The sequence below is a fragment of the Blautia sp. HCP3S3_D9 genome (genome assembly GCF_052063845.1).
Taxonomy (GTDB): domain Bacteria; phylum Bacillota; class Clostridia; order Lachnospirales; family Lachnospiraceae; genus Blautia_A.
In genome coordinates this window covers 1-40,418 of record NZ_JBQHWS010000020.1, presented here as the reverse complement: position 1 = coordinate 40,418, position 40,418 = coordinate 1, and the positions used below count along the sequence as shown (strand labels likewise).

The 40,418-nt window shown below is 42.1% G+C and carries 36 protein-coding genes; 3 read left to right on the top strand and 33 right to left on the bottom strand.

The window, feature by feature from the left end; translation table 11 throughout:
* The 7 genes from ACTNES_RS06440 to ACTNES_RS06410 form a co-directional block, all read right to left on the bottom strand.
* On the bottom strand, nucleotides 1-793 hold a 793-nt coding region (locus ACTNES_RS06440; protein WP_441038925.1), incomplete at its 3' end, for an amino acid--tRNA ligase-related protein.
* Between the two features lie 209 nt (nucleotides 794-1,002).
* Nucleotides 1,003-3,423 (bottom strand): InlB B-repeat-containing protein, encoded by a 2,421-nt coding sequence (locus ACTNES_RS06435; RefSeq protein WP_291816056.1) that lies wholly within the window; start codon nucleotides 3,421-3,423, stop codon nucleotides 1,003-1,005.
* Between the two features lie 251 nt (nucleotides 3,424-3,674).
* Nucleotides 3,675-5,165, bottom strand: coding sequence for a UDP-glucose--hexose-1-phosphate uridylyltransferase (gene galT, locus ACTNES_RS06430; protein ID WP_291805519.1), 1,491 nt, complete (start codon nucleotides 5,163-5,165; stop codon nucleotides 3,675-3,677).
* 361 nt (nucleotides 5,166-5,526) lie between these two features.
* The gene (locus ACTNES_RS06425; protein WP_291805522.1) at nucleotides 5,527-7,980 is read right to left on the bottom strand and encodes a hypothetical protein; all 2,454 of its coding nucleotides are present in this window, start codon (nucleotides 7,978-7,980) and stop codon (nucleotides 5,527-5,529) included.
* On the bottom strand, nucleotides 7,977-9,146 hold the full coding sequence (locus ACTNES_RS06420) for a class I SAM-dependent methyltransferase (protein WP_441038922.1): 1,170 nt from the start codon (nucleotides 9,144-9,146) through the stop codon (nucleotides 7,977-7,979). The genes ACTNES_RS06425 and ACTNES_RS06420 overlap by 4 nt, the downstream gene beginning before the upstream one ends.
* A gap of 52 nt (nucleotides 9,147-9,198) precedes the next feature.
* Nucleotides 9,199-9,567, bottom strand: a complete 369-nt coding sequence (locus ACTNES_RS06415; protein ID WP_291816052.1) for a hypothetical protein — start codon at nucleotides 9,565-9,567, stop codon at nucleotides 9,199-9,201.
* A 121-nt stretch (nucleotides 9,568-9,688) separates the two neighbouring features.
* On the bottom strand, nucleotides 9,689-10,387 hold the full coding sequence (locus tag ACTNES_RS06410; protein WP_216458602.1) for a 5'-methylthioadenosine/adenosylhomocysteine nucleosidase: 699 nt from the start codon (nucleotides 10,385-10,387) through the stop codon (nucleotides 9,689-9,691).
* Nucleotides 10,388-10,651: 264 nt separating this feature from the next.
* Here ACTNES_RS06410 and ACTNES_RS06405 point away from each other — a divergent pair, with 264 nt between their 5' ends.
* The gene (locus tag ACTNES_RS06405; protein WP_216458601.1) at nucleotides 10,652-10,897 is read left to right on the top strand and encodes a TIGR03905 family TSCPD domain-containing protein; all 246 of its coding nucleotides are present in this window, start codon (nucleotides 10,652-10,654) and stop codon (nucleotides 10,895-10,897) included.
* A 99-nt stretch (nucleotides 10,898-10,996) separates the two neighbouring features.
* Here the strand turns inward: ACTNES_RS06405 and ACTNES_RS06400 are convergent, their stop codons facing one another.
* Together ACTNES_RS06400 and ACTNES_RS06395 are read right to left on the bottom strand one after the other, a co-directional pair.
* Nucleotides 10,997-12,613 (bottom strand): MBL fold metallo-hydrolase RNA specificity domain-containing protein, encoded by a 1,617-nt coding sequence (locus ACTNES_RS06400; RefSeq protein WP_300335582.1) that lies wholly within the window; start codon nucleotides 12,611-12,613, stop codon nucleotides 10,997-10,999.
* Between the two features lie 368 nt (nucleotides 12,614-12,981).
* On the bottom strand, nucleotides 12,982-13,419 hold the full coding sequence (locus tag ACTNES_RS06395) for a hypothetical protein (RefSeq protein ID WP_291805537.1): 438 nt from the start codon (nucleotides 13,417-13,419) through the stop codon (nucleotides 12,982-12,984).
* 119 nt (nucleotides 13,420-13,538) lie between these two features.
* On the opposite strand from ACTNES_RS06395, the gene ACTNES_RS06390 reads away from it, so the two are divergent.
* Nucleotides 13,539-14,609: an undecaprenyldiphospho-muramoylpentapeptide beta-N-acetylglucosaminyltransferase gene (locus tag ACTNES_RS06390; RefSeq protein ID WP_291816049.1), complete on the top strand. Its 1,071-nt coding sequence runs from the start codon at nucleotides 13,539-13,541 to the stop codon at nucleotides 14,607-14,609.
* A 1-nt stretch (nucleotide 14,610) separates the two neighbouring features.
* Here the strand turns inward: ACTNES_RS06390 and ACTNES_RS06385 are convergent, their stop codons facing one another.
* Entirely contained in the window at nucleotides 14,611-15,159 is a 549-nt protein-coding gene (locus ACTNES_RS06385) for an RNA polymerase sigma factor (protein ID WP_216458597.1), read from the bottom strand.
* Nucleotides 15,160-15,163: 4 nt separating this feature from the next.
* Nucleotides 15,164-15,577 (bottom strand): HIT family protein, encoded by a 414-nt coding sequence (locus ACTNES_RS06380; protein ID WP_216458596.1) that lies wholly within the window; start codon nucleotides 15,575-15,577, stop codon nucleotides 15,164-15,166.
* 192 nt (nucleotides 15,578-15,769) lie between these two features.
* On the opposite strand from ACTNES_RS06380, the gene ACTNES_RS06375 reads away from it, so the two are divergent.
* On the top strand, nucleotides 15,770-16,456 hold the full coding sequence (locus ACTNES_RS06375; RefSeq protein ID WP_441038918.1) for a sensor histidine kinase: 687 nt from the start codon (nucleotides 15,770-15,772) through the stop codon (nucleotides 16,454-16,456).
* Here the strand turns inward: ACTNES_RS06375 and ACTNES_RS06370 are convergent.
* The 22 genes from ACTNES_RS06370 to ACTNES_RS06265 all read right to left on the bottom strand — a co-directional run bounded on the left by ACTNES_RS06370 (nucleotide 16,429) and on the right by ACTNES_RS06265 (nucleotide 40,237).
* Nucleotides 16,429-17,034 carry a rhomboid family intramembrane serine protease gene (locus ACTNES_RS06370; RefSeq protein WP_216458622.1) on the bottom strand — a complete coding sequence of 202 codons (606 nt, stop codon included), beginning with the start codon at nucleotides 17,032-17,034 and terminating at the stop codon, nucleotides 16,429-16,431. The genes ACTNES_RS06375 and ACTNES_RS06370 overlap by 28 nt on opposite strands.
* Before the next feature lie 222 nt (nucleotides 17,035-17,256).
* Nucleotides 17,257-18,723, bottom strand: coding sequence for a DUF6382 domain-containing protein (locus ACTNES_RS06365; RefSeq protein ID WP_291805551.1), 1,467 nt, complete (start codon nucleotides 18,721-18,723; stop codon nucleotides 17,257-17,259).
* 1 nt (nucleotide 18,724) lies between these two features.
* Entirely contained in the window at nucleotides 18,725-19,189 is a 465-nt protein-coding gene (locus ACTNES_RS06360; protein ID WP_291816044.1) for a TadE family protein, read from the bottom strand.
* Nucleotides 19,186-19,611 carry a prepilin peptidase gene (locus ACTNES_RS06355; RefSeq protein WP_291805558.1) on the bottom strand — a complete coding sequence of 142 codons (426 nt, stop codon included), beginning with the start codon at nucleotides 19,609-19,611 and terminating at the stop codon, nucleotides 19,186-19,188. Before ACTNES_RS06355 ends, ACTNES_RS06360 begins: the two co-directional genes overlap by 4 nt.
* Before the next feature lie 59 nt (nucleotides 19,612-19,670).
* Nucleotides 19,671-20,390: a TadE/TadG family type IV pilus assembly protein gene (locus ACTNES_RS06350; RefSeq protein ID WP_441038915.1), complete on the bottom strand. Its 720-nt coding sequence runs from the start codon at nucleotides 20,388-20,390 to the stop codon at nucleotides 19,671-19,673.
* A 171-nt stretch (nucleotides 20,391-20,561) separates the two neighbouring features.
* Entirely contained in the window at nucleotides 20,562-22,073 is a 1,512-nt protein-coding gene (locus tag ACTNES_RS06345) for a DUF5702 domain-containing protein (protein WP_291805562.1), read from the bottom strand.
* 50 nt (nucleotides 22,074-22,123) lie between these two features.
* Nucleotides 22,124-22,312 (bottom strand): Flp1 family type IVb pilin, encoded by a 189-nt coding sequence (locus ACTNES_RS06340; protein WP_216458619.1) that lies wholly within the window; start codon nucleotides 22,310-22,312, stop codon nucleotides 22,124-22,126.
* A 140-nt stretch (nucleotides 22,313-22,452) separates the two neighbouring features.
* The gene (locus ACTNES_RS06335) at nucleotides 22,453-23,484 is read right to left on the bottom strand and encodes a type II secretion system F family protein (protein WP_216458591.1); all 1,032 of its coding nucleotides are present in this window, start codon (nucleotides 23,482-23,484) and stop codon (nucleotides 22,453-22,455) included.
* Between the two features lie 8 nt (nucleotides 23,485-23,492).
* A complete protein-coding gene (locus tag ACTNES_RS06330; protein WP_291805567.1) occupies nucleotides 23,493-24,266 on the bottom strand; it encodes a type II secretion system F family protein in 774 nt (257 codons plus the stop codon).
* Nucleotides 24,263-25,453, bottom strand: coding sequence for a CpaF family protein (locus ACTNES_RS06325; RefSeq protein WP_300335593.1), 1,191 nt, complete (start codon nucleotides 25,451-25,453; stop codon nucleotides 24,263-24,265). Before ACTNES_RS06325 ends, ACTNES_RS06330 begins: the two co-directional genes overlap by 4 nt.
* A 35-nt stretch (nucleotides 25,454-25,488) precedes the next feature.
* Nucleotides 25,489-26,514 (bottom strand): hypothetical protein, encoded by a 1,026-nt coding sequence (locus ACTNES_RS06320; protein WP_291814429.1) that lies wholly within the window; start codon nucleotides 26,512-26,514, stop codon nucleotides 25,489-25,491.
* Entirely contained in the window at nucleotides 26,511-27,170 is a 660-nt protein-coding gene (locus tag ACTNES_RS06315) for a prepilin peptidase (protein ID WP_330687425.1), read from the bottom strand. Before ACTNES_RS06315 ends, ACTNES_RS06320 begins: the two co-directional genes overlap by 4 nt.
* 127 nt (nucleotides 27,171-27,297) lie before the next feature.
* Nucleotides 27,298-28,098, bottom strand: a complete 801-nt coding sequence (locus ACTNES_RS06310; protein WP_291814426.1) for a lysozyme inhibitor LprI family protein — start codon at nucleotides 28,096-28,098, stop codon at nucleotides 27,298-27,300.
* A 208-nt stretch (nucleotides 28,099-28,306) separates the two neighbouring features.
* On the bottom strand, nucleotides 28,307-29,257 hold the full coding sequence (locus tag ACTNES_RS06305; RefSeq protein ID WP_441038912.1) for an NADase-type glycan-binding domain-containing protein: 951 nt from the start codon (nucleotides 29,255-29,257) through the stop codon (nucleotides 28,307-28,309).
* 28 nt (nucleotides 29,258-29,285) lie between these two features.
* The gene (locus tag ACTNES_RS06300) at nucleotides 29,286-32,168 is read right to left on the bottom strand and encodes a polysaccharide deacetylase family protein (protein ID WP_320813569.1); all 2,883 of its coding nucleotides are present in this window, start codon (nucleotides 32,166-32,168) and stop codon (nucleotides 29,286-29,288) included.
* A gap of 21 nt (nucleotides 32,169-32,189) precedes the next feature.
* Nucleotides 32,190-32,792: an FHA domain-containing protein gene (locus tag ACTNES_RS06295; RefSeq protein WP_320813568.1), complete on the bottom strand. Its 603-nt coding sequence runs from the start codon at nucleotides 32,790-32,792 to the stop codon at nucleotides 32,190-32,192.
* A gap of 193 nt (nucleotides 32,793-32,985) precedes the next feature.
* Nucleotides 32,986-33,870 carry a DUF4234 domain-containing protein gene (locus ACTNES_RS06290; RefSeq protein ID WP_320813567.1) on the bottom strand — a complete coding sequence of 295 codons (885 nt, stop codon included), beginning with the start codon at nucleotides 33,868-33,870 and terminating at the stop codon, nucleotides 32,986-32,988.
* Between the two features lie 41 nt (nucleotides 33,871-33,911).
* A complete protein-coding gene (locus ACTNES_RS06285) occupies nucleotides 33,912-36,212 on the bottom strand; it encodes an ATP-binding cassette domain-containing protein (RefSeq protein WP_320813566.1) in 2,301 nt (766 codons plus the stop codon).
* A gap of 15 nt (nucleotides 36,213-36,227) precedes the next feature.
* Nucleotides 36,228-37,154 carry a lipopolysaccharide core heptose(II) kinase RfaY gene (locus ACTNES_RS06280; RefSeq protein ID WP_320813565.1) on the bottom strand — a complete coding sequence of 309 codons (927 nt, stop codon included), beginning with the start codon at nucleotides 37,152-37,154 and terminating at the stop codon, nucleotides 36,228-36,230.
* A 15-nt stretch (nucleotides 37,155-37,169) separates the two neighbouring features.
* On the bottom strand, nucleotides 37,170-37,949 hold the full coding sequence (locus ACTNES_RS06275; protein WP_320813564.1) for a PP2C family protein-serine/threonine phosphatase: 780 nt from the start codon (nucleotides 37,947-37,949) through the stop codon (nucleotides 37,170-37,172).
* Between the two features lie 21 nt (nucleotides 37,950-37,970).
* Nucleotides 37,971-39,665, bottom strand: a complete 1,695-nt coding sequence (locus ACTNES_RS06270) for an FHA domain-containing protein (RefSeq protein ID WP_441038907.1) — start codon at nucleotides 39,663-39,665, stop codon at nucleotides 37,971-37,973.
* On the bottom strand, nucleotides 39,641-40,237 hold the full coding sequence (locus ACTNES_RS06265; protein WP_216458578.1) for an FHA domain-containing protein: 597 nt from the start codon (nucleotides 40,235-40,237) through the stop codon (nucleotides 39,641-39,643). Before ACTNES_RS06265 ends, ACTNES_RS06270 begins: the two co-directional genes overlap by 25 nt.
* Nucleotides 40,238-40,418 lie beyond the last annotated feature (181 nt).

Here is a 40,418-nt window from a genome sequence, read left to right as displayed (position 1 = left end):
CTTCTGCAAGATCCATGTTGTCATTTAAGTCTGCAAATGCACACTCAGGCTCGATCATCCAGAACTCTGCTGCATGACGGGTTGTATTGGAGTTCTCTGCACGGAATGTTGGTCCGAATGTATAAACATTACGGAATGCCTGTGCAAAAGTCTCGCAGTTTAACTGACCGCTTACTGTCAGGTTGGTTTCTTTTCCAAAGAAGTCCTGAGAGTAATCTACAGCACCCTTATCATCTGTCGGAATATTGTTCATATCCAGTGTTGTTACCTGGAACATCTCACCTGCACCTTCACAGTCACTTCCTGTGATCAGTGGAGTATGAACATACACGAATCCCTGTTCCTGGAAGAAACGATGGATCGCATAAGCGCACAGAGAACGTACACGGAATACTGCCTGGAATGTGTTTGTTCTCGGACGGAGATGTGTGATAGTTCTTAAGTATTCAAGGCTGTGGCGTTTCTTCTGAAGCGGATAATCCGGTGCAGAAGTACCCTCTACGCTGACTTCTGTGGCCTGGATCTCAAATGGCTGTTTTGCCTGCGGAGTTGCTACCAGTGTACCTTTGACGATAATAGCAGCACCTACGTTTAATTTGCTGATCTCAGCAAAGTTATCCATTGTATCATGATAAACTACCTGAAGAGTTTCAAAGAAGGATCCGTCATGAAGAACGATAAATCCAAAAGTCTTGGAATCACGTACGCTTCGTACCCATCCTCCTACAGTAACCTCTTTGTCCAGGTATTTCTCTCTCTCTTTGTAGATTTCTTTTACTGTTGTTAACTTCATATCTATATTTCCTCTTTCTCCTCATCGTTGTGGATATTACACAAAAAGACGAAACGCTGTTCTCTCATAACAGCTGTCTCGTCCTTTAGTATAGACTATTCCCTGATTTCACGCAAGGAGTAATCTGGTATTTACTGTGTTTTTTATTCGTTACCGGGTACGAAACGAATAGTAACTTTTATCCTGATAATATTTAAATAACATCTATCCTATCTTGGTACCCTCAGTGAATCTATACACTTGGCATAAATTCGCTTGTATGTTTTTGTTGTATAATGCAGACCATCATCGATAGTTCCTGTTCCATAGTGATCACTGGCAAAGCTGTAGCCTGTGGATTTCAGGTAAGAATACATATCGATATAAGTATATGCAGAAGAAAGATTTGCCTTCATATAATCGTTAAAGGATCTGACTGCCGCCTCGCTTCGGTCTGCACGCCCTGCATTTGAAAGCATCGTACGGTTCAACGGATTTACTGACATAAAATACAATTCGCAACCTTTGCGGTTAAGCTGCGGCGCGATCCAGTTATAGTATTCTACATAATCTGCATATTTTGATAAATCATTTACTCCAAAATTAAAGATTACTGCTGTTTTCTTAGAAAGAATACTACCGGTATCATTCTGTACCATAGAATAAAGCTGTGCCCAGCCAGTAGTTGTAAACCACTTCAGCCCCTGTCCTGCGGAGCAGACAAACTTCACATGTTTGATTGCTGAAGTTCCCATTCCTTCCAGAACATTCTCCATAAATTCTGTACGGGAATCTCCTACAAAGATCACCTGCTTGTATTTATAAGTATTTACCTGTGGAAGTTCATCTTCTGAAAGATCTGTCTCTGAAGATCTGTTAAATACCACTGCATACAGATCCATGTTTCCATTTACTGTGATCGTATCCTCTGCCTCATATTCCGGACTGACCGTCTGCATTTCTTTGGAAGACCATCCCATAAATGTATAACCTTCTGCATCTCTGACTCCCGGCAGTTTATAGGTAGACCCCTGTGCCAGAGTCGTCTTCTGCCAAATCGTTCCGCCAAACTTGTGAAGCGTAAGCATAACTGCTTTCTTCTGTACTGCATAAAGAGCAATATTTTTCGTCACTGTATAAGTTGCTTTGGCAGTTGCTTTCGTGGAATTCTTGGTACTGGACCATCCCAGATTTACATATCCGGTTCTGGCTGGTACCTGCGCAAATTTGACAACAGTTCCCTCTTCTACAGTCTGAGTAAGTTTCTTATAAGCTGCATTGGTATTTCCATTTCCCAGATAATAGGTAACTGTGTAGTAATTACTCTTTCTGCGTACTGCATAGAATTGCGTGTTCTTGGTAATCTTTACGCTTGCACCAACCTTATACAGTGGCGTCGTTTTTCCTTTTACAGTTGTCCATCCAAGATTAGTGTATCCTTTTACCTTCGGCACCTCAGGCAGAGTTACCATCTGATTCTTTGATGCATATAAAGTTAATGATGTATAAGTCTTACTTGTGCTTGTTCCATTATTGTTATTAAAACTAACCGTATACGGCAGTTTCTTATAAACTGCATATAAATTCAGAGCGGCACTTACCTTTACCTGCTGATTTACTTTATAAGTGGCAGAAGATGCGTTCTTGCTCTTGGACCATCCTAAAGCCTGATAACCTGTTTTTGCAGGAACCTGCGGCATTGCTATGGTAAGTCCCTTGCCGATCTTCTGATTCAGTGCAGTAAACTTACTGTTGCTTGCCCCGGTATTCGTCATAAATTTTACCTGAAGTGCTGTACGGCGCACAATGTAGAAATTCATATCACCCGTTACCGTATACTGGGTATTCAGCTCATAGTCCACATTTGAAGAACCCTTGGTAGCAGTCCATCCATAATTAATATACTTGCTTGACGGCATATCCGGCAGTGTAATGGTGTTCGTCTCGTAAGCTTTCAGTGTACCTTTGGAAAATACACTTGTACCCGAATTGTTATAAAGAGAAATTGTACATTTCTTCGGCATATAGAAATCCAGCTCACCATTCTTAATAAAAAGGTCCCAGCTCTCTCCCTTTTTCAGGGTAAGCAGATCTCCTCCTTTAAGTGTGATCGCTTCTCCCAATGCCTCATCCTTCTCCAGTTTCCACATATTTGGAGCTGTCGAATCCGGTACACTAGGCAAAATCAGAGAATCATTCCATGCCAGTACAGCTCTTAACTGTTCACATTCATTCCCCTCTCCATCCACGAAGCGAAGCATAACTTCTTTCTCCGGGTTGATCGTCGGTGTCACAGATGGAGTCGGCGTTGGTGTTGGTGTTGGTGAAGGAGTCGGTGTTTCCGTTGGTGTCACTGTAGGCGTTGTTGATACCTCTGGTGTCGGAGATGCTTCCGGTGTCGGTGTTCCATCCGGCTGAGGTGTCACCGTCGGTGTAACCTCCTGCTGCCCGACTGCTGCCTGTGCAGCTGCACTCTCCGTTCCTGTGTCAAATTCGTCTACGGAGTCTTCTTCTCCGGAACTGAAAATCTGTTCGAAGCTATCCGGAGAGCAAAAGTCTGCTGCCTGCGCCGGAACCGCTGTAACGATCATCGCCGCTGCCAGAACCACACTGGCAAAACGCCTTCCTCTTCCGTGTTTCTTTCTGTACATAATTACCTCCATTTTATTTGCAAAACTTTGCAAAAACGCCCCGCTGCCAAATGTGCGGGACGTTCTCTGTGCATTCCCAAACATTCGAAATCTGAATTACTTTGCAAGTCCCCACCCACTGTTTATTGCTTTTCGCAATTGAAGCAGTGGACTTACTTGATTTGGTTAAATAATGTCATTTGGTTTTATAATAACAAATCTGTTTTTCTGTTATGTAAAATCCATCTTTCTTATGTTCGGTAAATAATCTCTTATAATTTATCAATGAATCTCATAAATGCATCTCTGCCTTCTGCAGTGCATTTATATACACCGGCATCTTCCAGTACATGAACAAATACATTGCCGACTTCTTTTCTGAGAACATCCTGAATGTTGTCTTTATCAAGGTTGTCATATTTAGGAAGGAATTCTGCAACCCATGCTGCATGTTTCTCAATCTTCTCATTAGAAGAAATATCTTTTCCCTCCAGAATATATTCTGCAAGAAGTTCCAGTTCCTCTTTTAATCTTGCCGGAAGTACCGCAAGTCCCATTACCTCGATCAGACCAATGTTCTCTTTCTTGATATGATGGTACTCTGCATGAGGATGGTATACACCAAGCGGATGCTCCTCTGTAGTAATGTTATTTCTCAGGGTAAGATCCAGTTCAAACATATCTCCTGATCTACGGGCAATCGGTGTGATTGTATTGTGCGGTTCTCCGTCTGTCTCGGCAAAAATAAATGCGCTCTCGTCTGTGTAACCTCTCCATACTTCCAGAACATGTGTTGCAAGTTCTATCAGTCTCTTCTCGTCTTTGTGACGGATTCTTAAAACAGATAATGGCCATTTGACAATGCCTGCTTCCACATCTTCATATCCCGGGATTGTCACATGTTTCTCAATCGGCGCTTTTGCCATCGCGAATGTATAGTGACCACCCTGGAAATGATCATGGCTTAAAATAGATCCACCGACGATTGGAAGGTCTGCATTAGATCCAAGGAAGTAATGTGGGAAAAGTTTTACAAAATCAAAGAGTTTGATAAATGTATTCTTCTCGATCTTCATTGGAATGTGACTGCTGTTAAATACGATGCAGTGTTCATTGTAATATACATATGGAGAATACTGGAAGCCCCAAGGACTGTCATTTACAGTAATCGGGATAATTCTGTGATTCTCTCTGGCAGGATGATTGACTCTTCCCGCATATCCTTCATTCTCCGGACAAAGAAGGCATTTCGGATAGCTGCTGGACTTTACAAGTTTGGCAGCTGCAATAGCTTTCGGATCCTTCTCTGGTTTGGAAAGGTTAATTGTGATATCGATTTTTCCATATTCACTGTCTACAGTCCATTTCTGGTCTTTCTCTACACGATAACGGCGGATATAGTTACTGTCCTGGCTGAGTTTGTAGAAATAATCAGTTGCTTCCTGCGGGTCTTTCTCATATTTGCTCCAGAACTCTTTCTGTACCTGACCTGGACGTGGCATCAGGCAGTTCATAAGTCTGGTATCAAACAGATCACGGTAAACGATACTGTCTTCAATTAGATTTCTCTTTACTGCTTCATCCAGAAGCGCATTTAAAACCTCTTCCAGATTAATGTCTGTGTATTCTTCTTCAGGTTCCACATATTCATCTTCCTTGAAGACATCCAGGAGAAGATTGGTTGTGTAATTCTTCTCGCAGGCAGGTGTGAGCCCTGTTTCAATTCCGTACTGTACTAATTTCTTAATGTTCTCGTATAACATTGGTACATTTCCCTCCGTTTCGTTATTACTGTTCCCTTTGTTTCCAAAAAACGCCTCACAGGATATTATCCGTGAACAGCAATTATTCAACAGCTATATTTTGTCATATAACTCTCATTTCCTTTTAAGGATACTCAAATATCATTCAAATGTAAATAACCATTTGCACAATTTTTCTTAATAATAACTGACAGGTTGCTATTCACACGCCACTATCCCGCGAGGTGTTTTGACATGAATATGTCAAAATCCCGAGACATACAGCGCGAATTTATGCGATTAGCATAAATTCTGTGCATCGCGAAGCGTGTTATTGGACACGGAGTGAACAGCAACCTGTCTGATTGTCGCGAAAGCTATATCAGTAATTAACAGCTTCCACATATGTGATAAATACATTTCCCGCCTTCTGGAATAAATCTGTACTGTCATTCATTCCATACGGATAAGTTTCTTTCTTGACCGGATCATAGAGATAAGTATTGTACTCGTCATACCCCACGATCACCACACTGGTATTGGCTCCTGTTTTGGCGATCACAGGACGCTGTGCACTTACTTCATATAACACGCTATCCAGACTGCACCCGGAAAGGTCGATTACTGTGCCGGTCTTCTTCAGGCTCTTCTTCAATGTTGCCACATCCAGGGTTCCCTGAAGAATAATATCCGGAAGTTCTCCTGTATCCATCTGTATCTTCGTCTTCTTATTCCCACGTTCCCAGATATACTGCTGCGCACGGTTCAGTACCACACCGCCCAGATTATCTGCACGCAGAACTGCTTTTGCAGGATCTGTATAGATACTGTCCAGTCCTCCCTGACCATAAACATAATAAGTAGTTTCCTGCGGGATCTGTGTATCCAATACAATATCCTTCTGCCTTGCACTGCTTACCTTGGCATACATAGCAAGCGGTGAATCTGTCTGCGTAGATGTATTCAATGTCAGTTTCACACGGACACCGGTTCTGGATGCAGAAACCAGCTCAACCTTAACTGTATTCGCAGCATCCTTTTTGTTGTTCATAATATTGTCCTTCTTTTGGGCAACATAAGCAGTATCTCCGGATTTTGCGGAAAGTTCAAACTCTATCAATGTACTTCCTACAGAAATATCCGTGATGTACAATCCCTCTTTCTGATATTCCTTCTTTACATTTCCTTCAAAATCTTCAATACGCAGAACACGAATACCTTCGGATTTATGTCCGTCTTCATCTGTAAGGATATCGGATTTATTCAGGATTCCATAGATCAGATCCTCATTCATAAATCCTACTGTACGAAGTCTCTGTCCCTTCTCCGGTGTAATCAGACGGGTTTCACAGGTATCAAAATCAATTTCCTTGATTCTTCCCTTCTCATCACCTTCTGAAACCAGCCAGGCTGCATGATCATTATTATCAGAAGAAACAAAGTTTGCATTCTTAATTCCCTTTTCCAGTACTTCACTTGTATTCTCTTCAATATTAATCTTGTAGAGATTCTTTGCCAGAAGCAGAAACAACTCATTGTTTTCATTGACATAGGATAATTTTTCCAGATCCTTCTTCAGGAACTCAAAGGACTCTGAAACAGGGATAAATGCCCGCTCCTCTGCCACATTCTTATCATGGTTGTAATGGTAAACACCGATTCCTTCATATCCTTCATGGTTTCCTCTGTTCATATATCCATAAAGTACAAAGTCAATGTCACCCTCATCTGTCACCCGGACAATCTTGATATCATGCTGCGTTCTTGAATCGCGGAAATCTCCGTCCTCAGATTTTCGGAAGCTGAAAACCTGGTTTACTTTTCCGTTGTCCGGTGAGTAAGACCACAGATCTCCCTCCTGCACAAATGCTATCACTGTAGCGCTGTCATTCATCATATATTCCACATTCTTGTCGCGCACACCCAGAGTCAGTCCATCATCTGAATAAACCGGAAGTGTTCCGTCGAATACCTGACTGGCAGAACGTTGGAAATCAAGCAAATAAATTCGTGTATCCTGATATTTCATCCTGTAAAATTCTTTTACATCATACAATTCTGTATCGCCGTTATCACTTTGAGATGTAATCTGATACTCAACAGAAATACTGGCAGTTGTTTCGTTGATATCTTTGATAACCGGAATACCTCCCTGATATAACTGCGGTGCAAGAGTTCCCCAGCTGATCTCACTCAGAGAAGAATTAATATTAATTCCTGCATAATTCGTAGCAGCTCCCGTGGTCTCCGGCTCCAGATAACTTCCTAAGTCATCTGCTGTATTCTTGTCCAGACAGGCCTCATAAAAATATTTGACAAAAGCTGCATAATCAGATGCATGTACCTGTGATCTGGAAACAACTCGGGTATAATAATATGCTGTGCTCTCATCTGTCTCCAGCGCGATCTGCATGGAATATTCCTGATTCATTCGCAGATCACTGGTGATTTCCACATCTACCGTCAGATAAGAATCTTCTTTCTGGAGATTCTTGATCTTCTTATTTTCCAGAACTTTATTTCCATCTGAAGTACGGATTTCATATGAGAAACTTTTCACATCCGCATTATATGGATTTACCTTGAATTTGAGTTTCTTTGTAGTATCCAGAGGTGTTACACTGTCCCTGGTAAAGTCCGCCTGCATAGGTTCTGCATAACCGTACATTCGGTTGATCAATGTACCATCCATGTCGATCATGACTTCCGGAAAAGTAGCGTCATTAAAATCAGACCTGTCATCTGTAGACTGACTATTCAGAAGCAGCGCAGTTCCTGCTACACCAATCAGAAACACAAGAAGGAGAATACCTGCTCTTTTTAGTATTCCTCTCATTGTCTGCCCCCTTGCTGTTCTTTTTGGTCCTCATTCAGAAGTCTGGCAAGAGTTGGATGAATATTCAATGCTGCAAGCATGTCCTGTGTGCTGGCAATATCTGATTTCTTTCCTGTTTTTACTGCACGGATCAGGAGATTCTTCGGTGTGTGCTCCATATCTATAAACTCCAGGATCTGTGTCTCATAACCTTTGCTTCCCAGCAGATTTGCACGTACTGCATCTGTGATCAGCGCTGACATTCTCTCTTTCAGGATGCCATATCGAAGGACGGATTCCAACATCTCATTTCTGATCTGTTTATTCACTTCATGCTGACAGCAAGGTACAGAGAGAATTACTTCTGCTCCCCACTCCACAGCTTTCGCAAGCGCATAATCTGTAGCTGTATCGCAGGCATGAAGTGTCACTACCATATCTACAGAGGATACTCCTTCATAATCTGCAATATCACCATGATAGAAATGCAGTTTCTCATAGCCATATCTGAGTGCCAGAGAATTACATTTCTCAATTACATCTGTTTTCAGATCCAGGTCAATAATATTCACATCATAGCCTTTCAGCTCTCTCAGATAATAATACATAGCAAATGTAAGATAGCTCTTTCCACATCCAAAATCCAGTATCGTTACTTCTCTCTCTCTGGAAAGTCTCGGAAGAATATCTTCAATGAATTCCAGGAAACGATTGATCTGTCTGAATTTGTCATATCTGGCATGGACAATTTTTCCCTGATCATTCATAACACCCAGATCTATTAGAAACGGTACTGGAACTCCTTCTTTGAGAATGTACTGTTTTACACGGTTATGTGCCTGGATCTGAACTTTCTCTACCGGCGCATGGTGCTTCTGTTTAATTGTCATTTTACCCTTTTTGCTTACAAGGACTACGCCATCTGTCATTGCTCCCTGCGCCTGAAACTGTCCAAAGTTCTCTGCAAGTTCTGCCTCCAGATACTCTATCAGCTGCATGCGTTCGTAGTTCTTATGAAGGACTTTCGTCCCTTCTGTGGCAGATGCCTGATAACAGATCTGTCCCTTGAGCCGGATCGGACGTATCTTCACTTTTGAGATACCATTTTTGTTTCTGCTGGCACTCAGAACAGCCTGTATCAGATTTTCATTTATCTGTTCTTCTAAATATTCTCTTAAATTCTTCATTATTCTTTCTATAAAAATACTATTTGATTGTAACTATTCGGCAATCCACTACTCAAAAATATCTCCGACAGCGATGTCTGCGACATCTTCTTCTGGATATCTCCTGGTAAAGCATTACTTGGATCAGTTCATCCAGGAAACTTTCCCTGACTGCCTCACTGCTGAGCTCCGGCTGTATGCTTTCTTTGATCCTGCTGCTTAAATGATAAAGCATATATTTATCTGGATACTCATCATACAGGCGGCTCCCCTCATAATCCAGGAGATCGCATTCCTCTTCTACCCGCTCCTGGATACGCTGTACTGTCTGTGGATAATAAGACTTCATCAGCTTAAACTCTTCTTCCTGCATCCGTTCTCCTTCATACATAAAAGGATTGGAATATGCCGCGTGAAACGGAAAATGTGGTTCGAAATACATATTAAAATCCTGCATTCTTTTTCATTGTCTATTTCAGTATATGCAGAATATCTCAAACCGTTCGCTTCAGAGATATTACTGTTTTCTCCGTGTACAGCAGATCAGAAATCTGTAACCTGAATTACAGTTCCTGGATCATTCTTACAGTTAATTTTACACTGTGCTCAATTGCTGCCATCTCGAATTCTGCATAATCCATGTTTGCACTTCCGTCTGCTTTGTCAGAAATTGCTCTTACTACAAGGAATGGAATGTGATTCAGATAAGCAGCCTGACCGATGGCAGCGCCTTCCATCTCTACTGCAAATCCACCAAACTCTGAAATAATAGCATCTTTTACACCTTTATCAGAGATAAACTGATCTCCGGAACAGATTCTTCCTTCGAATACACTGATCTCAGGATTTACTTCCTGGCATACCTTTGCTGCCAGATTACGAAGTTTCTCGTCTGCCGGGAAAGAGAAATCATCCATCTGCGGGATCTGTCCTTTCTTATAACCAAACCCTGTTGCATCCATATCATGATGCAGTACGTCTGTAGAAAGAACAATATCTCCAATATTTACATCATTATTCAGGCTTCCTGCGATTCCTGTGTTGATCACAGCTTCTACACCAAACACATCTGCAAGGATCTGTGTGCACATTCCTGCATTTACTTTTCCAATTCCGGAACGTACAACTACAACTTTCTTGCCTTCAAGAGTTCCTTCGTAGAAATCCATAGACGCTCTGGATGTAATTGTAACATCCTGCATTTTTTCTTTAATTTTGGCTACTTCCTGTTCCATTGCTCCGATAATTCCGATACATTTCATTATTAAAACACCTCTTCTTTGTATATTTGTATTTTTATTTATTCTATCTGGCTGTCCTAACTGGCGGCCAATTTCAGGTTACCTTTCATTCGAAGATTGATAACTTTTTTGTTGCATTCTTTTCTATTATAGCAAAACTTTAATTTATATGGAAACTTTTTTTATATTCTGTTATAATATGATTTCAAAATAATGGTTACTGGCGATTTTTATGTCAGTAATCTGGTAACCTTATAAACTATTTTACACAGGAGGAATCATATCATGACATATAAAACAAAAGGTGTCTGTGCCAGCCACATTGAGTTTGAATTAGATGACAATCATAAAGTTCACAACGTACACTTTATTGGTGGATGCAGCGGAAATACACAGGGAGTTGCCTGTCTTGTAGAGGGTATGGATGCTGACGAAGTGATCAGCAGACTGAAAGGAATCAAATGTGGTTTCAAAAATACTTCATGTCCGGATCAGCTTTCTATTGCACTGCAGGAAGCGCTGAATAAATAATTCCCAATATCCCCCGAAAGTTACACTTTATTCTAACTTTCGGGGGATATTTTTATTTCATATTATTTTTGTACTATTCTGTTTTACATAGAATAACTGCTATACGTCTGTTCTGTCCCACTTGTCGCACAGTGACTGCACCTCTCTGGAAAAGCGTTCCAGATCCTTGTTCGGGGTTCCTTCGTTCTTTTTGATTACCGCCAGAAGTCTGTAACCAAGTGCCAGAAGTTTCTCAAATGCTCTGGCAGCTCTCGTTGCCTTAGGAGATGCAGATGCTTTCTGAATCTTCACTCCCTTAGCTTCATAAAGACATACATTATTAGCCAGATCATATTCCGTTCCACTGAAAGGTGCCATTGTATCATATCCCAGATCTTCTTTCAGGCGTTTTGCAAAAATTTCTGTCACAGTATCCTCACCATGGGTAACAAAAACTTTCTGCGGCTTCTCTTCAAATGCCTTCGCCCAGTCCAGTAAACCATTCACATCTGCGTGACCGCTGATTCCCGGCATCTGACAGATATGTGCTGCCACATGAATCGGTTCTCCGAAAAGCTTTACATCTGTTGCACCCTCAATCAGAGCTCTTCCAAGTGTTCCAACTGCCTGATATCCCACAAAAAGAATAGTGTTCCGTTCATCCCACAGATTATGTTTCAGATGATGTTTGATACGTCCGGCATCGCACATACCGCTGGCAGAAATAATTACCTTTGGTTCTTCATCATAATTGATCGCTTTGGAATCATCACTTGTAACTGATACCTTCAAACCAGGAAAACTGATCGGATTAATTCCCTTCTTGATCAAATCCATGGCTTCTTCATCAAAGCAGTCATACTGATGCTCTGAGAAAATAGTAGTCGCCTCATTAGCCAGAGGACTGTCTACATATACTTTGAATCCATCATGCCCGTGTACCAGGTCATCTGCCTTAATCTGTCTGATAAAATACAGCATCTCCTGTGTACGTCCTACTGCAAAGGAAGGAATAACAAGGTTGCCGCCTCTGTCAAAAGTTTCCTGAATAATCTTTGCCAGAAGCTGTACATAATATGGTTTCTCCCCGTGACTACGATCACCATACGTAGATTCCATGATCACATAATCAGCACGATGCAGATATTCCGGATCCTTGATCAATGGCTGATGAGTATTTCCAATATCTCCGGAAAATACAATTTTCTTCTCTATTCCTTCTTCTCTGATAGTCAGTTCAATACTTGCAGATCCCAGCAAATGGCCGGCATCTATAAAACGTACTGAAATCCCCTCTGCCGGAGTGATCACTTTATTATACGGACACCCTACAAAATTTCTGATCACGCCCATCGCATCTTCCATAGTATATGCCGGTACAAATTCCGGTTTCCCCTGTCGTCTGCCTTTACGGTTTCTCCACTCTGCCTCAAACATCTGGATATGTGCACTGTCTCTGAGCATAATATCACACAGATGGCTGGTTGCATCTGTCGCATATACAGGTCCTCTGAATCCCTTTGCATAAATGGCAGGAAGATTACCTGAATGATCCATATGCGCATGTGTAAGAAGAACAAATTCAATTTCTCCCAAAGCAACAGGAATCTCTACATTCTCGTAATAATCCGGTCCCTGCTCCATACCACAGTCTACAAGAAATTTATGCCCCGCAGCCTCCAGATAATAACATGATCCTGTAACTTCGTGTGTTGCTCCGATAAATGTTATCTTCATATGAAAACCCCCTTTCGGACTTTTAGACCCCATATATTATTGTATTTATTATACAATACAATGAAACAGATTAATAGCATTTTTCTGAAAATAAAAAACAGAAACAGTTCTTGTTCGACTGTTTCTGTTTTCTCTGCGCCTGCCACGTAACGATATAATTAGCTGATATTTTGTCGTTTCCGATTTACGCATCACATATTTCAGCATCACTTACAGAGTTTTCTATCGCCTCTGTGTTCCCCTGTCTTCATGGTATGTTATAAACATCCCATTTTGAGTTACAGCTTATAAAAGTGTACTCGTTAACTCTCTTTACATATATAATGCGAATCAAAATGATAAATATCACAAAAAAATTTAAAATTCTTTTATTTTTCTTCAGAAAATGATGTATCACATGTCTGCACTGTCTCATCCTCAAACTGCAAATCTGCTGACACAGTCATTCCTGCCAGGGCAGTCAACATAACAGCTGCCACTACTGCTGCTACAGGTTTCAAAAATCTGTGAGTTCTATTCCACTCATTTTCATAATTCTTCAGGTGCTCTTTTGTTTCTTCAAGCCTTTCTGTTCTGATGTCCGCTACTGCTTCCCGATATTCACCTTTTGCTTTCAATCTGGCAACCAGCCTGTCATATTCTCTTTGAACCTTCTCCTCTGATTCCTCCGGAAATTCTTCCCAGGAAGTTTTTCCGGCTGCCTTCAGCAGTGCTGATTCAAGTATTTTCGTTTCTGCAGCATACTGTTCTTCCAACAGTTTATCCATCTTCCGTTTTTCTGTTTGTCTGTTTATTTTATTTTCCATAATCTTTAACTTTCCTTGACAATTCCTCCCCTTGGGTTCATATTAAATATAACTATCGTTACTGTTCACACCAAAAGGAACAGTAACTTATTTTTCAGAATGAAACAGGAGGAATCTCTATGAAACATATTGTGCTCACCGGTGGCGGTACTGCCGGACATGTTACCCCCAATATCGCATTAATCCCACGTCTGAAAGAACTTGGATACGAAATCTCCTATATCGGATCCTATGATGGAATTGAGAAAAAGCTTATTGAAGAAATGAACATTCCATATTATGGTATCTCTTCCGGTAAACTGAGACGTTATTTTGATGTTAAGAACTTCACTGATCCATTTCGTGTGCTGAAGGGTTTTGGCGAAGCCAGAAAATTGCTGAAACAATTAAAACCTGATGTAGTCTTTTCCAAGGGTGGTTTTGTAACTGTTCCAGTTGTTATTGCTGCGGGACAACGCAAAATTCCTACAATCATCCATGAATCAGATATGACACCAGGACTTGCAAACAAACTTTGCATCCCATCTGCAACAAAAGTATGCTGTAACTTTCCTGAAACAGTCAAGAGCCTTCCCGCAGACAAAGCAGTTCTTACAGGAACACCAATCCGTCAGGAACTATTGAGTGGAGACAAAGAGACCGCCCGTAAGTTCTGTGGCTTTACAGACGAGAAACCGGTTCTGATGGTCATCGGCGGAAGTCTGGGTGCAGCCTCTGTGAACGAAAATATTCGCAAGATCCTTCCTGAACTTCTGAAAGAATTCCAGGTTATCCATCTGTGCGGCAAGGGAAAAATGGATGAAAGTCTCAAGGATACTGAAGGGTATGTACAGTACGAATACATTAAACAGGAACTTGCCGACCTGTTTGCTTTGGCAGACATCGTTATCTCCCGTGCAGGCGCCAATGCAATCTGCGAATTGAATGCACTGAAGAAACCAAATCTTCTGATTCCTCTTTCCGCAAATGCCAGCCGTGGTGACCAGATTCTTAATGCGCGTTCATTTGAGCGCCAGGGATTCAGCATGGTACTTGAGGAAGAAGAAATTACTGAAAGTACACTTCTTAATTCTATCCGTGAATTGTATCAGAACAGACAGTCGTACATTGATGCCATGTCGGGAAGCAGTCATATGAACTCTATCGAAAAAATCACCGGTCTGATCGAAGACTGCGTAAATAAACGGTAATTCATCGCCGTATTTTCTTATATTCTCTGGCAAGCCAGCGTCTCGTCCTCATAACTTTATTGTTTACATTATTTTCTGTGATATGATAATGTTTGGCAACGAGACGCGATGGTATGTCATATAACGTTACACTGACATAGATTTCATAATCAATTCTGTTCTTCTCTCTTAGTTTTTGAAATATCGTCTGTAGATATCCGGCAGCTTCCAAAGTCAGAATAATTTCATCTACATTACCACCGCTCTTCACACCCATATCCGTCATTGTCATAAGCACATCCGAATCCACATGTTCATATTTTCGAAATGCGATCTTGCCATGATCAGTTGCTTTATGAAAACTAATTCTGGTAATAAGGTTACTCAGTTTCTCTTCATCCATAAAGTCTACCGTGTCACCCATATTGTACAGAGTTTCAAATACATCCTGACAAACATCTTCTGCTTCATCAGCATCATGCAACATAGCCTTAGCAATATTAACTACACGTGTGCGGTATTTCTTGTAAATGTCTATAAAATCTACATTCTCCATCTTTTGTAATGTCAAAATATCAGGACAGCTGTTCTTTTACTTTTGACAGAATCTCCTCTTTATCCTTATCACTCAGTTCACCTGGTGTCCATGTGATTCCTACATTATCACCTTTATATCTCGGGATTAAGTGCATATGGAAATGAAATACAGTCTGTCCTGCACATTCTCCATTGTTCTGTACAATATTAAATCCATCACATTTCAGAGCTTCTGTCATTGCTGTTGCCATCTTCTTTGCAAGAACCATTGCCTTTGCAGCCATCTCATCCGATAATTCATAAATATTGGCAGCATGAGACTTAGGCAGGATCAGGGCATGTCCCTTACTTGCCGGACCCAGATCAAGAATCACGCGAAAATTCTCATCCTCATAAAGTGTTGCAGCAGGAATCTCTCCATTGGCGATTTTACAAAAAATACAATTATCCATTTTTAAGTCCTTCTTTCCTAAATAATTCGAATAAGCCTCTGCTCTTGTTCTGAAGGCTTATCCAGACGCTGTTCGCAGACATTATTCCGCAAGCAGTAACTTTGTCGGCGTGTCGTTTTAGTGCGAAATTTCCATGACGAAATCAGTTGCGGTGAAAAATTCGCAATGATACACTTTTTTTGAGGTGATGATATGCAGATTGAAACAACAGAACAATTAAAACAGGAGTTTAGCCTTACTCTTTCCAGGCTGTCACATGAAATCCGTAATCCGATCTCACTGATCAACAGTGAACTCCAGTTAATGGCGTCCTCTCATCCGGAATTATGCAGTTACAGTCAATGGGATAGCCTTATAGATAATCTGGAATATGTCAAAGAACTGTTAAATGAGCTCTCCGATTTTAGCCATGCCGGAACTGTAAATCTGATTCCCACAGATTCCCAGAAGTTCCTGGAATCTGTTCTATCCTGTGAGAAAAACACATTACATTATCTTGGTATTACACTGGAAACACACTTGGAAAATATTTCCACATCAATACTTCTTGACCGTGTAAAAATGCGTCAGGTTCTATTTAATCTGATAAGAAATGCCTGCGAAGCAGTCTCTCTGCCCGATGGCAAGATCTCAGTCAGACTTTTTCAGGCAGATGAAAACATCTGCATTTCAGTGGAAGATAATGGCTGTGGAATGACTGAAACTCAGCTACAGAATATCTTTCATCCATTTATTACATACAAAGCAGACGGAACCGGTCTGGGACTTGCAGTAACAGCCGAGATCATAGCTGCCCATCACGGCCAGATCAAAGTCTCCAGTTCTCCCGGACATGGTTCCAGATTCAACATCTATCTGCCTGTTTCTTCCGAAGCGTGAATTTGTAAGCGAGAAGGATGATAGAACAATACTGCCAGTATAAATCCACAGATAAGGCCTCCCACATGTGCTGCATTATCCACACCTTCACTTGTAAATCCAAAATAAAGGGAAAATGCAGCCATGATTACAACCTGTCTGGCAGAAAGATCTTCAATATATCCCCTGCCTCTAATCACAGCATAGATCATAGCACCCATTACTGCAAATACTGCACCAGATGCACCTGCGGATACTGCAAAATCTCTGCTGTTTAATTCCAGGAATATACACAACAGATTTCCGCCCATCCCGCCAAGAAGATAAATCAGCAGATATTTCAGCCTTCCTACTGTACGTTCCAGTCTTCCGCCAAGTACAAAAAGTACCAGCATATTATTACCAAGATGCTGCGGACCAAAGTGCAGAAACATACTGGTAAAAATCCTGTAATATTCCCCCTGCATGACAGATGGTGTATACGCAGCACCACACTGAAGCATATGCATGGTATCTTCGGATCCTCCGGTCAGCTCTACTGCAAGAAAAACAAGAAGATTGACCAGAATGAGAAACACTGTAACCGGCTCTTTTTTCATTTCTTCCAAGATTTACCTCTTTTCTGTCTGTTTTAGTCTGTTTTGTTGTTTTTTCGTAACTATTCAGCAGTCTACTATTCCGCGAGGTGCTGAACAGTTACGCTTTTCATACACAATCATCTTCAGCAATTCACATAACAAATTCTTCTATAAAGAATTAGCAATATTTTCCTGAATTACTATTCTTAATTGTATCAGACATTTTGTATTTTTTCAAAATATTTATGCCAGAAATATGTATCTTGCCTGTGCAAAGTCCACTTCATCTTCCGGTTGCAGCTGATATTCTTCATCTGGAAGAAGAAGTCTTCCGTTTACCGCTGTTCCGTTCCTTGAATTCATATCTGTAAGATAATATTCTTCTTCCCGCTTTCGGATTTTCGCATGGATACGGCTTACTGTCGGCAGACTGATCACTGCATCACAGGCAGTCTCCAGTTTTCCGATCACAGTCATATCTTCATTCAGATAAATGGTCGCCAGCTCTCCCGGTTCTTTGCTCACCAGACTAGCCGGACCGGATACTGCTCCCGCAGACAAAACTACAGTTTCTCCATAGTCCGCATGAGGCTGCAAAGTTTTGGAAATCTCTGGCTTTGAGTCTGGATATCGATTCGGACTTTCCAGTTCTTCTTTCATGGTTTCATAGAATCGTTTTTCCCATTTCTCTTCTTTTTCGGTTTCAGTTAAATTCGGATACTGTTCAAAAATTTTCCAATCCGCTTCTTCTTTCTTTACATTTGCAGAATTTCTAATTGAAATTCGACCTTTTTTCTCCGCAGATCTCTGCTGTAAAGTATCCGGTTTCTTTCCCCTGCGTACAATACGTACGACCAACATTGTGCATGCTGCCAGTACAAGAATTCCTCCCATAACAACTCCGGTTTCTATATATGGCAGATATCCCATCAGAGTAACTGCCGTTATTCCGCAGAGCAACAATGCTGCCAGTATTATAATCACTCCCTTTTTTATCATTCCAGGCTTCTCTGTCGCTTCACCTTCTCTTATAAACTCTTCCTGTACAGTTCCAGCTTCCCAGAGTCTTTCTTCCTGAAGTCTTTCTTCCATTGAAAACTCCTGAAAATCTTGTTTTTGTCCTGTCCTGACTTCTGTGTTCTCTTCTTTTGGCAATGTCGATGTTCCCTGAACTTTATATAGTTCTTCTTTAATGTGTTCCAGATGAAAACTGTCCTCCATCGCTCTCTTATATACACCGTATCCCAGAATCACAGCCTCCCCGTCCTGATGATCAATTTTTGGAAGGATATACTCCGTCAGACGCTGAAACTGTTCTCTGATATCTTTTTCGTATCCTGGCATCATGCAGAAATAAATCTGCTGTTTTTCAATATCTGTATAAATATATTCCGGCGCTATAATAAACTGTCCGGGGTTCATCAGATATTCCGCCGCATCCTCCATAGCTTTAACAAAACCACCAAAAATCAGACGGAGATCTTCAATCTCCATCTTTTTCTCTTCATATAAAACGTTCAATGCCTGTTTAGAGGTAATATCAAAGTACACAAGAAATCTTCCATCCATTCCCTGAATCCTGCATTTCAGAAGAGAGGGGATTACATTTCCCACCAGCATTCTCACCTGATAGGAGTCTGTATTAATCTCCTCTTCTCCGTAAAGGATCAAATAATTGTGGTTCATATCTCTCTTATATTCTGTCCGCATCTTAGCCCCCCATCCCCTTTAGAACAGCTGCTGCCGCTCTTAGTTTCCGAATATGTTTTACAGGATTGATAATGGCAGAAGTTCCTTCTATCCTTAAATGCCAGCTCAGATTCCCATATGAAGAAATCGTATCAAGATCATAGGTTACCTGCACTTCCTTCCCCACATTTGTCTGTGTACTCAGATTCTCTGCCCCAAAGAAGCCTGTACTTCCAAGCTCTTCACTGCGCATTCTGGCAGTCTCATACGCTTCTCCGTTCTTTCGGATTCCTTCCATACTTCCGCTGATTGCTGATTCATAAGCAGCCGCTGTAAGCCAGGCTCTGTTATGTACAAAGAAACTCAGATAGATCAGTCCCATCAACACCAGCAAAATCAACGGCATAACGCAGGCAGTTTCTACTGTCAGGCTTCCCTTACTGACCTTTTTTATTATATTTCTATTTCTCATAATGATTTTTTTCATAGCAAAATCCCTCCAAGATATCCTGCCAGCAAAAATGGCACAAACGGGATCTCCATGTGGCCTTTCCCACGAAATACCATCAGCATAACTCCTGCAAATCCAGCACTGCACAGCATTCCCACAAAAAGCATGGTGAAAAATTCCGCTGGACGCATCATAGTTCCTAGTGCCATAAGAATCCACCCATCTCCCATTCCCACTGATCCCTCCGTAAGAATACTGATTCCCACAAATCCAAGCCCTGTCCCTGCGCACAGCAGGAAATCCAGTGCATCACTCTCAGTGAATATCGTCCAGATTATCCCTCCCCCGGCAAATACAACAGTGATTAGCAGAGAAATCTGCTTTCTCCGGATATCAATCCAGGAATTCACTCCCAGAAATGCCAGTATACATGCTTCTTTTATACAGTTTACTTCCATATCCCTCTCTCCTGATTCTTATCCACTTTACTTCTTATCCGCTTTAATTTTTATATGTTTTATCCACATCTGCTGCATGCACTCATTCCGGAAACTGTGGAAGATTTTACCAGTTTTACTGAACGCTTCAACCCACTGCAGGACTCCAGATTATGATATCTGTTTCCCTGTTCCGTGACATACACTACCCCTGCCGGATTCTGATTTCTGCTACAGGTTTCACAGGCAGAATAGTGCTCTCCGTATTGATTACTTGCAGACTTTACAGAACTTCCCGGAATCTGTTTCAGAGAAACATTTAGATAACTACATCCAGGATTTTTGTGATAGACACTTCCAGATGCTGTCACATATACCATCTGTTCTACTTCTCCCTGTTCACCTCCATTATCAGGAAACTCTGTTCCAGTCCATGCATGAACTTTTACATGGTTATAGATCACAACACCTGGAAGAGGGAGCAGACCACCAAACGGCTTATAAGTATATATATCCGGCAAAGTAATATTCTCCGGGCCGTTATCTCCCGCAAGACAGGCATACATTCCTGTCTGTTTTGCTCTTGTACATAAGCTTGTCAGATGTTCTGTTTGAAGCTTATAAATATCCATAAAGGATATCAATGTGACCATTCCCAGAAAAAACAATGGAAGCGCCAACGCAGTCTCCACTGCCAGACTTCCCCTTTTCAAAGCACTCTTCTTAAAAAACATCCTTTTCAGAAAAGAGAGATCAAAAGGTGCTTTTACAGAAAGATTAGCTTTCCAATCAACCTTCAAGCTGTATTTATTTCTTCCTTTTTTCGGGGATAAAAAGGAAAAAATATTTCTTCGAGAGCAACTCCTCCTTTCATAATTTTTGTCATCTTTTTTTCTGCTTTCTCTAGTCCCTTTGCTTTTTTTCTGTAAAAGCATCTTTTCACACCTCTTTTCTGAAGCTTGTTTCTATGATCATTCATAGCAATATTGTCGAACCACATGAAATTCCTTTTTCTTATTAGCTTTGACATCTGCAAACGCTTCCAAAGCCACAATACAAGAATCCATACAAAAATGTGCTCTGCCATTATTTCTGATCGTATTCTCAACCATATCCATTCCTCTCATTACCTTCTTTTCCTTCGAAACTGACAAAACCAGCACCTGAATATAGTCTTCATAGGACATTCCATGATCATCGTTTTTTCTCATAGAATCCAATCCTTCCATCAGATTAGAGAGATTTGCCAAGGAAATCTGCCAATCTGCAGAAGTCTTTACCAGCGGAATCTTTCCTCCTGCAAAAAGTTCTCGTACATCCAGTACACTCTCTGCGAATGCCCAGCATAATAGCAGCGCTGTCTCAATCACCACGGCTGCCGGCGGAATCAGAAATCCGGCTGCAATAGCTGTGGCAAGAGCCTGCGCTTCTGTTCTCTTTGCACTGTCTGCCATCAGACTGGCAAAGTTTACACCCTCTCTGATAAACAAAAGTTTCGTTGCTACAGCTTTCAGGTTATCCATATCATTGTCTTTCCCTGCGAAAATATATTCCATCTGATATGCCAGACCTTTGTCTGACGGATTTATATAATTTCCCAGATGATTCATCAGATACTGTTGAAATAGTACACCTGAAGTATAACTGTTCTCTGTTGTCAGTCCATCCGGCATCTCCATTCCCTGCTGCAACTGTCTCCCTGAAACCAGCGTATTCCTGCTGACTGTATGCGTGGAAATCCCACGTCCGGATGGCAGCACCAGTTCCAGAACTCCCATCTTCATAATTCTTTTAATAACAGTAATCGGATTATTCACCGGTTCCTGTGCAGGTACCGGCTGTGTCGTTCCATCTCCAAACTGCTGTCCTGAAGAATTGTCTGCATTATTTCCCTGCTGATTCTTTGCAGCTTCTTCCGCTGCCTGCTGGCTTTTTTGCGAAGCCTGATTCATTTCTGAATCATACCTGTCGATAGAACCTCCTGCTTCTGCCTGACTCGCCTTCAAATCTGCTTCCTTCGTTTTCTTCTCACGGTCAGACATTCGGTTAAGAAGGGCCTGTACTCCCTGACTGCCAAGAGTTTCCTGCATATACTGCACAATCTGCTGATAAAAAACTTCTCCACCATTATCTGTCAGAAGACGATAACCGGTCAGTCCGCTCTGATGCAGACTGAGTTTCTGGCTGTTCTGCTTAAGGACAGGTTTCATATAGGATTCTAGATTGTCACAAATCTTTGCAAGGTTCAACATCCCGCCTCCCATAGAGCCGTCAAGCGCAAACAAGTCATACTCCTCCAGGAGTTTCTTATCATACTGTCCAAATACAGAGTACAGTCCGATATCCATACTGTTCAGGATCTGTGTTCGGGCAGATGCCATACGCACAGATTCTATGCTTGTACACACCAGTGACAGAAGCAGACTGAGGATCAGTGCCAGAAATACAGTAATGCTTCCTTTTTTCTCTTTATGACACTTCATACAGGAAGTACACCTCCTTCTCTTTTTTGTATTCAACGGGTAAACTTTTATCAGATAGAATTACTCTGTTTCGCGATCTTTGAAAGAATGCTCTGTACCAGATTGGTCAGCTGCTCTTTGAAAATAATGACAAGTCCGATCAGGACTACAAGAATTAAAATGATCTCCACAACACCTACAGCGTCTTCTTCCTCTGCAAATCTTCGCAGCAGTCCGTTTTGTCTTTTCACACTTTGCATCAATTGTCCCATATTCTTCCTCCGTATGTTTCGTTTATATCCTGTTTCACATCTTGCAAACTATAACTCTAATATTAATGTCTATTTCGTGCGCAACAGCATACTTTCCAATACAACACCATTTTCAGGCACTTCTTAGATCAGGTTCCTCCATAAAAGGACAGAAACGCAGGTATCATCACAATTGCCATTACGACCATCAACATCATGATCATCGGGATCAGAAGCTTCGTTGCAGCAGCTTCTCCCAGAACACGGGCTTTTCTCTTACGCTCTTCCCACGCTTCCATAGACTCCCGTTCCAGCATATCTGCCATCTGTCTGCTTCCCTTCTGGAGGTTCTGAATCAGAAGTGTAGCAAAAGTCTTATATTTTGCCTGTCCACATCTCTCTCCAAACCTTCTGTATGCTTCACTCTCAGAAACTCCGCTTTCCATTTCATAACAGATGACTCGTATCTCATCATAGGCAGGCCGCGGTTTTCGTTTCTTCTTTCTGCTATAATCCAATGCGATTTTCTGGAATGCCTTTCTTACTGTCATTCCTGCCTGAACAAGAAGTGTAAACTTCATGATCAGTCCGGGATAATCCATAAGCAGTTCTTCATACCGTTTCTGAAGCTGTACCTGTTCTTCTCTGCCTTTCATTACCAGGATTACCATTGCGGCTATAAGAAACAGCCCGGTCAGAAGCATACCGGAATTATCTGCAGGGATTTCCCACTTTACCTTTTTTCCATTCAGCGTATCCGGAAGATAATAATAGTCCGGATCATTCTGCTGCTCATTATATCGGGCCACTGCCTCTGCCAGATCTTTCTTTGCCTGCTCTTTTCTGGTCAGTTTCTTATCCTGTTTCGGTGTTTCCTGTTCTTCCTGTTCCTTTTCCGGTACCTGTATATACATGGAAACCGGTTTCTCTCCATCCACGGATACCATAAATTCCTTCTCATATGATCCTGTATCCTCCTTTTCCAGACGGTATCCCTGAGGATACACCTGTCCGCCGTTTCCTGCGGTAAGAATCATGCCAAGCAGATTCCCGGATATTGCTACTGCTGCAAAAAGTCTGATTCCTTCCTTTCCTCCGATTCCGGAAGATGGAATCCATCCTTTTTTCCATCCGATCAGTGCACACAGAATCATGACAAAAATGACAACATGTACCCACATTTGTACTGTCACACCTCAATATCTACAATCCTTCTGCCAAGCCAGTATGCAGTCGCATAAATTGCGAGACAGATACTCATTGCTACAATTCCAAAGGGATTTCCATAAAGAACACTTAAGAAGCCCGGTGAGGTCATCTGCAGATACAGAATAATTCCTGCAGGCATAAGACTCATGATCATCTGCTCAGATTTCTTGGCTGCCAGTGTCGCCTCTATTTCTTTCTTCACATCAATCTTATCTCCCAGCATACGTGTTACTTTCTGAATAACCCGGTTCATATCTCCGCCGGTACGCTTAGCTGTATAAAACACAGATGCAAAGTTTTCAATATCTTCTACCTGGCTTCTCTCTCCAAGATCCAGAAACAATTCTTCCAGCGGAACACTGATGTGCTGCTGGCTCTCGATATAGCGGAATTCCTCCACAATATCTGTACCCTTTCCATACAATCGTTCCAGATCCCGAAGACAGGTTTTCACTGCACTCTCCACCGAATATCCTGCCTGAACTGCAACACTTAGGGACGTCAGTGCATCTTTGAACTGATAGTTCAGATTCTTTCTTCTCTCTCTGATCATCCGGTTCTGCTGCCATTTCAGATAAAATACAACCACAGGAAATGCAAGAAGCAATACCCACACACTTCTGTAAAAAAGATAATCTGCCATAATACATAATGCCAGTGCCTGACCTGTATATTTCAGAAACTCCCTGGGTGAAAAGCAATAATGCTCATAATCCCGCTTCAGATAACGTTGTTCTTTTTCTTTCCCTTTCATAGTTCAATCCCCGCTCTTTCCAGTTTTTCCACATGGAGGAGAGACGCAGTCTTCACAAGACCTTTTCCCTCCTGCCATTGATACAGCGGCCGAATCCGGATCTCACCGTTTTCGAATCCGCACACTTCAGTTACCTCCAATAATTTTCTTGACTTGTCCCTCATTCTCCCCAAATGTACCAGAATATCCACACCGGATGCAATCTGTCTTCGTATCGCTTCCAGCGGCAGATCAACGCCCATCAAAACCATTGTTTCCAGTCGGGACAGCATGTCTCTGGCAGAATTGGCATGGGCAGTAGACAGCGACCCTTCATGCCCTGTATTCAATGCCTGAAGCATATCCATTGCCTCTCCACCTCTGACTTCTCCCACAATGATCCTGTCAGGGCGCATTCGAAGCGCAGACTTGATCAGATCTCTGATCGTAACCGACACCGCGCCCTCCATATTTGCCATCTTGGCTTCCAGACGAACCAGATTGTCAATTCCCCTGATGCGAAGCTCTGCATTATCTTCGATGGTGATCAGTCTTTCATCCTTGGGAATATATTCTGACATAGCGGCAAGAAATGTTGTCTTGCCGCTTCCGGTTCCTCCGCCTATGATCATGGAATATCTTGCCTTCACCAGTTTCTGCAGAAACTCTGCGCATTCCTGCGTAATGCTTCCCAGTGCGATTAGCTTCTCCATTGTAATGGGGTGTTCGGGAAAACGCCTGATCGTAAGGATTGGGCCATTTAAAGCTACCGGATAAATTACCGCGTTCACTCTGGAACCGTTCTCCAGTCTGGCATCCACGATAGGCATGGATTCATTGATCACACGGTTGCATTTACCTACGATCTGCTGGATCACATCCCCCAGCTTCTCCGCAGAAGTGAAACTCTTATGCCACCTGGTCAGTCTGCCGGCCCGCTCTACAAAGATGGTGTCAGGTCCGTTTACCATAATTTCAGTGACAGTCTCATCATCCACCAGTTCCTGCAATACATCCAGCTTGCGGACAGAATAAAACAATTCCTGACGAAGCTGTACTTTCTCTTTCAGTGCAAGGCGGACATCTTTTATCTGGTTCAGGATCAATTCATCGATCACATCCAGAATTTCTTTATCTGACAGTTCTCTGGACAGATCCAGTTCCTCCATCAGCATCTGGCGTAAGGTTCTAAATACATCTTTGTTCATCCTTTTTCCTCCGGCTTTCATTCCCACAACTGTCTTCAGATTTCTTTTTTCTGATTTTCTTTTCTCAGAAGATTCCTCACGTAATCTCCCAGTTCACTCCACACCAGTTGTTCTATGTAAGCTGGCGACGGATCGGTTACCATGTGAAAAGGCGGGCTTATCTTCTCCGTTTTCTCCAAAATCTGAGGATAATCCCAGATCCGCACCAGATTCTCAAACTGGGCGATCTTGCACTGGGAAACAGCATCTGACAATACAGGCATATAGATTTTCTTACACAGATCAAGTAACTGGAAATTTTCATCAATCCCACATCCAATATCCAGTACGATCACTTCATAAGAACTGTCAAGCATGATCATCTGCAAAAGCCTCTCCCAGTCCTGCCAGGATGTTGTGCGAATGTCTGCCGGCATCTGCACAGGCGGAATATAATCCAGGTTATTGATGGTCTGTATCATACTGTTCATCTTATACAAAAGATTCTGGTTATCTTGTCTCACATAATAAAGAAGATCGCTCAGATTATGAGCAAAACCTCTTCCCATCAGCTCCTCAAATCCAGAATATTCTTCCATGTTCAGGTAAAGAACCGCCCGGTCTCTGGCAAGTATCTGACCAAGTGTCAATGCAAAAGAAGTCTTCAGACAACGTCCCAGAGGAGAAAATACGCCTATTATTTCTGTTGTCTTCTTTAATACTGCAAGCTGATCGGATACGGACTTCTTTTCGGCACCGTAACATGCCATTACTTCCCGGAGTACATCAGAAGAAGACTGATATTTATACACACTTGGATACTGGTCAAGTTCCGGAGGATGCACACCCTCCGACAGAATAATAATCTTACCGATATCCAGTTCCCGGACTTCACGGCACATAGCCCGCCCGGAAATTAACAGCAACTCTATATGTGTGTGTTTCCCGTAAGCGATCAGTTTCTCTACTGCTGTAAATGCCTGTATCTCAAACGGGATATTCTTCTTCTGATTCATATAATCCATAAAGTTCAGCGCATAATCCACTTCCAGATCACATACTGCAAAAATATTTCTCTTCAATAGATACCTCCTGCATATAACAACACACTTATAAAAACAGGAATCGTAAAATGGAAATTCTCCGGAGCAGAAATGCTTTTTCTCCGATAGGAAGTAATCTTTCCCGTACTGACCGTGTGCTCTACATATTTGATAAAATAAAGGATTCTTTCACAGAAATTGTGGTTGATGATCAGAAGTACAGCTGCAATACTTGCACCTGCCAGAAAAGAAACAAAGATACATCTCGAAATGACTCCGGGTCCCATGACCCCTCCCAGCGCACAGAATAATTTAATATCTCCTGCGCCCATCATTCCAAAAAGAAACAGAATGATAAGAAGTAAAGGTATTACGCTTCCCAAGGCAAAAGAGCAGATTCCTGCAATACCTTTTTGCCAGATACAGCCGGACAATCCCAGAAACATAGAAAATAGAATCCAGCCATTATCAACTTTCGCAGTACGAATATCCATAACCATGGCTGTTGCGGCTACTGCTACAGGAAAAAGGTGAAAAAATACATATAATATCCCCTCCAGTCTTATGATTTTCGTCTTGCTTTCAGTTTTTTGTTTTATAGAAATTATCGTTAAGTAAAAGTGGAATTTACCGCCGAACTGACGGGATTGAATTACCAGAAGAACTCTGGTGAATATTATTATAGGACCGGACAATTGATTTGTCCAGTCCTATTTTTTGTCGAAATTATAAAATAATTATAAACTGGTTATCTGAATCAGATATAGTATGATTAACAGCATGCCCTACATATGGATTCAAAATACTCATAAATAGGATCTGTCACGGAAGCATCTCTGCCAGCTCATATGTACGGGTTCTTGTTCTTTCGTAGCCTTCTCCATATACAGCTGCATATGTTCCTGAACCGCCATTAAAATCTTCTTCTATTTGAGCCATTGCCTGTTCTTTTTCCTTAATCCATTCTATCTGCACATTCGTCAATTGATCCATTGTTGCAGAGTCCAGAGTGTTTTTTAGATATCCCCATACAATATTCAGTTCTTTGTCCCAGATTTCATATAATTCTGCATAGCCAGAATTTATATCTGCCTGATAACTGGAAAGTTTTGTATTTCTTATTTCTTCTGACTGCGTCTCTAACGCCGCAATCTCATTCTTCGCCTGCCAATACAGATCCGACCTTGTAGCCTGCTGCGCCTCGCTTTCTGCCGGCGGTGGAGTTTCTGCTGCAGGAGTATCGACTGGCATGTCTACCTGTACCGGAGCTTCTGTCGGCACTGGTGTGTCCGTAGGTATAGGAGTATCTGTCGGTGCAGGAGTATTCGTAACTGCCGGAGCACTTTCTGCACTTTTCTTTTCTCCATCTCCAGATTTCTTCGTATTCTGTTTCTTCTTATCTGTACTGCTGATTGTTTCCGTTTTTCCCTCAGGTTTCCGTTGGTGGCTGAACATAAATATACCGGAAGCTACAATTACCGCCATAGCAATGATAATAAGAATAATTAATCCTATAGGAGATTTTTCTTTCTCTTCCTGTTCTTCCTCTTCCATCTGAAATCCACAGCTTGTACAGAATTTGTCATCGTCTTTTAACTTATTGCCACATTTAGGGCAGTACATCTCGTATCCTCCTTCTAATATAGATAAATCTCTGACCACAGTTATTACTTTTTTACAATTGAACCAGAAACTTATTTATTTCGGCTAAACTAAAATAGAAAATCCCGCAAAAATTTTCTGCTACATAACAAGCTCCTGCAAAGTAAGTATTCTCTGCAGGAGCATATTCTTAATCATTACTGCTCACTCTGTAAGCAGTAAGTAATGACTAATCCGCTTTATACCAAAGACCAATATCCGTAATTGCTGTGTCGTCCCACTTTACCTGATCAGTATATACTTCCTGAATCATAATTTTGATATCACTTATATCAGTCTCCGGATCAAGCTCAACCAGAAACTCATCCTTTCCATCAGGAAATGTAAGATTCCAGCTGTCACTTCCTGAATCAATCCGTAAAGTTTTTGGTCTGTAGTTTCCCCAGTAATAATCATCTGATAACCAATTTCCAAGCTTAAATGTCATATAAGCTATCGGATAAGACTTATCAAAAGTAAATTCCAGGTATTCACCAATGCCCGGCCCATTTGCGCCTTCCTGCCAGTCTGTCTTATCATTATCATCAAATGCTTTAATCGGCTCATTTTCAACCAGATCCTGGTCAATGACTGAAGATGCATTCATATTTATAATCGCACTGCTGTCAACTCTGGTATAAGACTTCTTTATATCCTTTAATAAATCTGAATCATTGAGCAGCTTTGCAGAAGTTATTTTTTCTGCCTCCGCTCCCGTATCCTGGTTTGCAGAATCATCAGGTGCCGGTTCTGGATGATTATCTGAATCTTCCTGGCCTTCTGCATTCGATGAGTCATCAGCTTCTTTCTGATTCTCTGTATTTGAAGCATCATCGGCTTCTTCCTGCTTCTCTAACTTTGATTCACCTTCAGAACCTTCCTTACTCTCTGAAGAACCAGATTGTTCTTTTGTCTGTACCTCACCACTACCTTTTTCAGTCTCTTTACCACCATGGACTACAAAGAAAATCGCACCTGCAATCGCCACAATAGCAATGACTTCCAAAACAACAGTAAAGATTAAAAACCCTGACTTCTTTTTCTTTTGTTCCTGTTCACCTGAGGTATTTAAATGATAGCCACAACTGCCGCAATATTCATCATTTTTGCCCACAGGTGACCCACATTTCGGACAATTCATACTTCTCACCCCTCGTTTTATTTAATAGTTAATGAGTTTCCAACATGCAAGTGTGAATATAATTCACTGCATCTGAGAATTCATCAGATGCCAGATCTGCATCTCCTCCATCCGACATCACGCAGACAACATATTGCTGTCCATCTGCCAGAATGATTCCAACCTCTGCATAAGTACCACTTCCCGGATTCGGTCGAATTCCATTCTGGTTGCAGAAAGTTCCTCCATTATACAGTGTATCTGACTGAAAAATCGCATGTCTCTGTGCATTGTCACAGATTCTCATATAATTCATAAGATAATCTCGGTTGATCACACTGAATTTGTTCATAAACAAATCATATACCATATTTGTGGCATCCTTCGCAGAAATCAGATTGTCATCTGCAGATGTACCACCCTTAACAATCTGACGGCGCATCATAACGCTGGTAAATTTATTTTCCTGGCATGTCTGCTGGATTCCCTCCAGCGTCAGGAAACTGATCAGAGAATTGGTGGCATTATTATCGCTGTACATCAGCATCTCCTGAACAAGTGTATCAATCGACATCTGCTGACCCGCCTGCGATGAAGTAAGATATCCTCTGCCGCCGCTGGCTGTATCATAGGTGTACTGAAAAGTAACTGGCGTATTCAGAGTAATTCCACTGTTTGGATCATCCATTTTCACTGCAAGCGTATACAGGATTGGAACAGAAACCATTCCAGTTGCAGGCATAGCAGTATTTTTTTCATCAGTTCCACGGGGAGCATCCTCCATACAGTCACGCATATAGAGACTCTCCTGTGCCCCGGAGCCTTTACTGCCGAATACTTCATCCTGAATATGATCCATATTAATATACGCAACCTTTGGAGTCTTGGTCGGCGTCGGAATTGGTGTTGGAGTCGATGTCGGTGTTGGCTCTTCTTCAGACTTATTTTCAGTTTCTGAGTTTTTCGTCTGATCAGAACCATCGCCTGAAGAACTGGTATCAGAAGAATCTGTTGAGTCTGTCGAATCTGCAGCAGCTGCATCGGTTCCGCCATTATATCCAGGTACGCCACCATTACTGAGTGTGCTCGGCCAGAAATCTACGTAACTTGCATTCTGCAGTGTTACATTCTTCGCTTCTGCCATCTCACTTACTGTCACAAGCTTATATCCCTGTGCAATAAGATCCGGAATCAGTCTCAGAGCGGCTTTTACGGACGGTTCATGAATATCATGCATCATGATAATCGATCCATCTGTAAGATCTCCGTTCATTACCGCATTATAATCTCCGTCTGCATCCAGAAGTTTCCAGTCTTCTGTATCCAATGACCACATAAAGAATGGTTTATTTACTGTATTATAAATATCTGTGTTTCCATCACCATACGGTGCACGTGCTACACTGGCCGCCTGGCCGCACGCCTGCACCAGAGCATCGTCCGTATCAGAAAACTGCTTGGCAACTGCATCAATGCTAATTGTCGTCAACTGTGTATGATCCCATGAATGGCTTCCGATTTCACATCCAAGTTCCAGCATACGCTTCGGTGCATCCGGATATGCGCTGACATTTTGACCAAGCATAAAGAATGTTGCATGTGCATTGTTCTCCTCCAGACAATCCAGAAGTTCATCTGTATACTGTCCAGGACCATCATCAAATGTCAACGCCAGCATCGGTCGAACCTGTGCCGTTGTCTCAGTAGGACCCGCCGTGGTCTCTTTAGAATCAGATTTTGATTTATAATAATTCACTCCAAATATTGCCAACAGAGCAATCAGAACCACGCCAAGGATTCCTGCCATGATTGGCAGCATATTATTCTTCTTTTGGGGATAATATTGCTTTCCTCTGACCTGTCCTTCCTCTCTGGCAGCACGGTTATTATGATTATTATAGTTGTTATGATTATTACGATTGTCAGGAACCAGAATCTCCTCAGATTCTGTAACCGCCCTTCCATTATACAAGCAGTCATAAAGTTCCTCCATGGACTGCCAGCGGTCATCTTTATAAACACTTAGACCCTTGCAGATAGCAAAATTCACTTCCCGCGGACAATCCGGCTGGAAATCTGTCACTTGTCTCATGTGATCCTGATAGGTACGTTCCATAGATTCCGGTGGTATCTGACCGGTAATACATCGATACATAGTTGCACATAATGCATACACATCCGTCCACGGACCCTGTTCTCCATGAGTACGGTACTGTTCTTCCGGTGCATAACCAGGCTTCAGCATAATCGACATGCTTCTGCCTCTGGCTGAACCAAAATCCCTCGCACCTCCGAAGTCAAGAATCTTAACCTCATAATTTGTGGTGATCATGATGTTATCCGGACTGATATCACGGTGGATCAGATTCATCTTATGCACCTGTCCAAGAGACCGGATCAGTGGTTTCATCATGTCAAGAGTTTCTTTTACAGAAATCCTTCCGCCTCTTTCCTTCAGGTAAGCTTTCAAAGTCTGCCCTTCCAGAAATTCCATTACAATATAAGCAGTATGATTTTCCTTAAAGAAATCCTTTACTGTGACAATCTCAGGAAGGTCAATACATTTCGCAAGAATCTTGGCCTCATTGATAAACTTCTCTCTTCCTGTCTCAAAGAATGTCTGTGCTTCTCCCGAATATGACTGAACCGTGCAGCTGTTTCCGCTTGTATCACGGACTGCGCAGCCATTTGGATAGTATTCCTTAATGGCAACACGCATCTCCAGATTCAGATCCATACCAATGTAAGTAATCCCGAATCCGCCTTCACCGATTGACTTTCCTACAAGATACTTTCCCTCAAGAATCACAAACGGCGACAGATGATGAGATGGAATGGTGTCTTCTGCCGGATCATAACCACAGTGCTCACATTTCCCTTCCGGACTGGCTTTCTCCTTCATGCAGTTTATGCATAAATTTTCAATCTTCATTTACTCCTCCGACTGCATGTCCTATTTCACTTCTTTATTTCTATATTTATCCCAGCTGAAATCCGGTCCGCAGAGTGGAATAAACATAAGACTTGTCTCTCCCAGCGTGATCACATCATGACTCTTCAGAACCTCACTGTTTAATACAACATTATCATTCAGATAAAACAGTTCATGGGATTCTCCAGGCTGTGCATAAAAAATCCCTGCACGCGGCTCAAAGATCACACATGCGTGGCGGTGTCTCGCAACTGCCAGATCTCCTCTGATCACAACATCCATATCCTCTGCACGTCCAACAAAGTTCTTACCTTCTCTAAGCTGGAAACTCTGTCCCATACATTCTCCCTGGATTCCTACCAGCCATCCAACAACCGGCTGCGTTCCCTTATTCCCGGAAATTGTATGTGAAAAAATTCCTACTGTTTTCTGATCATCACTCGGAGTATTTCCACCTGCATATGCAAAAGGCTGCTGCGGCATGGTCGGTGTAACTGCCGGCTGATCATTCGGAACTGTCATTCCTATTGTTTTCTGGTCATCATTCATTTGCTGGCAATGAGGGCATGTCTGGTATTTATCTGCATCATAAAAATGTCCGTTTTCGCATTTCTGTAAGTTCATAATCTTATCCTCCAATTTCTGTCTCTGTTTTATGTCAAGCGGATATTCTCAATCCGCTTCGCTACGTGGCTCTACACCGAATAACTGCTCCGCAGTTTATTGCTTTTCGCAATTGGAGCAGGGGACCTACTTGATTCGGTTAAATCTCATATCAAGTCAGGAGCCAAATCTCTCTTGATCCTAACTCATTTCATTACTGTAAAAGAAACTCATTACTTCCCTGTCCAAGAATAATTCGTGTTCCTCTTGAGCATTTTGTCGGTACTTCCCTGTCCAGCTGTACTGTACCATTCATCCTTGTTCCAAGGGAAGAATAATCTGTCACATAATAGCAGTTCTCAGCTGCATTAAACTGAACTGTGCAATGGCGTCTGCTGATATCTCTGTCTGGAAGTACCAGATTACTTGCATTACCGTCTCTGCCGATCGTTACCATCTCACCGTCCAGAATATTAATCTCTGCCCCCTGCATACTGCCCTTCGTGCAGACAAGTGCACCGTATGCCATTCCAATGGTCCATCCTGCCATCTGTGTCGTTTCCTCAGATTCCTGTTGTGCAGTCAGAGGTGTTTTTCCCTTGTAAGAATTTCCGGATACGCTGAAATCAGATATTACATCACTGTCATAAATATGATCATCACTATATCCCCCCTGCGCATATGCAACATTATCAATAAATTCTTCATTATATCTGCGGCAGATTGTATTCATATTCTTGAACATTAAATGGTACGCAATAAAGTATCCGGCCCCGCAAAGCAATGATCCAAACAATGACCATAAAAGAAGAGTCGTCCCATTCTCATCAATCCTCTCCCCATAATTCTCACCTGCTCTGCATATGGTATTTCCTACCTGATAAATCCAGTACCATCCATAAATTCCACAGGTGACCAGTGTAAGCAAAATCAATACGATCAGATTTGGCGATCTCCATCCGTCCGGATCTTTTGCTGAACTTACATCATTCAGATCGTTAATTAATTTCCATCTGAATATCAGATCGTAAATTCCACAGGTAACTAATGATAATAACACATATGTTAACAATGACCTGTCTTCTTTTTTTCGTTCCACTTGCTCTCTCCTCCTAATTTCCTTAGTTTTCATACGCTCTTTTATCTGCTGTCCTTTGCTACATTACGAAGCAGGAAAACACTGACAACCGTGAAAATCAGCATCATGACTGCCAGAATTCCCCATGACTGCAGGAGATGTCCTTTCGTACATTCAAAGAAATCCTCTGCAGCATGTTCCAGTGTCGGAAATTGCTCCTGCATGCGAAGCTGCATACCATTTAAATCCACAATACTTCCCAGAGACTCTACGGACCATCTGCTCACAGTAAGGTAAGAGATCCATTCTCCCGCTCCCTCTAATTTGAACAGAATTCCTGAGAACAACAGCTGTACGATCAAAATAAATGGTGCCACTGCCATCGCTTTGTCTCCTGTCTTCACAAGAGACGATATGATGAATCCCATTGCCATGGAAGCCAGTACCGTCAACCAGACTGTAAGAAATACTTCCAAATAAAAAGAATCAAAGAAGATTCCAGAATGAGATTTTCCCACAGTTATCAGGAATACAGCTGTCAGCAGAGTACTCTGGATCAGCCCAAGCAACGCCTGAATGATAAACTTCGAGAGAATGTAAACCGGAAGTTTCAGATTTGCCATATATTCTCTCTTTATGATAACACGCTCTTTGCATATTTCCTGAATTGAATTAAACAATCCCATCCAGATTGCCGAACAGCTTAGTGCAAATAACATCGATTTCGTAGATTCATAGATATCAAAGATATCATCCTCAGAAACAATATAGAGCAGGAATCCGATCAATATCGGCTGCAAGAACGTCAGGAACAATTTCGGCAGATCATTCTTGATCAGTTCCGCATATCTGAGACTTAGGTACAAAAGCTGCCGCATCCATGATGTCTTTCTCTCTTTTAACTCAGATTTTCCCACTCGCTCCGGTTCCGGCAAATTGTCAGAGCCTACACAGTGTTCATACTGCTCCTCCCAGAACTGTGGATCTTTCGCAATGATATTATAAACATTGACCAGGCTGTCTGTCTGGAAAAACATCAGTGCCTGCTGTGCTGTTCCCACGAAACACAAACGCCCGCCCGGTCCCATGAATATGATCTTATCACACATATCCAGACTCTGGGTTGTATGCGTAACCATAATGATTGTCTTGTCCTTTGTCTTTGACAGTTTACTTAGAATGGTCATTAGATTCTTCTCTGTTCCGGGATCCAGTCCTGATGTAGGTTCATCCAGGAAAAACAGCTTCGGATCTGCCAGCAATTCTACTGCAATACTTGCACGCTTCTTCTGACCACCGGACATTTTTCGGATATATGTATTCTCATGCTCTTTCAGCTCCACCATATCCAGAACTTCTTCAATCTTCGCATCAATCTCTTCTCTGGTGGTGTCTGCGGACATCTTTAATTTTGCTGTATAATAGAGCATTTTCCGTAGAGTCAGATTCTCGTAAATGATATCCTGCTGCGGCACATAACCAATGATGCTTTTGAGATGCTGGAAATTCTCTCTGAGGTTAATTCCATTGAGAAATACAGCTCCCTGCACGTCCTTGTCAAATCCGCTCATTGCATTCATCAGCGTTGTTTTGCCTGCACCGGAACCACCAATAATTGCTACAAATTCGTTGCTTTCGATCTGACAATTCACGTGATTTAAGATGACTTTCTTCTGTTTACCAACCCTCTTGTGGAGATTTCGTGTCTCAAGTGCCACGCCCTTTGCCACTGTTTTAAATAACAGAAATTTCTCCGCAAAAATCATACGGTAATCCAGAATCTGTATCTCATCCTGATTCTTCAGAACAGCCGAATCCTGTACGCCACGCCCATTTACGAGAAGACCATTGGTGCTCTTCAGATTATGTATCACACATTTCCCATCTTCTTCCTGTATAATGGCATGTTGTCTGGAAACGTTACTACTCTTTAATACCACATCATTTTTGCTGCTTCGTCCGATCGTCAGCGGGGCTTTTCCGATAGGAATTCTTTTCCACGTTTCCTCGCCCTGCTCTGTATCAAACAAAACCGTGATGGAATCATTCTCTGACCCTGCCGATATTCTCAGCAGCGCACCATCCTGAATTTCCACTCGCCTGGTAGTCTGATGTAAAAATCCTCTTAATCCGCCGGACTCCACAACCGTTCCATTTCTGCTGTTGAGATCTCTGTAATAGATTTTATTTCCTTCAAAAGTGATCTCTCCATGTCTCCCTGACACGAACCGGAAAGGAAGCTGCACAGTATTTGCACCCATTTCCCTTCCAAGGCTGATTGTCCGGGTATTCTGAACAGGAATCTCACTTTTATTTATTCTGCCCTCCGGATCAATGACAGAAATAAAAACACACTCTCTCATACCTTTTCCCCTCATCTATTTTCTATGAAAAAAGCTTAAGAATCCTTTTTCTTCTTTCTCACTTTCTCCCAGATCCTTCATGATCTGCTTCTCCGTCTGTTTCGGAACTGTAATGCCATATTCCGATAGAGACGGCAGCTTCCGTTTCATACTTTCATTCAGAATACCATAGGGTTCTTCTCCCGTCAGCATCCTGTAAAAAACGGCCGCCATACTGTATGTATCTGTTTCTTTGCTCTTGTGTAATGGTACTTTTCTGTAAGAAGCAGGTACATATCTGCTCCAGAAAACAGTATTCTTTATATCATCCACTGCATCGCCGGACCATGACGGATCCAGCAGTTTCACTTCTCCATTCTGGCACAAGATAATATTATCCGGTGTAATATTCCCATGAATAATCTCATTCTGATGAAGTACAGACACTGCTTCCTGCAGCTTCGCCATAATGTTCTCTGCCACCGACAGGCTAAGAGGGTTCTGCCTACTCAGAAGCTCACGCAGAGTCACTCCCTCTACATATTCCATCACACAGTATGCCGTATTATTTTCCCGAAAGAAAGTATACACAGGAACCAGTTGTGAAATATCCTGACGTTTATGAAGTTTCTCCATATGTGCAAGGAATGCATCCTCCAGGCGTTTCCAGAGATCCTGACTGACCTCGCTCTTCACCAGGAGCTGTCCCTGGGTTCTGCACGCCGTTTTAACAGGAAACCACTCTCTGATATAAATTTTCTGTTCCAGAAGTGCATCCCAGGCAATATAGAGAAATCCAATCCTGTCCTTTCGTACTGCATCTCCGATGATAAAACGCCGGTTCAAAATAGTTTCTTCCGGAATCTGGTCTGTATAGACGGAGGCTGCATCTCGTTTTCTTCCACAGTACGGACAGAAATCTGTCTGCTCATATTCCTCCATACATTTCATGCATTTCGGCATATCTTTTTCCTCCTGTTATCCGCAATTCTGGCTGATTTTCAGCAAAATCACTGTCGTATTATCCTGACCGTTTCTGCCCCATCTGCCTGCAGTCTTTCGTAATCTTTCTCCTGCAATGGAAATATTTCCGCCGCTTTCCGTAACTACTGCTTCAATCTGCTCCTCTGTCAGCGTCTTGTACAGTCCGTCACTGCACAACATCAGGATATCCTCATCCTGCAGCTGAAAGGGAATCTCATTCGTATCTATCAGAACGATATTTCCCAGACCAAGATAACTGGTCAGGGCCTCGCCTCTGCTGATTTCTGAATTATAGAAATCCATATCAACCTTGCCTGCCTTTAAATTCTCCCGCAGCATGTTCTTATAATTGTGGTCTTTTGTCAGGCACGTAAGATGCTTATTTCTTAAAATATATAATCTGCTGTCACCTACAGACATCCAGTGCAGAAGACCCTCACAGATTATAGCTGACACAATGGTCGTTCCTGCATCCAGCTTATGATGTTGCTCATCCGTAAGAGTACTTACCAGACGGTCCATCCTTCGGGCCTCTTCTTCCAGAAATCCGGGAATGTTCTGGATTGGCCACGCTTCTTCCAGATCTCTCAGGAAATGCTGCACGGTCTGATCACTTGCCATTTCTCCATGCTTCAGACCACCCATTCCATCACAGAGAACTGCCATAGCAGACCTGCCATCTGTAACAGCTTTGGCTGCATCCTGCTGATATTCCCTTGTTCCCTGATCTGTCATTGTATATGTTTCAATTTTCCATAGATTATCCAGTTCCATACGCTTCCCTTCTATGTATAGTTACCAGACAATTTTTGCCTGGATATTCCCTGCTGTAATTTCATCATTCGGCAAAAGCTTTCTTCTCCTGTTCAATCGGACTCCGTTAACTAATGTTCCGTTACTGCTCTCCAGATCCGTGATATAGACATCATTTCCATCTGTCTCCAGCGCAAAATGCTGTCTGGACATCTTTGGATCATCGAAGTAAATATCACAGTCATCGCTTCGTCCTGCCATAGCACTTCCATTGATCGTAATCTTCAGCTCACATTTTCCATTGATCTGATCTTTCATCAGGAAAGTAACTGTTTTCTGCGGAAGATTTACCACGGAAACATGCTGCTTCACATCCACATTGGATGCCAGGGTTGCTTTGCCATCCACATAGATTACGCCTTTGTTCTTCTTGACTTTCTTATAAGTCACCACAACTACAATAATCACGCCAGCTACTACCACTGTTGCAATTCCTGCGATCAGAATGATCCAGAACGTTGTAGATTTGCCCTTTTTCGCTCCGTCCAGATCAAAGCTGTCCAGCTTTGTGATACCGTTCTTCTCCATGGAGCAGTCTGTAATGCCGGAAAAATTAATCTGATAGTTTCCTGTATACAGTTTGTCCTTGAAAGTAAGAACCGCATAAGGCGTTTCTTTCTCTGAATAAAAAACAGAGTCTACGGCAACAGCTTCGCCGTCTCTTTCTACCTTATAATCTGCCAGGTTATCGGCATTCAGAACTTTCTCAGAGAATGTCAGTTTCAGTTCGTTATCGCTCTCTTTTTCCCACTGAACTACCTGTGGTGCTTCCGTATCCGGAATCCATCTTGTAGGGATTACCTCTTTTGTATCAGTTACCTGCTGATCCAGAAATTTCACAGTCAGGTCTTCTCTTGTGTTGCTTGCTACATTGGTATCACTGTGGAAGAATGCCACGTAACTGTCCTGGACTGTATTTCGGATCTGATTCATAAGATCCAGACAAGTTCCTGAATTAAAGATACTCAGGGTACCACCTGTATTTCGGGCAAGTTCTCCGAAACTGTTGATATATTCTTCTTTTCCAACGTCTACTGCAATGGCATACATCGGAATTCCCTTATGATTCAGTTCGCTTACTGCCTCATTGGAAGTCGCCTGTCCTGTCACACAATCTTCGCCATCTGTGATCGTAATGATTACCCGGCGTTTCTCCTCTGTCTGTGCCGCCTGATCGATCATGTCTGCGGTCTTGACCAGGGTCTGGAATAATACGGTTTCCATATCTTTATTCTGCAATCCCTGGACAACAGCTGCCGCATCCTGTGGATTCTCAGAGCCATTCAGCACTACATTTGATTCATCACCAAAAGTCAGAAGAACGCATTTATCCTTTTCACCTTTAGATGAGATAAAATTAATGATACCATCTTTGATATTTGCAAACTGACTGTCCGGAATGGACGCTGAGATATCCAAAAGAATGTAATAATCGACACCTTCATTCAGCTCGCTGAATTGTGCGGATTTATCATAGTTCAGAGCTTCCCCACCCAGATATGCTTCATAATTCTGCTCCTGCTGGTCACTGCGGTAATACACTCTTACATCCGGCATATGTAAGGAAATCTGCTCTATCTCACAGGACTGCGCATATACATTAAATGGAAGCATCAGACACATTCCTGTCAGCAGAAATCCTGTTATTTTTCCTATTCTTTTTCTTCTCTCTCCCATGTTTCTCCCTCCACGCAGAACGGAACAAATGTAAATTCACTCTCTCCAAGTGTGATCTTGTCTCTGCTCTTTATTTCTTTTGCTTTTACAAGCATCTCATGGTTGACCATTGTGATAGTTCCACACCCAGGTGAGAGGAAAAATTTGTTGGACCTGTGATCATAGACCAGCACTGCATGTCTTTCTCTTGAAATGGCAGGGTCATCTACGATACAGATGTCCATCTGGTAGCCTCTTCCGATCCAGTTGTTTCCATTATAAATGCGGTAGTCTCTTCCTTTTTCCCTTCCCTTCGTGCACACCAGCCATCCTGTCACGAAATCTTTACCTGACTGTCTGCCGAAAACGCCGATGGTTTTCTGGTCATCACCCTTGGGTGGCTCATACAGACCGACAGTCACAGACTCTGATGTTTCTGCACTATCATCCCTCTTTGGGATCATAATTGTCACCTGATCCCGCATCTGCTCTTCATACCGGTTTCTTTCGTTTTCCAGTTTCACACAATACGGGCAGGAAGTATATTTGTTGTTGTCAAAAAAATGCCCGTTTTCACACTTTACAATTGCCATGTTTCTCTTCCCCACTCAAACTTTTTTGTTGAAGAATATTCAAATTATTTTTTAATCATAGATTTTGATTACACCAGTTTACAACTTTTATAAATGAGTGCCCCTTTGCTGAATAAGCCGCTTCAGGGCTTTTACAACAGCATTTGATTTTATACTGTTTTCGATGTTTTGTACGAAAGCA

Excerpts from the sequence above, each read along its gene's own strand:
- ACTNES_RS06435 (WP_291816056.1), bottom strand. The coding sequence starts at position 3,423 with ATGTACAGAAAGAAACACGGAAGAGGAAGGCGTTTTGCCAGTGTGGTT.
- galT (WP_291805519.1), bottom strand. The coding sequence starts at position 5,165 with ATGTTATACGAGAACATTAAGAAATTAGTACAGTACGGAATTGAAACA.
- ACTNES_RS06425 (WP_291805522.1), bottom strand. The coding sequence starts at position 7,980 with ATGAGAGGAATACTAAAAAGAGCAGGTATTCTCCTTCTTGTGTTTCTG.
- ACTNES_RS06420 (WP_441038922.1), bottom strand. The coding sequence starts at position 9,146 with ATGAAGAATTTAAGAGAATATTTAGAAGAACAGATAAATGAAAATCTG.
- ACTNES_RS06415 (WP_291816052.1), bottom strand. The coding sequence starts at position 9,567 with ATGTATTTCGAACCACATTTTCCGTTTCACGCGGCATATTCCAATCCT.
- ACTNES_RS06410 (WP_216458602.1), bottom strand. The coding sequence starts at position 10,387 with ATGAAATGTATCGGAATTATCGGAGCAATGGAACAGGAAGTAGCCAAA.
- ACTNES_RS06405 (WP_216458601.1), top strand. The coding sequence starts at position 10,652 with ATGACATATAAAACAAAAGGTGTCTGTGCCAGCCACATTGAGTTTGAA.
- ACTNES_RS06400 (WP_300335582.1), bottom strand. The coding sequence starts at position 12,613 with ATGAAGATAACATTTATCGGAGCAACACACGAAGTTACAGGATCATGT.
- ACTNES_RS06395 (WP_291805537.1), bottom strand. The coding sequence starts at position 13,419 with ATGGAAAATAAAATAAACAGACAAACAGAAAAACGGAAGATGGATAAA.
- ACTNES_RS06390 (WP_291816049.1), top strand. The coding sequence starts at position 13,539 with ATGAAACATATTGTGCTCACCGGTGGCGGTACTGCCGGACATGTTACC.
- ACTNES_RS06380 (WP_216458596.1), bottom strand. The coding sequence starts at position 15,577 with ATGGATAATTGTATTTTTTGTAAAATCGCCAATGGAGAGATTCCTGCT.
- ACTNES_RS06375 (WP_441038918.1), top strand. The coding sequence starts at position 15,770 with ATGCAGATTGAAACAACAGAACAATTAAAACAGGAGTTTAGCCTTACT.
- ACTNES_RS06370 (WP_216458622.1), bottom strand. The coding sequence starts at position 17,034 with ATGAAAAAAGAGCCGGTTACAGTGTTTCTCATTCTGGTCAATCTTCTT.
- ACTNES_RS06365 (WP_291805551.1), bottom strand. The coding sequence starts at position 18,723 with ATGCGGACAGAATATAAGAGAGATATGAACCACAATTATTTGATCCTT.
- ACTNES_RS06360 (WP_291816044.1), bottom strand. The coding sequence starts at position 19,189 with ATGAAAAAAATCATTATGAGAAATAGAAATATAATAAAAAAGGTCAGT.
- ACTNES_RS06355 (WP_291805558.1), bottom strand. The coding sequence starts at position 19,611 with ATGGAAGTAAACTGTATAAAAGAAGCATGTATACTGGCATTTCTGGGA.
- ACTNES_RS06345 (WP_291805562.1), bottom strand. The coding sequence starts at position 22,073 with ATGAAGTGTCATAAAGAGAAAAAAGGAAGCATTACTGTATTTCTGGCA.
- ACTNES_RS06340 (WP_216458619.1), bottom strand. The coding sequence starts at position 22,312 with ATGCAAAGTGTGAAAAGACAAAACGGACTGCTGCGAAGATTTGCAGAG.
- ACTNES_RS06335 (WP_216458591.1), bottom strand. The coding sequence starts at position 23,484 with ATGTGGGTACATGTTGTCATTTTTGTCATGATTCTGTGTGCACTGATC.
- ACTNES_RS06330 (WP_291805567.1), bottom strand. The coding sequence starts at position 24,266 with ATGAAAGGGAAAGAAAAAGAACAACGTTATCTGAAGCGGGATTATGAG.
- ACTNES_RS06325 (WP_300335593.1), bottom strand. The coding sequence starts at position 25,453 with ATGAACAAAGATGTATTTAGAACCTTACGCCAGATGCTGATGGAGGAA.
- ACTNES_RS06310 (WP_291814426.1), bottom strand. The coding sequence starts at position 28,098 with ATGTACTGCCCTAAATGTGGCAATAAGTTAAAAGACGATGACAAATTC.
- ACTNES_RS06305 (WP_441038912.1), bottom strand. The coding sequence starts at position 29,257 with ATGAATTGTCCGAAATGTGGGTCACCTGTGGGCAAAAATGATGAATAT.
- ACTNES_RS06300 (WP_320813569.1), bottom strand. The coding sequence starts at position 32,168 with ATGAAGATTGAAAATTTATGCATAAACTGCATGAAGGAGAAAGCCAGT.
- ACTNES_RS06295 (WP_320813568.1), bottom strand. The coding sequence starts at position 32,792 with ATGAACTTACAGAAATGCGAAAACGGACATTTTTATGATGCAGATAAA.
- ACTNES_RS06285 (WP_320813566.1), bottom strand. The coding sequence starts at position 36,212 with ATGAGAGAGTGTGTTTTTATTTCTGTCATTGATCCGGAGGGCAGAATA.
- ACTNES_RS06280 (WP_320813565.1), bottom strand. The coding sequence starts at position 37,154 with ATGCCGAAATGCATGAAATGTATGGAGGAATATGAGCAGACAGATTTC.
- ACTNES_RS06275 (WP_320813564.1), bottom strand. The coding sequence starts at position 37,949 with ATGGAACTGGATAATCTATGGAAAATTGAAACATATACAATGACAGAT.
- ACTNES_RS06270 (WP_441038907.1), bottom strand. The coding sequence starts at position 39,665 with ATGGGAGAGAGAAGAAAAAGAATAGGAAAAATAACAGGATTTCTGCTG.
- ACTNES_RS06265 (WP_216458578.1), bottom strand. The coding sequence starts at position 40,237 with ATGGCAATTGTAAAGTGTGAAAACGGGCATTTTTTTGACAACAACAAA.